Origin of the sequence: Microbacterium sp. PRC9, from assembly GCF_031844125.1 — a bacterium.
Lineage (GTDB): Bacteria > Actinomycetota > Actinomycetes > Actinomycetales > Microbacteriaceae > Microbacterium.
The window spans coordinates 619,280-675,681 of sequence record NZ_JAUZUR010000002.1; the positions used below are offsets into that span (position 1 = coordinate 619,280).

The 56,402-nt window shown below is 71.3% G+C and carries 53 protein-coding genes and 1 tRNA gene (1 of these 54 cut by a window edge); 38 read left to right on the top strand and 16 right to left on the bottom strand.

The features are described 5' to 3' along the window. The 6 genes from Q9R33_RS06410 to Q9R33_RS06435 form a co-directional block, all read left to right on the top strand. Window positions 1-522, top strand: the 3' portion of a protein-coding gene (locus tag Q9R33_RS06410; protein WP_056368089.1) for a ribose-phosphate diphosphokinase. Its footprint begins 513 nt before the window's first position; the window shows 522 of its 1,035 coding nt (coding positions 514-1,035); its start codon lies beyond the left edge, outside the window; the stop codon is at window positions 520-522. Window positions 523-579: 57 nt separating this feature from the next. Continuing rightward, entirely contained in the window at window positions 580-3,351 is a 2,772-nt protein-coding gene (locus Q9R33_RS06415) for an HAD-IC family P-type ATPase (protein ID WP_311293191.1), read from the top strand. A 76-nt stretch (window positions 3,352-3,427) separates the two neighbouring features. Further along, window positions 3,428-3,910, top strand: coding sequence for an FMN-binding protein (locus Q9R33_RS06420; protein ID WP_311293192.1), 483 nt, complete (start codon window positions 3,428-3,430; stop codon window positions 3,908-3,910). A 3-nt stretch (window positions 3,911-3,913) separates the two neighbouring features. Further along, window positions 3,914-4,849, top strand: a complete 936-nt coding sequence (locus tag Q9R33_RS06425; protein WP_311293193.1) for an FAD:protein FMN transferase — start codon at window positions 3,914-3,916, stop codon at window positions 4,847-4,849. Continuing rightward, window positions 4,846-5,400 carry an MOSC domain-containing protein gene (locus Q9R33_RS06430; RefSeq protein WP_310245965.1) on the top strand — a complete coding sequence of 185 codons (555 nt, stop codon included), beginning with the start codon at window positions 4,846-4,848 and terminating at the stop codon, window positions 5,398-5,400. The genes Q9R33_RS06425 and Q9R33_RS06430 overlap by 4 nt, the downstream gene beginning before the upstream one ends. Before the next feature lie 5 nt (window positions 5,401-5,405). Next, on the top strand, window positions 5,406-6,968 hold the full coding sequence (locus Q9R33_RS06435; RefSeq protein WP_310245966.1) for a flavodoxin reductase: 1,563 nt from the start codon (window positions 5,406-5,408) through the stop codon (window positions 6,966-6,968). A 141-nt stretch (window positions 6,969-7,109) separates the two neighbouring features. Here the strand turns inward: Q9R33_RS06435 and Q9R33_RS06440 are convergent, their stop codons facing one another. Both Q9R33_RS06440 and Q9R33_RS06445 read right to left on the bottom strand, forming a co-directional pair. Then, on the bottom strand, window positions 7,110-8,693 hold the full coding sequence (locus Q9R33_RS06440; protein WP_311293194.1) for an ATP-binding protein: 1,584 nt from the start codon (window positions 8,691-8,693) through the stop codon (window positions 7,110-7,112). Continuing rightward, a complete protein-coding gene (locus tag Q9R33_RS06445; protein ID WP_056368077.1) occupies window positions 8,690-9,418 on the bottom strand; it encodes a response regulator transcription factor in 729 nt (242 codons plus the stop codon). Before Q9R33_RS06445 ends, Q9R33_RS06440 begins: the two co-directional genes overlap by 4 nt. 242 nt (window positions 9,419-9,660) lie before the next feature. On the opposite strand from Q9R33_RS06445, the gene Q9R33_RS06450 reads away from it, so the two are divergent. Together Q9R33_RS06450 and Q9R33_RS06455 are read left to right on the top strand one after the other, a co-directional pair. Next, on the top strand, window positions 9,661-11,139 hold the full coding sequence (locus Q9R33_RS06450; protein ID WP_311293195.1) for an ABC transporter permease: 1,479 nt from the start codon (window positions 9,661-9,663) through the stop codon (window positions 11,137-11,139). 65 nt (window positions 11,140-11,204) lie between these two features. Then, complete coding sequence (locus Q9R33_RS06455) at window positions 11,205-11,930, top strand: ABC transporter ATP-binding protein (RefSeq protein ID WP_311293266.1); 726 nt, start codon at window positions 11,205-11,207, stop codon at window positions 11,928-11,930. 18 nt (window positions 11,931-11,948) lie between these two features. Here the strand turns inward: Q9R33_RS06455 and Q9R33_RS06460 are convergent, their stop codons facing one another. Continuing rightward, window positions 11,949-12,938, bottom strand: coding sequence for an SDR family oxidoreductase (locus tag Q9R33_RS06460; RefSeq protein ID WP_311293196.1), 990 nt, complete (start codon window positions 12,936-12,938; stop codon window positions 11,949-11,951). A 100-nt stretch (window positions 12,939-13,038) separates the two neighbouring features. Between Q9R33_RS06460 and Q9R33_RS06465 the strand changes: the two genes are divergently transcribed. After that, a complete protein-coding gene (locus Q9R33_RS06465) occupies window positions 13,039-14,382 on the top strand; it encodes an FAD-binding oxidoreductase (protein WP_311293197.1) in 1,344 nt (447 codons plus the stop codon). A gap of 91 nt (window positions 14,383-14,473) precedes the next feature. Here the strand turns inward: Q9R33_RS06465 and gndA are convergent, their stop codons facing one another. The 3 genes from gndA to Q9R33_RS06480 form a co-directional block, all read right to left on the bottom strand. Further along, window positions 14,474-15,922, bottom strand: coding sequence for an NADP-dependent phosphogluconate dehydrogenase (gene gndA, locus Q9R33_RS06470; RefSeq protein ID WP_056368069.1), 1,449 nt, complete (start codon window positions 15,920-15,922; stop codon window positions 14,474-14,476). Window positions 15,923-16,097: 175 nt separating this feature from the next. Continuing rightward, entirely contained in the window at window positions 16,098-16,634 is a 537-nt protein-coding gene (locus tag Q9R33_RS06475) for a gluconokinase (RefSeq protein ID WP_311293198.1), read from the bottom strand. Further along, a complete protein-coding gene (locus tag Q9R33_RS06480; protein WP_311293199.1) occupies window positions 16,631-18,031 on the bottom strand; it encodes a gluconate:H+ symporter in 1,401 nt (466 codons plus the stop codon). Before Q9R33_RS06480 ends, Q9R33_RS06475 begins: the two co-directional genes overlap by 4 nt. 150 nt (window positions 18,032-18,181) lie before the next feature. On the opposite strand from Q9R33_RS06480, the gene Q9R33_RS06485 reads away from it, so the two are divergent. Beyond that, entirely contained in the window at window positions 18,182-18,958 is a 777-nt protein-coding gene (locus tag Q9R33_RS06485; RefSeq protein ID WP_311293200.1) for an FCD domain-containing protein, read from the top strand. Here Q9R33_RS06485 and Q9R33_RS06490 read toward each other — a convergent pair. Then, complete coding sequence (locus Q9R33_RS06490) at window positions 18,943-19,065, bottom strand: hypothetical protein (protein WP_262927523.1); 123 nt, start codon at window positions 19,063-19,065, stop codon at window positions 18,943-18,945. The genes Q9R33_RS06485 and Q9R33_RS06490 overlap by 16 nt on opposite strands. Before the next feature lie 279 nt (window positions 19,066-19,344). Between Q9R33_RS06490 and Q9R33_RS06495 the strand changes: the two genes are divergently transcribed. Both Q9R33_RS06495 and pth read left to right on the top strand, forming a co-directional pair. After that, the gene (locus tag Q9R33_RS06495) at window positions 19,345-19,989 is read left to right on the top strand and encodes a 50S ribosomal protein L25/general stress protein Ctc (RefSeq protein ID WP_056368067.1); all 645 of its coding nucleotides are present in this window, start codon (window positions 19,345-19,347) and stop codon (window positions 19,987-19,989) included. 120 nt (window positions 19,990-20,109) lie between these two features. Next, complete coding sequence (gene pth / locus Q9R33_RS06500) at window positions 20,110-20,694, top strand: aminoacyl-tRNA hydrolase (RefSeq protein ID WP_056368065.1); 585 nt, start codon at window positions 20,110-20,112, stop codon at window positions 20,692-20,694. A gap of 171 nt (window positions 20,695-20,865) precedes the next feature. On the opposite strand, the gene Q9R33_RS06505 is transcribed toward pth, so the two are convergent. Continuing rightward, window positions 20,866-21,513 carry a hypothetical protein gene (locus Q9R33_RS06505; RefSeq protein WP_311293201.1) on the bottom strand — a complete coding sequence of 216 codons (648 nt, stop codon included), beginning with the start codon at window positions 21,511-21,513 and terminating at the stop codon, window positions 20,866-20,868. A 70-nt stretch (window positions 21,514-21,583) separates the two neighbouring features. Here Q9R33_RS06505 and mfd point away from each other — a divergent pair, with 70 nt between their 5' ends. Further along, window positions 21,584-25,216 carry a transcription-repair coupling factor gene (mfd, locus tag Q9R33_RS06510; protein WP_200919454.1) on the top strand — a complete coding sequence of 1,211 codons (3,633 nt, stop codon included), beginning with the start codon at window positions 21,584-21,586 and terminating at the stop codon, window positions 25,214-25,216. 103 nt (window positions 25,217-25,319) lie between these two features. Here mfd and gdhA read toward each other — a convergent pair whose 3' ends face one another. Then, complete coding sequence (gene gdhA / locus Q9R33_RS06515) at window positions 25,320-26,702, bottom strand: NADP-specific glutamate dehydrogenase (RefSeq protein ID WP_311293202.1); 1,383 nt, start codon at window positions 26,700-26,702, stop codon at window positions 25,320-25,322. Between the two features lie 128 nt (window positions 26,703-26,830). Here gdhA and Q9R33_RS06520 point away from each other — a divergent pair, with 128 nt between their 5' ends. Further along, complete coding sequence (locus Q9R33_RS06520) at window positions 26,831-27,430, top strand: gamma carbonic anhydrase family protein (protein WP_310246000.1); 600 nt, start codon at window positions 26,831-26,833, stop codon at window positions 27,428-27,430. A 66-nt stretch (window positions 27,431-27,496) separates the two neighbouring features. Here Q9R33_RS06520 and Q9R33_RS06525 read toward each other — a convergent pair whose 3' ends face one another. Both Q9R33_RS06525 and Q9R33_RS06530 read right to left on the bottom strand, forming a co-directional pair. Continuing rightward, a complete protein-coding gene (locus Q9R33_RS06525; protein WP_157549541.1) occupies window positions 27,497-27,667 on the bottom strand; it encodes a hypothetical protein in 171 nt (56 codons plus the stop codon). Window positions 27,668-27,727: 60 nt separating this feature from the next. Then, window positions 27,728-30,400 (bottom strand): phosphoenolpyruvate carboxylase, encoded by a 2,673-nt coding sequence (locus tag Q9R33_RS06530; protein ID WP_310246004.1) that lies wholly within the window; start codon window positions 30,398-30,400, stop codon window positions 27,728-27,730. Window positions 30,401-30,573: 173 nt separating this feature from the next. Here Q9R33_RS06530 and nhaA point away from each other — a divergent pair, with 173 nt between their 5' ends. The 5 genes from nhaA to Q9R33_RS06555 are packed head-to-tail and all read left to right on the top strand — an operon-like array spanning window position 30,574 to window position 34,644. Then, window positions 30,574-31,734, top strand: a complete 1,161-nt coding sequence (gene nhaA, locus Q9R33_RS06535; protein ID WP_311293203.1) for a Na+/H+ antiporter NhaA — start codon at window positions 30,574-30,576, stop codon at window positions 31,732-31,734. Further along, window positions 31,689-32,492, top strand: a complete 804-nt coding sequence (locus Q9R33_RS06540; protein ID WP_311293204.1) for a MazG family protein — start codon at window positions 31,689-31,691, stop codon at window positions 32,490-32,492. Before nhaA ends, Q9R33_RS06540 begins: the two co-directional genes overlap by 46 nt. 31 nt (window positions 32,493-32,523) lie before the next feature. Next, complete coding sequence (gene hisS / locus Q9R33_RS06545) at window positions 32,524-33,795, top strand: histidine--tRNA ligase (protein ID WP_311293267.1); 1,272 nt, start codon at window positions 32,524-32,526, stop codon at window positions 33,793-33,795. A gap of 49 nt (window positions 33,796-33,844) precedes the next feature. Then, window positions 33,845-34,099 carry a hypothetical protein gene (locus Q9R33_RS06550; RefSeq protein WP_310246016.1) on the top strand — a complete coding sequence of 85 codons (255 nt, stop codon included), beginning with the start codon at window positions 33,845-33,847 and terminating at the stop codon, window positions 34,097-34,099. Beyond that, a complete protein-coding gene (locus tag Q9R33_RS06555; protein WP_311293205.1) occupies window positions 34,096-34,644 on the top strand; it encodes a hypothetical protein in 549 nt (182 codons plus the stop codon). Before Q9R33_RS06550 ends, Q9R33_RS06555 begins: the two co-directional genes overlap by 4 nt. Here the strand turns inward: Q9R33_RS06555 and Q9R33_RS06560 are convergent. Next, window positions 34,628-35,887, bottom strand: coding sequence for an APC family permease (locus Q9R33_RS06560; RefSeq protein WP_311293206.1), 1,260 nt, complete (start codon window positions 35,885-35,887; stop codon window positions 34,628-34,630). The genes Q9R33_RS06555 and Q9R33_RS06560 overlap by 17 nt on opposite strands. Before the next feature lie 78 nt (window positions 35,888-35,965). Between Q9R33_RS06560 and Q9R33_RS06565 the strand changes: the two genes are divergently transcribed. Further along, on the top strand, window positions 35,966-36,406 hold the full coding sequence (locus Q9R33_RS06565; RefSeq protein WP_311293207.1) for a YdeI/OmpD-associated family protein: 441 nt from the start codon (window positions 35,966-35,968) through the stop codon (window positions 36,404-36,406). A 401-nt stretch (window positions 36,407-36,807) separates the two neighbouring features. Next, a complete protein-coding gene (locus Q9R33_RS06570) occupies window positions 36,808-37,635 on the top strand; it encodes an SGNH/GDSL hydrolase family protein (protein ID WP_311293208.1) in 828 nt (275 codons plus the stop codon). Here Q9R33_RS06570 and Q9R33_RS06575 read toward each other — a convergent pair. Then, window positions 37,622-38,128, bottom strand: coding sequence for a glyoxalase/bleomycin resistance/extradiol dioxygenase family protein (locus Q9R33_RS06575; RefSeq protein WP_056368047.1), 507 nt, complete (start codon window positions 38,126-38,128; stop codon window positions 37,622-37,624). The genes Q9R33_RS06570 and Q9R33_RS06575 overlap by 14 nt on opposite strands. Window positions 38,129-38,220: 92 nt before the next feature. Here Q9R33_RS06575 and Q9R33_RS06580 point away from each other — a divergent pair, with 92 nt between their 5' ends. Next, the gene (locus Q9R33_RS06580; protein ID WP_311293209.1) at window positions 38,221-38,982 is read left to right on the top strand and encodes a helix-turn-helix domain-containing protein; all 762 of its coding nucleotides are present in this window, start codon (window positions 38,221-38,223) and stop codon (window positions 38,980-38,982) included. On the opposite strand, the gene Q9R33_RS06585 is transcribed toward Q9R33_RS06580, so the two are convergent. After that, entirely contained in the window at window positions 38,964-39,476 is a 513-nt protein-coding gene (locus Q9R33_RS06585) for a DUF4442 domain-containing protein (protein ID WP_311293210.1), read from the bottom strand. The genes Q9R33_RS06580 and Q9R33_RS06585 overlap by 19 nt on opposite strands. Window positions 39,477-39,575: 99 nt before the next feature. On the opposite strand from Q9R33_RS06585, the gene Q9R33_RS06590 reads away from it, so the two are divergent. From Q9R33_RS06590 to Q9R33_RS06655, 14 genes are all read left to right on the top strand, one after another. Continuing rightward, window positions 39,576-39,947 (top strand): GntR family transcriptional regulator, encoded by a 372-nt coding sequence (locus Q9R33_RS06590; RefSeq protein WP_056368043.1) that lies wholly within the window; start codon window positions 39,576-39,578, stop codon window positions 39,945-39,947. Then, window positions 39,925-40,947 (top strand): DUF1648 domain-containing protein, encoded by a 1,023-nt coding sequence (locus Q9R33_RS06595; protein WP_311293212.1) that lies wholly within the window; start codon window positions 39,925-39,927, stop codon window positions 40,945-40,947. Before Q9R33_RS06590 ends, Q9R33_RS06595 begins: the two co-directional genes overlap by 23 nt. A 32-nt stretch (window positions 40,948-40,979) precedes the next feature. Beyond that, window positions 40,980-41,648: an O-methyltransferase gene (locus tag Q9R33_RS06600; protein ID WP_056368038.1), complete on the top strand. Its 669-nt coding sequence runs from the start codon at window positions 40,980-40,982 to the stop codon at window positions 41,646-41,648. 96 nt (window positions 41,649-41,744) lie between these two features. Beyond that, window positions 41,745-43,025 carry a phosphopyruvate hydratase gene (gene eno, locus Q9R33_RS06605; protein WP_056368035.1) on the top strand — a complete coding sequence of 427 codons (1,281 nt, stop codon included), beginning with the start codon at window positions 41,745-41,747 and terminating at the stop codon, window positions 43,023-43,025. Window positions 43,026-43,163: 138 nt separating this feature from the next. Next, entirely contained in the window at window positions 43,164-43,652 is a 489-nt protein-coding gene (locus Q9R33_RS06610) for a septum formation initiator family protein (RefSeq protein WP_200919468.1), read from the top strand. Window positions 43,653-43,755: 103 nt separating this feature from the next. After that, window positions 43,756-44,271: a DUF501 domain-containing protein gene (locus Q9R33_RS06615; RefSeq protein WP_056368033.1), complete on the top strand. Its 516-nt coding sequence runs from the start codon at window positions 43,756-43,758 to the stop codon at window positions 44,269-44,271. After that, entirely contained in the window at window positions 44,268-45,542 is a 1,275-nt protein-coding gene (locus Q9R33_RS06620; RefSeq protein ID WP_311293213.1) for a S8 family serine peptidase, read from the top strand. Before Q9R33_RS06615 ends, Q9R33_RS06620 begins: the two co-directional genes overlap by 4 nt. 34 nt (window positions 45,543-45,576) lie before the next feature. Continuing rightward, window positions 45,577-47,019 carry an FAD-dependent oxidoreductase gene (locus Q9R33_RS06625; protein ID WP_310292293.1) on the top strand — a complete coding sequence of 481 codons (1,443 nt, stop codon included), beginning with the start codon at window positions 45,577-45,579 and terminating at the stop codon, window positions 47,017-47,019. Window positions 47,020-47,095: 76 nt separating this feature from the next. Continuing rightward, a tRNA-Leu gene (locus Q9R33_RS06630) sits at window positions 47,096-47,168 on the top strand. A gap of 70 nt (window positions 47,169-47,238) precedes the next feature. Continuing rightward, window positions 47,239-47,403, top strand: a complete 165-nt coding sequence (locus Q9R33_RS06635) for a hypothetical protein (RefSeq protein ID WP_157549537.1) — start codon at window positions 47,239-47,241, stop codon at window positions 47,401-47,403. A gap of 111 nt (window positions 47,404-47,514) precedes the next feature. Continuing rightward, entirely contained in the window at window positions 47,515-48,744 is a 1,230-nt protein-coding gene (locus Q9R33_RS06640; protein WP_311293214.1) for an alanine racemase, read from the top strand. Then, a complete protein-coding gene (locus tag Q9R33_RS06645; RefSeq protein ID WP_310246064.1) occupies window positions 48,741-50,054 on the top strand; it encodes a D-arabinono-1,4-lactone oxidase in 1,314 nt (437 codons plus the stop codon). Before Q9R33_RS06640 ends, Q9R33_RS06645 begins: the two co-directional genes overlap by 4 nt. An 83-nt stretch (window positions 50,055-50,137) precedes the next feature. Beyond that, complete coding sequence (locus Q9R33_RS06650; RefSeq protein WP_056368027.1) at window positions 50,138-50,704, top strand: LemA family protein; 567 nt, start codon at window positions 50,138-50,140, stop codon at window positions 50,702-50,704. 119 nt (window positions 50,705-50,823) lie between these two features. Then, window positions 50,824-51,918, top strand: coding sequence for a DNA glycosylase AlkZ-like family protein (locus tag Q9R33_RS06655; RefSeq protein WP_310246066.1), 1,095 nt, complete (start codon window positions 50,824-50,826; stop codon window positions 51,916-51,918). An 18-nt stretch (window positions 51,919-51,936) separates the two neighbouring features. Here Q9R33_RS06655 and Q9R33_RS06660 read toward each other — a convergent pair whose 3' ends face one another. Then, window positions 51,937-53,250, bottom strand: a complete 1,314-nt coding sequence (locus tag Q9R33_RS06660) for a DNA glycosylase AlkZ-like family protein (RefSeq protein ID WP_311293215.1) — start codon at window positions 53,248-53,250, stop codon at window positions 51,937-51,939. Window positions 53,251-53,336: 86 nt separating this feature from the next. On the opposite strand from Q9R33_RS06660, the gene Q9R33_RS06665 reads away from it, so the two are divergent. Together Q9R33_RS06665 and ilvA are read left to right on the top strand one after the other, a co-directional pair. Continuing rightward, window positions 53,337-54,527, top strand: a complete 1,191-nt coding sequence (locus Q9R33_RS06665) for an AI-2E family transporter (protein WP_310246072.1) — start codon at window positions 53,337-53,339, stop codon at window positions 54,525-54,527. Between the two features lie 8 nt (window positions 54,528-54,535). Further along, window positions 54,536-55,816, top strand: coding sequence for a threonine ammonia-lyase (ilvA, locus tag Q9R33_RS06670; RefSeq protein ID WP_056368393.1), 1,281 nt, complete (start codon window positions 54,536-54,538; stop codon window positions 55,814-55,816). A gap of 49 nt (window positions 55,817-55,865) precedes the next feature. Here ilvA and greA read toward each other — a convergent pair whose 3' ends face one another. Next, a complete protein-coding gene (gene greA / locus Q9R33_RS06675) occupies window positions 55,866-56,357 on the bottom strand; it encodes a transcription elongation factor GreA (protein ID WP_045296735.1) in 492 nt (163 codons plus the stop codon). Window positions 56,358-56,402 lie beyond the last annotated feature (45 nt).

The window sequence follows — 56,402 nt, forward strand, 5'->3', positions numbered from 1 at the left end:
AAGCCCGTGCTGCTCGAGTACTTCGAGAACACGCTGAGCGCCGAGGACCGCGAGCGCCTCACCGTCGTCTCGCCCGACACCGGCCGGGTGCGCGTCGCCGACCAGTGGTCCGACAGTCTCGGCGCTCCGCTTGCGATCATCCACAAGCGCCGCGACCCGAATGTCGCGAACCAGGTCACCGTCAACGAGATCGTCGGTGCCGTCGACGGGCGCGTCTGCCTCCTCGTCGACGACATGATCGACACCGGCGGCACGATCGTGAAGGCCGCCGAGGCGCTCAAGGCCAACGGTGCGGTCAAGGTGATCGTCGCCGCCACCCACGCGATCTTCAGCGACCCGGCTGCTCAGCGCCTGCAGAGCCCCGCGGTCGATGAGGTCGTCGTGACCGACACGGTGCCGATCCCCGCCGAGAAGCGCTTCGCGACGCTTACGATTCTGCCTATCGCACCCCTGCTCGCACGTGCGATCCACGAAGTGTTCGAGGACGGCTCCGTCACCAGCATGTTCGACGGGGCCGCCTGACGCCGGCGCCGAGTCGGGACCCCGGCTCCGCGGCGGCGACGGAAGGACGATGCAGAGATGTCGCAGCCGCTCGAGTCCACACCGCTGACGGAGGCCCGGCTGACCGTCGCGCGTCCATGGGCCATCCCCGCAGACGACGTGCTGGAGCATCTCGAAGCGGACGCCGGGGGTCTCAGCGCCGCTGACGCGGCGGAACGCCTCGAAGTCGCGGGGCCCAACCGCCTGCCCGAGCCGGCGCGCAAACCGGCGTGGCTGCGGTTCCTCGCGCACTTCAACGACACGTTGATCTACATCCTGCTGGGTGCAGCGGTCATCAAGGCACTCATGGGCGACTGGCTCGACTTCTGGGTGATCATGGTGGTCGCGATCATCAACGCGGTCATCGGGTACGTGCAGGAAGGCCGCGCCGAGAAGGCGCTCGCGGGCATCCGGGGCATGCTGTCGGCCGACGCCGGCGCGCGGCGAGACGGCAGCTGGGTCACCGTCCCGGCGTCGGACCTCGTCCCCGGCGACGTGGTGCGGCTGATGCCGGGCGACAAGGTGCCGGCCGACCTCCGACTGCTGCAGGCGCACCAGCTGCGTATCGACGAGGCCGCCCTCACGGGGGAGTCGGTGCCGTCGTCGAAGACGACCGATCCGGTCGCGTCTGACGCGGGCGTGGGCGACCGCGGATCGATGGCCTTCTCGGGAACCATCGTGAGTGCCGGCCAGGGCCGGGGCGTCGTGACCGCGACCGGCCCGACGACCGAGCTCGGCCGCATCCAGAGCCTCGCCGACGAGGCCGACGCGCTCGCCACTCCTCTCACCCGTCAGCTCGACAGCTTCGGCCGCGTTCTCACCCTCGTGATCCTCGGCATGGCGGCGGTCATGATGATGATCGGTCGGTTCCTCCACGGGATGCCGTATGACGAGCTGGTCTCGGCGGCCATCGGCTTCGCCGTCGCGGCGATCCCCGAAGGCCTGCCGGCGCTCGTCACGATCACGCTCGCCATCGGCGTGCAGCAGATGGCCCGCCACAACGCCATCACGCGCAAGCTCCCCGCCGTCGAGGCGCTCGGCTCGGTCACCACGGTCTGCTCCGACAAGACGGGCACGCTCACCCGCAACGAGATGACGGTGCGCCACATCGTCACCCCGCTCGCGGACTACGACGTCACCGGCCTCGGCTACGCGCCCGAGGGCGAGATCGTGCCGGCGGACGCAGACCCGGATGCCGGGGGCCGGGGCGATCTCGCCGCGATCCTCGCGATCGCGACCCTGTGCAACGACGCGCACATCGTTCGAGCCGACGACGGCTCGTGGAGCCTCGTGGGCGAGCCCACCGAGGGTGCGCTCAAGGCCGTCGCGATCAAGGGCGGCGTCGGAAGCACCGGAGGGCGCCGGGTCGCCGTCATCCCGTTCGACTCCGCCAACAAGCTCATGGCGACGCTGAACGAGGGCGCGCGCTCGGGAGGTGAGGCAGGTGAGGTGTCGCGGGCGATCCTCGTGAAGGGCGCGCCCGACCGGCTCCTCGAGCGCTCGCTCACGCAGCGCGGCGCGAACGGCTCCGAGCCGCTCGACCTCGCGCGCTGGGACGACGCGGTCGCCAAGCTCAGCGGCCAGGGCCTGCGCGTCCTGGCCGCCGCACGCAAGCCGGTGCGTCCCACGACCGACGAGTTCGCGCTCGACGACCTGGTCGACCTCGAGTTCATCGGCCTGTGGGGCATCGTCGACCCTCCCCGTCCCGAGGCCGTCGAGGCGATCGCGGACTGCCACGCCGCCGGCATCCGGGTCAAGATGATCACCGGCGACCACGCCGGCACCGCCCTTGCGATCGCGCACGAGATGGGCCTGGCGGGCGCCGACGCGGAGGTGCTCACCGGCGCGGAGCTCGAAGCGCTCAGCCAGGAGCAGCTGCGCGAGGTGGTGCAGGGCGTCGACGTGTACGCGCGCACCAGTCCGGAGCACAAGATCCGCATCGTGCGCGCGCTGCAGTCGCACGGCGAGGTCGTGGCGATGACCGGCGACGGCGTCAACGACGCCCCCGCCCTGACGCGCGCCGACGTCGGCATCGCGATGGGCATCAAAGGCACGGAGGCCACGAAGGAAGCGGCGGAGTTCGTGCTCGCCGACGACAACTTCGCGACGATCCGCAGCGCCATCGCCGAGGGACGGCGCATCTACGACAATCTGCGCAAGTCGATCGTCTTCCTCCTGCCGACGAACGGGGCGCAGTCCCTGGTCATCCTGGTCGCTGTCGTGTTCGGCCTCGCGCTGCCGCTCACCAGCGTGCAGGTGCTCTGGGTGAACATGGTCACCGCCGTGACGCTCTCGCTCGCCCTGGCCTACGAGCCCGCCGAGCGCGGCATCATGCGCCGTCCGCCCCGCGCGAGCGGCGGTCCGATCATCAACCGCGGCGAGCTCGGATTCATCCTGATCGTGTCGCTCCTCATCGGCGGAGCGGCGATGGGCGTGTTCTACGGGGTGTCTGCGGCCGGAGCCGACCTCGAGGTGGCACGCACCGAGGCCGTCCTGATGCTCGCGTTCGGGCAGCTCGCGTTCCTGTTGAACTGCCGGTTCCTCACCCGTTCGAGCCTCACCCTCGACGTGCTGCGCGGCAACAGGGTGGTGTGGTGGTCGGCGCTGGCGCTGGTGGTGCTGCAGCTCGTCTACACGTACGTGCCGTTCATGAACGTGCTGTTCGAGTCGCGGCCGCTGCCCGCGGCATCCTGGATCCTCCCGATCGTCGTGTCGGTCGGCATCTTCCTCGCGGTGGAGGCGCTGAAGGCGGTGCTGCGTGCGCGACGGGGCGCATCGGGCTCTGCGGCATCTCTCAAAGGCGGCTCATAGGCGGGCTTGAAAGGATCCCCTTCGACGCGCACATCGCGTCGACGCCACGAGCCCGACCCGAGCCAGGAGGACCGTCATGATCCGCACCGCACTCGCTTCCCGCCCCGTCCGCGCCGGCGCGGCCCTGACCGCCGTCGCCGGCATCGCCCTCCTCTCGGGCTGCGCGGCCACGGCCTCCGAGGCCGAAGAGCCCACCACGCCCGACACCGGATCGTCCTCGTCGACCGACACCGGCTCGACCGGGTCCGACACCGGCACCGGCTCGTACGCCGACGGCACGTACACGGCGGACGGCTCGTACGCGACGCCCGAGTCCGTCGAGACGATCAGCGTCACGGTGACCCTCGAGAACGACGTCATCACCGCGGTCGAGGTGACCGGCGACCCGCAGAAGCGCGAGTCGGAGCAGTACCAGGGCCAGTTCATCGGCGGCATCGCCGACGTGGTGGTCGGGCAGGACATCGACGACATCCAGGTCAGCCGCGTCGCCGGATCGTCGCTCACCAGCAACGGCTTCAATGAGGCCATCGAGGCGATCAAGTCCGAAGCGGCGAGCTAGCCCATGAGCACCGTGCCGGCGTCGTGGCGCTTCGACGCCATCGGCACGAGATGGGAGATCGTCGCCGAGCGTCCGCTGCCCGCGGCGGTGCGCGACGAGGTGACCGCCCGGATCGATGCATTCGACCGCGCGTGGTCGCGGTTCCGCGAGGACTCCGACGTCAGCGCGCTCGCCGGGGGCGCGGTCTCCCTTCCGTCGCCCGAGGACGCCGTACCCATGCTCGACGCCCTCGCCGCCGTGTCCGACGCGACCGGGGGAGCCGTGAACCCGCTCGTCGGGGACTCGCTCGATGCGCTCGGCTATGACGCGCACTACTCGTTCCACGACGGCGGACCCGTGGCCGCGCCGCACGACTGGCGCGAGCGGCTCAGCTGGCGCGACGGCCGACTCGCCCTCACCGAGCCCGCGACCGTCGATGTCGGCGCACTCGGCAAGGGGCGCCTCGTCGACCTCGTGCTCGACGTCCTGATGCGCACCGAGTCCGGAGACCTCACCGTCGACGCCGGCGGCGACCTCGCTGTGCGGGGGCGTCCGCAGCGCATCGGGCTGGAGCATCCGTTCGATCCGCGTCGCGCGATCGGCGTGTGGGAGGTGACGGATGCCGCGCTCTGCGCGTCCGCGATCAACCGGCGCGCGTGGCCGTCGGCGACGGGCACGACCCTGCACCACGTGCTCGACGCGCGCACCGGGCAGCCCGTGCGGACCTACGCGGCGACCTGGGCGGTGGCGGCCGACGCGATGACGGCCGACGCGATCGCGACCGCGCTGTTCTTCGACGGCGGCCCGCGCCTCGCGCTCCAGTGGGGCGCGGAGTGGGTGCGCATGAGCACCGACGGCCGCGTCGAGTGGTCGCCCGGCTGCCGCGCCGACCTGTTCGTGCGAGCAGATGTCGGACCCGGGACCGCGCCGGTTTCGCGACCGAATAGCCTTGAGGGGTGACCGAGTCTTCCTCCGGACACGTCGTCGGGGTCTCCCGCGACGACGCGCATCGCTTCAGCAAACCCGCGCGCGAGAGCATCACCCTGGTCGCCGGGATCGGCGTCGAGGGCGACGCCCACGCCGGCGCGACCGTGCAGCACCTCTCGCGCATCACGCGCGACCCCATGACGCCCAACCTCCGTCAGGTGCACCTCATCCACGCCGAGCTGTTCGATCTCGTGGCGACGCGGGGCCACAAGGTGACGCCTGGTGCACTGGGGGAGAACATCACGACCGCGGGCATCGACCTGCTGGGTCTGTCGCGCGGCACGCGGCTCGAGCTCGGTGAGGACGCCGTGATCGAGATCACCGGACTCCGAAACCCCTGCGCGCAGATCAACGGACTCTCGGAAGGGCTCATGAAGGAACTGGTCTCCGTCGACGACAGCGGCGCCACTGTGCGTCTCGCGGGCGTCATGTCGGTCGTGCTTGCAGGCGGCGTCGTGCGCCCGGGCGACAGCATCCGTGTCATCCCGCCCGCGGGTCTCTTCGAGCCCCTGCAGCCGGTGTGACGCGGATGGGATCGCTGACCGCTCTCTGGAACCGCGTCTTCGCGGTGCTCGGCCGCATGTCGATGTACCGTCTCGTCTATTTCGCGCTCGCGGCGCTCGCCGTCGTCGCGCTGCTGCTGTCGTTCTTCGATCTCGTCGGACCCGACCCGCTGCAGCTGATCGCGACGCTCGTCGTGCTCTCGGCGGTGTGCGTGGGGGTGGATGCTGCCGCCCAGCGCGTGCTGAACCTCCCGTGGCGTCTCGAATCGTCGCTCATCACGGCGCACATCCTGCTGTTCGTGCTGCGGCCGACGTACGAGCTCGTGGGGCTTCTGGGCATCGCGATCGCCGCCGCCGTCGCGTCGCTGTCGAAGTACGTGCTCGCGTGGCGCGGCCGGCACATCTTCAATCCCGCGGCGGTCGGCGCGACCGTCCTGACCCTGCTGAGCCTGGCGTGGCCGGACCTCGGCGCGTCTTCGTGGTGGGTGGGCACGCCTGCGCTCGCCGCACCCGTGATCCTGCTGGGTCTCGCCGTGCTCGTGCGCACCGAGAAGGTGCGCGTCGTCGCGATCTTCCTCGTGATCGCGGTCGGGGTCGCGATCTTCCGCATCGCGGCGCAGTACCAGGCGGCCGGCTTGGACCTTGAGATCCTCGACGTGCTGTGGCCGGTGCTGTGGTCGTCGCCGTTCCTGTTCCTCGGCGCGTTCATGCTGTCCGAGCCGCTCACGCTGCCACCGCGCCGCTGGCAGCAGTTCACCGTCGCGGCGGTCGTGGGCGTGCTCGCCGGATGGCCGATCGCGATCGGCGACGTCACCCTCGGGCAGGAGCGCGCGCTCCTCGTCGGCAACCTGGTCGCCTTCGCGTTCGCCGTCCGCACCGCGGTGCGGCTCACGCTCGTCGCGCGCTCCGAACCGACGCCCACCGTCCAGGAGCTCACCTTCCGCGTGCACGACCGGCTCGCGTTCCTGCCGGGGCAGTATCTCGAGCTCGAGGTGCCGCACCGCCACCCCGATGCGCGCGGCACGCGCCGCGAGTTCAGCATCGCCTCGGCGCCCGCCGACCTGCCGTTCGTGAAGGTGGCCTTCAAGGAGGGCAAGACCACGAAGCCGCTGAGCTCGTACAAGAAGGCGCTCGCGCTGGTGGAGCCGGGCGACGAGCTCGCCATCACCGGCGTGTGGGGCGACTTCCTGCTTCCCAAGCGCGACGCGGCGCCGATCCTGATGGTCGCCGCCGGCATCGGTGTGACGCCGTTCGTGTCGCAGCTCGGCCAGGAGACGGCGAAAGGCGTCGACCGTGACGTGGTCCTGGTCTACGTCGCGTCGGATTCCTCGGAGCTGGCCTACCGCGACGAGATCGAGGCATCCGGAGCCCGCGTCGTGGTGTTCACGCGCGACCGGCCCGGCGACCTCCCGGCCCACTGGGTGTGGGCGCAGGGGGTCCGCCTCGACGCCGAAGGCCTCGTGCGGATGGTGCCCGACATCTCGTCGCGTCACGCGTACATCTCCGGGCCCGCGGGTCTGATCGCCGAGCTCGCCCCCGCGCTCGAGAAAGCCCGCTCGATCACCACCGACGCCTTCAGCGGCTACTGACGCCGCGCCGTGGCGTGCGCCGGGTGCAGGCGTGTCGTCTTCGGGCGCCAGAGCGCTCTTCCGCTCTTTGCCCTCATCGGGTCGTTGGGCGAGCGAGGAACGAGCGAGACGAAACGCCTGGGACCGAGGAACGACCTCGGCTCAGCTGTGCGCGACCGGGTCGGCGGGGCGGGCCGGCAGGCGGACCTCGAAGGTCGTGTCGCCGGGCGTGCTGGCGACACGGATGCTGCCGCCATGCGCGTCCACGATCGCCCGGGCGATCGAGAGGCCCAGGCCGGTGCCGCCGGTCTGACGGGCACGGGAGCGGTCGGCGCGCGAGAAGCGTTCGAACAGCTCGTCCGTGAGGGACGGATCGATGCCGGGGCCGTCGTCGTGCACGCGGAGGATCGCCTCCGTGCCGTTGCGAGAGACGCTCACGGTGACGGTCGTGCCCGCCGGCGTGTGCGTGCGCGCGTTGGCGAGCAGGTTCGCGGCGACCTGGTGCAGGCGCCCGGTGTCACCGGCGATCAGCACCGGCTCGTCGCCGACCTCGAGCACCCACTCGTGGTCGGGACCGGTCGGCGTGACGTCGCTCACCGCGTCGATCGCGAGCCGCGTCAGGTCGACCGTGCCGTAGACGAGTTCCTGGCCCTCGTCGAGCCGCGCGAGCAGCAGCAGGTCCTCGACGAGCGAGGTCATGCGCAGCGACTGCGCCTGGATGCGCTCCAGCGACGCCTCGGTCGTCTCGAGAGCCGTGCCCTGACCGCGGCTGAGCGCGGTGAGCGACAGCTCCGAGTAGCCGCGGATCGACGCCAGCGGCGTGCGCAGTTCGTGGCTGGCGTCGGCGACGAAGCTGCGCATGCGCTCCTCGTTGCGCTGGCGCGCGGTGAGCGACTCGTCGACGTGGTCGAGCAGGGTGTTGAGGGCGGCGCCGACACGGCCGACCTCGGTGCGCGGATCGGACTCGCGCACGGGAACGCGCTCGGCGATCGAGACCTCGCCCTGGTCGAGCTGCAGCACCGATACGCGTGCCGCGGTGTCGGCGACGGCGCGCAGGGGCGCGAGGCCTCGGCGGATCGTCCAGGCGGTCGCGACGGCGAGCAGCAGCAGGCCGCCCGCGGTGAGCAGGCCGATCGTGATGAGCATGCGCGTGAGGGTCTCGGTGATCCCGGCACGCGACAAGCCGACGATGATGGTCGTGCCGCCGAACGACACGCCTTCGATGCGGTACGTGCCGAGTTCGTCGATCGTCACGACGAGCTGGCCGCGCTGCCCCTGAGCGCTGTCGTTGATCTCGGTGATCTGGTCGTCGGTCAGAGCGACCACGTCGCCGTTCTGGTCGACGACGGCCGCGCTGGCGTCTCCCGGCAGCGACTGCACGGCGAGGAAGTAGCCGGGCTGGCGCGGCTGCTGCTCGAGGATCTGCTCCGCGGTCAGTCCTCCCGCGACGGGGCCCCGCAGATACTCGACGCTCTGGCGCTCGGCCTTCACCTCGGCGTCGAGCTGCTGCTCGAGCACCTGCCCCAGGATCGCGCTCGTCGCCACCGCGACGAGCACCAGGATGAACGACGTGATGCCGACCACCGTGACGATCAGCTTGCGCTGCAGGGTCCACGGTGCTCGGCGGGGGAGGGCGCCCTGGGTGTCTTGCACGGGAGGAGTGGATGCCTCGGCCTGCGCGTCCGCGCCGGTCGAGGCATCCGTCGCCCTCGTCGTCAGGGGGGAGGGAGTCTTCTGATCCGTCACTGCGGCGCCTTGATCATGTAGCCGACGCCGCGCACGGTGTGGATGAGGGGTTCGAGTCCCGCGTCGATCTTCTTGCGGAGGTACGAGATGTAGAGCTCGACGACGCTCGAGCGGCCGCCGAAGTCGTAGTTCCAGACGCGATCGAGGATCTGCGCCTTCGAGACCACGCGGCGCTGGTTGCGCATGAGGTAGCGGAGCAGCTCGAACTCTGTCGCGGTGAGCTCGATCTCGGTGCCGGCGCGCTCGACCTCGTGGCTGTCCTCGTTGAGGGTGAGGTCGCCGACGCGGAGGATCGGCTCGGCGCCCGCGGCGTGGGCGGTGCCGGCGCGGCGCATGAGCCCGCGAAGACGCGCGACGACCTCCTCGAGGCTGAAGGGCTTCGTGACGTAGTCGTCGCCGCCGGCGGTGAGCCCGGCGACGCGGTCGCTCACGGCGTCCTTCGCGGTGAGGAACAGCACCGGAACGTCGTCGCCCGCCTGACGCAGCCGCTGCAGTACGGACATGCCGTCGAGGTCGGGCATCATGATGTCGAGCACCATCGCGTCGGGCTCGAAGTCCCGCGCGGACTGCAGCGCCTCGAAGCCGGAGCCCGCGGTGCGGACCTCCCAGCCCTCCATGCGCAGCGCCATCGACAGCAGGTCGGTGAGCATCTGCTCGTCGTCGACCACGAGGACGCGGAGGTTCGAGCCGTCGGGACGCAGGAGGGCCGGTGCGGGGTTGGTCATGCGTCCATTGTGCGGGCCTTCCTATGCGATTCCTATGGAGCCCGCTATGCGCCGGCTGTGAAACCGCGCTCATCCGTGAGACCCCAGCCGCGGGACGAGACTCCGGGGTTCACCCGAGGTCTCGTCCCGCCACTGTCGTCTCACCGTTCATAACGGGTGCATAGGTCGCGCTGAGGGCGCGCATCACGCCGCTCCGTAGCGTCACGTCGACGGCCGGCATTCCGCCTGCCAAGAGGAGACCCATGTACTTCACCTATCTGCGGCGGGAGCTGGCCGGCCGCAAGAAGCAGACGATCATCGTGGCCGCCGGCCTCGCGATCGCGATCGCCCTCGTGATGATCGTGAACTCGCTCGCCGCAGGCGTGAGCGCCGCGCAGGCGAAGGCGCTCGAGTCCGTGTACGGGGTCGGCACCGACCTCACCGTGACCGGTGCACAGGCGGAGCCGGGCCAGGGCGGTGCCCGGTTCGACTTCGGCCAGGACGGCGGGTCGACCACCGACGACGGCACCACCGAGCTCAGCCAGTCGCGGCTCGTGACCGAGCTGATGCGCGCGACGCTCGACGCCACGACCCTCGACACCGTGACGGGCGTCGAGGGCGTGTCCGCGGCATCCGCAGCCCTCAGCCTCACGAACATGACGTTCTCCGGGGAGCTGCCGCAGCGTCCCGATGACTCGACGGACTCCGGCACGGGCACGCAGGGCCAGCCCCCGCAGCAGGGCGAGGGCGGGGGCGGCGGCTTCGGCGGCGGTTCGTTCGGCGTCGACTCGTTCACGGTGCTCGGCATCGACCCGTCGGCGGACGCCGTCGGCCCGCTGTCTGCCGTGGAGGTCTCCGACGGCCGCGGCCTCGAGGCGTCCGACGAGGGCGCGTACGTCGCCGTGCTCGACGCGACCTACGCCTCGACGGCCGACCTCGCCGTCGGCGGCGCCATCGACGTGGGGGGTCAGGAGTTCGAGATCGTCGGACTCGTCGCCTCGACCTCGGACGAGGCCGACACCGCCTCCGACGTGTACATCCCGCTGGGCGTCGCCCAGGAGCTCTCGGGCGCCGGCGACGTCGTCTCCACCGTCTATGTGCAGGCCGCGTCATCGGACGCCATCGCCTCGGTGCAGGCGGCCCTCCAGGAGGAGCTGCCCGACGCCACGGTGAGCTCGCAGGCGGACCTCGCCTCGACCGTGTCGGGATCGCTCTCGAGCGCCTCCGCCCTCATCACGAACCTCGGCACGTGGCTCTCGCTCATCGTGCTCGCCGTCGCGCTCGTGCTCGCCGTGCTCTTCACGATCTCGGGCGTCTCACGCCGTACGCGGGAGTTCGGCACGCTCAAGGCCATCGGCTGGTCCAACGGCCGCGTGGTCGGCCAGGTGGCGGGGGAATCGGTCGTGCAGGGCGCGATCGGCGGCGTCATCGGCCTCATCATCGGCTTCGCCGGCATCATCGCCATCAACCTCATCTCGCCGACGATCTCGACGGCACCGGCGGCACAGAGCTTCGGCCCCGAAAGCGGTCAGAGCGGTGGCCCGATGGGCGGTGGCGGCGGTGCGTTCGGCAACGTCATGCAGTCGGCGGGCACCGACATCGTGCTGTCGGCGCCGATCACCCTCTGGGTCGTCGTCGCGGCCGTGGGGATCGCGGTGCTCGGCGGCCTGGTCGCCGGTGCATTCGGCGGCTGGCGCGCAGCCCGGCTCAGCCCCGCCGAAGCCCTGCGATCGGTGGGCTGAGGCATCCCATGTCCGACGCCATCCCCACCACACCCGAACCCACCTCACCGACGGGAGAGCACGTCATGACCATGATCGACACCGAGCGGGCCGCCGCTGCGGATGCTGCGCCCCAGGCGCAATACCGCCTCGAAGGCGTCACCCGCACCTACACGCAGAAAGGCCGCGTCGTGAAGGCGCTCGCCGGCGTCGACCTCACCATCGACGCGGGCGACTTCGTCACGATCCAGGGCCCGACCGGCGGCGGCAAGTCGACGCTGCTGCAGCTGCTCGGTGCGCTCGACCGTCCGACCACCGGCTCGGTGCACCTGGGTGAGATCGACATCGCGACGGCGAACAACCGCGAGCTCGGCCGCATCCGCGCGCACGAGATCGGCTTCGTGTTCCAGGGGTTCAACCTCATCCCCACCCTCACGGCGCACGAGAACGTCGACATGGCGCTCGAGCCGCTGGGGCTGTCGAAGGACGAGCGCACCGCGCGGGTCGCCGAGGCGCTCACGCACGTCGGGCTCGCCGAGCGCGCCGACCACCGCCCCGGCGAGCTGTCGGGCGGTCAGCAGCAGCGTGTCGCGATCGCACGGGCGATCGTCAAGCGGCCGCGCGTGCTGCTCGCCGACGAGCCGACGGGCAACCTCGACGAGAGCATGCGCGACGAGATCCTCGCGGTGCTGCAGTCCCTCAACGACGAAGGGCTCACGCTCATCGTCGTGACGCACGACTCGGCGGTCGCGCGCCGCGCCCGGCGCCGCCTGCGCCTCGACAAGGGGACGGTGCGCGACATCACGCGCTGATCAGGGCCTGGCCGGCGTTCAGCCGGCAGAGCGCACGAAGGCCGCGATGCGATCGAAGAGCGCGTCGCGGCCTTCGTCGATCTGCTGCGCCTCGGGGTTCGCGTCGTAGTACGCGAGGATGCGTCGCGCACCCTCGTCGAACGTGATCGTGGTGCGGAACTCGGGCACGAGCTGCTGGACCTTCGACACGTCGAAGACCATGGAATGCGCCTTGTCGCCGATGAGGGTCGGCCCGAGCGCGGGCTCGAACGCGGCGATCGTGTCGGAGGCGACGTGCACGAGGTCGGGGGAGGCCACACCCGCCGCATCGGCCAGCCACCCGTAGATCTGGTTCCAGCTCGGCGCGTGCGTGCCGGTGATCGTGAACGCCTCGCCGATCGCGGCGGGATTGCCGAGCAGACCCGTGAATGCGACCGCGAAGTCGTCGCTGTGCGTGATGGTCCACAGGCTCGTGCCGTCGCCGTGCACGATGACCGGGCGCCCCTCGCGCATGCGGGCGATGTCGGTCCAGTGGCCGAGGGTCGGCAGCAGCCGCTCGTCGTAGGTGTGGGACGGGCGGATGATCGTGACGGGCAGACCGCGCTCGCGATGGGCGGCGACCAGCACGTCTTCGCACGCGATCTTGTCGCGCGAGTACTGCCAGTACGGGTTGCGCAGCGGCGTCGACTCGGTCACCGGCAGCCGGCGCGGCGGCTTCTCGTACGCGGAGGCGGAGCTGATGAACACGTACTGGCCGGTGCGCCCCTCGAACAGGTCGAGGTCAGTCGCGATGTGCTCGGGTGAGAACGCCAGGAACTCGGCGACCACGTCGAAACGGCGATCGCCGATCGCGGCGCGGACGGCTGGGGCATCGCGGATGTCGGCCTCGATGAGCTCGACCGCCGGCGGGAGCGGCCGGCGGGCGCCGCCGCGGTTCAGGACCGCCACGTCGTGCCCGAGGGCGACCGAACGGCGTACGCACGCCGCGCTGATGGTTCCGGTGCCGCCGATGTAGAGGATGCTCGTCACCTTCGCGAGCCTACGCCGGTCCGCCCACCCGCCGCGGCCGCGGACGACTCGGCCGGGCGAACCCTGGTCGATGTCGGCGCCGACCTCTAGCCTGGCCGTCATGAGCAACGACGACCTCAGCACCGGCGCCGTCGGCACCGTCATCCGTCCGGGCGATTCCGAATGGGAATCCGCCCGCCGCTTCCACTCCGGCATCGGCTCGCCCGCCGCCGTCATCCGCGCCGCCGCCGTCGACGACGTGCGCGGCGCCCTCCGCTACGCCTCGGCGGAGCGGCTCGACATCATGATCCGCGGCGGCGGTCACAGCGCCTGGGGCGGGGTGCCCGGTGGCCTCACCCTCGACATCTCCGCGCTCGACGACATCGAGGTCGACGGCACCCGCGTCCGCGTCGGCGGGGGAGCGCAGTGGGGCGCGGTCGCACACGCGCTCGCCGAGCGCGGGCTGGGCATCAGTTCGGGCGACACCGCATCGGTCGGCGTCGGCGGCCTCACCCTCGGCGGCGGCATCGGCTGGATGGTGCGCGCGTGGGGTCTGGCGTCCGACCAGCTCGTGGGCGCCCAGCTCGTGACCGCTCGCGGCGAGGTGGTGGAGGCGACGGATGCCTCGCACCCCGAGTTGCTGTGGGCCCTCCGCGGCGGTGGCGGCAACTTCGGTGTCGTCACGCGGTTCGACTTCGAGGCGCACCCCCTCGACGGCGTGGTGCACGCGGTCTACGGCATCGAGGGCGACGCCCGCCCGATCATCCGCGTGCTGCGCGACCTGATGACCGATGCCCCGCGCGACCTCACCGTCACGTACATGGATGTGCCCGCGATGGACCCGAGTGCGCCCGCGGGCGCCTCCATCACGGCGGTGTGGATCGGCACCGACGAAGAGGCGGCGCGTCGCGCGCTGGCGCCGCTCGCGGGCGCGCCCGGCGTGACCGAGCGCGAGTTCGGGGTGCAGGAGTATCCCGACGTGCTGCTCGAGGCCCCCGAGTTCGACCCCGAGCAGCCGATGCCCGGCTTCGTCGGCGGCAACACCCTGCTGCCGGTGCTCGACGACGAGACGATCGAGAAGCTCGTGTCGTTCCGCGAGCAGCACCCCGCATCCGTCGCGTTCCTGCGCTCGCTGGGCGGGGCGTACGGCGACGTCTCCCAGGACGACTCGGCGTTCCCCGCTCGCGACGCGACATGGTTCGCGATGGCCGGCGCGTTCGACGTGCCGGGCATGCTCGACGACGCGACCCGCGCGCAGGTCATCGAGGAGTGGGATGCGATCGAGTCGAAGGGGTCGGGCGTGTACGGCAACTTCACCGTTTCGACCGACGCCACGTTCGCCGACCGGATGTACCCGCCGGCGACGATGGCCCGCCTTGCCGCGGTCAAGCGCGAGTGGGATCCGGGCAACGTGTTCTGCCGCAACCACAACGTCAAGCCCGGCCCGAACGGCCAGGCCGCCTGACCCGTCCGCCAACCCGGTCGCTGGCACGGGCTGAAACGCCGAGGGCGGATCCCCCGTGTGGGGATCCGCCCTCGGACGTACGGTCGAGGCGTCAGTGGGTGTCTTCGGCTTCGATCTCGGTGCGGTCGCCGGACCACAGCGTGTGGAAGGTGCCTTCCTTGTCGATGCGCTTGTAGGTGTGGGCGCCGAAGAAGTCGCGCTGGCCCTGGATGAGGGCGGCGGGCAGGCGCTCGGCGCGCAGGCCGTCGTAGTACGACAGCGACGACGAGAACGCGGGGGCGGGGATGCCGGCTCCCGCTGCTGCCGACACGATCCGGCGCCACGCGCCCTGGGCACGGCCGAGGGCCTCGACGAAGTACGGGGCGGTGAGCAGCACGGGCAGCTCGGGCTGGGCGTCGTAGGCGTCGGCGATGCGGTTGAGGAACTGGGCGCGGATGATGCAGCCCGCGCGCCAGATCTTCGACACGGCGCCGAGGTCGATGGTCCAGTCGTACTCGGCGGCGCCGGCGCGGATCTCGTCGAAGCCCTGCGAGTACGCGACGATCTTCGACGCGTACAGCGCGAGGCGCACGTCCTCGATGAACGCGTCGGCGTCGTCGACCTTCAGGCCCTCCTCAGGACCCGGCAGGTCGCGCGAGACCTCGCGCTGCTCGGGGTGCGAGGAGAGCGAGCGGGCGAAGGTGGCCTCGGCGATGCCCGAGACCGGCACGCCGAGCGACAGCGCGGTCTGCACGGTCCAGGCGCCGGTGCCCTTGGCGCCAGCCTGGTCCAGGATGACGTCCACGAGCGGCCGGCCGGTGGCGGCGTCGACCTGGCGGAGCACCTCGGCGGTGATCTCGATGAGGTAGGACTCGAGTTCGCCCTGGTTCCACTCGGCGAAGACCTCGGCGATCTCGGCGGGGCTCTTGCCGGTGCCGCGGCGGATCAGGTCGTACGCCTCGGCGATGAGCTGCATGTCGGCGTACTCGATGCCGTTGTGCACCATCTTCACGAAGTGGCCGGCGCCGTCGTGGCCGACGTGCGTGACGCACGGCTCGCCCTCGGCGACCGCGGCGATGGACTTGAGGATCGGGCCGAGGGTGACCCACGACTCGTCCGAGCCGCCGGGCATGATCGACGGGCCGTTGAGCGCGCCCTCCTCGCCGCCGGAGATGCCGGCGCCGACGAAGTTGATGCCGGTCTCGCGGACGGCCTTCTCGCGGCGGATGGTGTCGGTGAAGAGGGCGTTGCCGCCGTCGACGATGATGTCGCCGGGCTCGAACACCTCGACCAGCGCGTCGATGACCGCGTCGGTGGGGCGGCCGGCCTTGACCATGATGATCGCGGCGCGCGGCTTCTGCAGCGACGCGGCGAACTCCTCGTACGAGAACGCGGGGACGAACTCGGCCTCGGGGTGCGCCGCGGTCAGCTCGTCCGTCTTGGACCGGCTGCGGTTGTAGACCGCGACCGTGTTGCCCTCGCGGCTGGCGAGGTTGCGGGCGAGGTTCGACCCCATCACCGCAAGACCCACCACACCGATGTTCGCTGCATTCTCGGACACTCGAGCTCCTGTCTTCGTTGCTATTCAGCCTAAAGTCTGACCTGTTCGTGTTACACGACATGGCCGGCTGCTCACGCCGCGAGGCGGCCGATTGTGAGCGTGGGGTTCGGGCGGGGCGGCTCGCGGCTGGCGTGACGAGCCTAGCCCGGGAGCGTTGCGGGTCTCGGCCGGAGCGTCATGAACCTTCGAGCCGCAGGGCCGACGCGACGAGCGCCGCCTGGTCCTCGGGCGGCAACGCGATGTCGATGTCGATCGCCTGCTCGTCGGGCCCGGGCGCCTCGAGTGTCGCGAACTGGGAGTCGAGCAGTGCCGGAGGCATGAAGTGCCCCTGCCGCCGCATCATGCGGTCGCGCACGACCGCCGCGTCTCCGGTGAAGTTCACGAACGTGACGTTGTCGCGGCGCAGGATGTCGCGATAGCTGCGCTTGAGCGCCGAGCAGGTCACGATCCCGGGCTCGCCCGCCGCGCGGCGCTCGTCGATCCACGCTGCGACGAGCTCGAGCCACGGGATCCGGTCTGCATCGGTCAGCGCGTGACCGCGCCGCATCTTCTCGACGTTGGCAGCAGGATGGAGGTCGTCGCCCTCCTGGAACGGCCACCCGAGCCTGCCGGAGAGCATGGCCCCGACGGTGGACTTGCCGGTGCCGGATGGGCCCATCAGGACGAGGATCGGCGGGGTCGACAGCATCCGATCTCTCCCTTCGGCGCTCATACGAACAGGCTGACGGCGAGGACGCCGACAAGTCCGACGACCGAGATGAGGCACTCGAGAACCGTCCAGCTCTTGAGCGTCTGCGTGATGCTGAGACCGAAGTACTCCTTGATGAGCCAGAAGCCCGCGTCGTTGACGTGCGAGAGGAAGACCGATCCCGAGCCGATGGCGAGCACGAGCAGTGCCGACATCGCCGGGTCGAGGCCCACCGTGAGCGGCTGGAGGATGCCGGCCGCGGTGATCGTGGCGACCGTGGCGGATCCGGTCGCGACGCGGATGACGGCGGCCACGAGCCAGGCGAGGAACAGGATAGAGAGACCGGACTCGGCGATGAGGTTCGCGATGACGTCGCCGATGCCGGTGTCGACGAGCACCTGCTTGAACCCGCCGCCGGCGCCGACGATCAGCAGGATGCCGGCGATCGGGCCGAGCGACGAGCCCACCGACTTCGCGATCTCATCTCTGCCGAATCCGGCTCCGCCGCCGAGCACGAAGAAGCCGACGATGACGGCGATGAGGAGCGCGACCGCGGGTGTGCCGAGGAAGTCGATGACGGCCTTGGCCGGAGCGGTCGAGCCTGGCGCGATGATGTCGGCGATCGCGCGGGCGAGCATGAGCACGACGGGCAGCAGGATGCTGGCGAGGGTGGCGGCGAATGATGGGCGCCGCGTCTGCTGCTCGCCCTCGTCCTCCGCGGTGACGAACAGATCGGGCACCGGAACGCGTACCCAGCGGGCGGCGAGGCCCGAGAACAGGGGGCCTGCCACGATCACCGCGGGTATGGCGACCAGCACGCCCAGGGCGAGGGTGATGCCGAGGTTGGCGCCGAGGATGTCGATGGCGGCGAGCGGGCCGGGATGCGGCGGCACGAGGCCGTGCATCGCGGACAGGCCCGCGAGCGCCGGGATCGCGATCTTCATGAGCGGCAGGCCCGAACGACGCGCGACCAGGATGATGACCGGGACGAGCAGGACGAGGCCGACCTCGAAGAACATCGGCAGGCCGATGATGGCGCCGATGAAGCCCATGATCCAGGGGAGGCTCCGGGGCGTGGCGCGGGCGACGAGGGTGTCGACGATGCGGTCGGCACCGCCGGAGTCTGCCAGCAGCTTGCCGTAGATGGCGCCGAGGGCGATGAGGATGCCGACGCCGCCCATCGTCGCGCCGAAGCCCGTCGTGAAGCTGACGATCGTCTTGCCGGGTTCGAACCCGGCGATGATCCCGGTGGCTATGGCGCCCATCATCAGGGCGAGGAAGGGGTGCACCTTCAGCCAGGTGATCAGCACCACGATGATCGCGATGCCGATGACGGCGGCGGTCAGCAGCTGCCACGGCGGGCCGACGGGGGTCACTTCGGCCGCGGCGGCCGGCAGGGAGAGAAGTCCGGAGAGAACCATGAGCGTCCTTGATCGAAACAGGGTCGGTCTTTGACCCGAGGATGCCGTTTAGTCTGACGTGATATCCATCCACTGTCAATATGTACGACATAAAAAGTGGATGATGCGCGAATGTCGGACGACACGACGTCGGTGCGGCACAATCGGACCATGGCCGACACGCCCCACGGCAGTCCCGTTCACGACGCCCTCGTCGAGCGGCTCGGCGCCGCGATCGTGCACGGCGAGCATCCCGCCGGATCGCGCCTGTTGACCACTGCGCTGGCGGAGTCCTCGGGCGCCTCGCGATCGGCGGCGCGTGAGGCGGTGAGGGTCCTCGAATCCCTCGGTCTCGTCCAGGTGCGCCGCAAGGCGGGCATCGAGGTGCTGCCGGTGGAGCAGTGGAACGTCTACGCCCCCGAGATCATCGCGTGGCGCCTCGACGGGCCCGGGCGCGCGCGCCAGCTGCACGAGCTGGGCGAGCTGCGCGGCGCGGTCGAGCCGCTCGCGGCGCGGCTCGCGGCCGCCAACGCGACCGATGCGCAGCGCCAGGAGCTCGTGGCGGCGGCGCTGGGCATGGCGCGTCACGACCAGCAGGCGGCGGAGGCCGAGTACCTCGACGCCGACGTCCGGTTCCATCGCACGCTGCTGAGCGCCTCCGGAAACCCGATGCTCGGGGTGCTCGGGGGAGTGGTGCAGGCGGTCCTCGAAGGCCGCACGCGTCACGCGCTGATGCCGCACGAGGCGAACCCCGATGCGGTGCGCTGGCATCGCGACGTCGCGTTCGCGGTCGCGAGCGGCGAGGCGGACGCGGCGTTCGAGGCGATGTCGCGGATCGTCAGTGAATCCGATGCCGCGATCGACGAGGTCGTCGGGGACGAATTCGCGGGGACGGCCGAGGAGCGTGAGCGCTCAGAACCCGGACGGCGAGGTCAGTCCTTGCGGTAGCCCTGGCGGCCGAGGCTCCAGAAGGCGAGCACCGTGCCGAGAGCGCCGACGGCGGCCATGGCGCCGATGAGCCAGAGAAGAGCGTGGCTAGCGAAGCCGTAGTCCATGGGGTCCTCCGTGTGAGCGGGAAGCAGGTGCGTTCCTCATCGTAGCGGGGGCGCTGGTAGACTCTTGTCCGAACTTCGGCGAGGGATGCCTCGCGCCTGTCGAGCGGCGGGCTGCGGCATCCGTGATCGACGCGGTGATGCCGGCCTCCCGGGCTTTCCTCACGCGCGTGCGTTCGAGTCGAAGACATCCCTGATACCCGGGCCCGCCACCGCGCAGGCCGATTCGGAACGGCCATGCGCCGCCGCAGAAATGGGCCCCGCGCCCGCAAGGAGAACACCATGTCGACTGAGCCCGACACCAAAGTCCACGCCGAGTTCCGCGAGAGCTTCGGCAAGGGCTTCGCCCGCCGCCTCCGCGCTGCCGGCAAGATCCCCGCCGTCATCTACGGCCACGGCACCGACCCTGTGCACGTCGCCCTTCCGGGCCACCAGGTCTCGCTGCTCATCCGCCGCGCCAACGCGGTGCTCGAGCTCGACCTCGACGGCACCTCGCAGCTGACGCTCGTCAAGGACGTCCAGAAGGACCCGGTGCACCAGATCGTCGAGCACATCGACCTCCTCGTGGTGAAGAAGGGCGAGAAGGTCGAGATCGAGGTGCCAATCGTGGTCGTGGGCGAGTCCGCCCCCGGCACCATCGCGAACCTCGACAACACGACCGTCACGGTGCAGGCCGAGGCGACGCACATCCCCGAGCACATCGAGGTCGACGTCGAGGGCCTCGAGGACGGCACGCACATCACCGCGGCCGACCTGAAGCTGCCGAAGGGCTCGGTCCTCGTCGCCGACGCCGAGCTGCTCATCGTCGCCATCTCGGTCCCGGCTGCGGCACTCGCCGCAGAGGAGGAGATCGCCGAGGCCGACGCCGAGCTCGCCGCCGAGCAGTCGGAGGCGTCGGAGGGGGCCGCGGAGGCCGCCGCCGAGTAATCGGACGCCGAGCGATCGGATCGCTTTCCGGCGAGGGGGTGCGGATGCCGCACCCCCTCGCTGCGTCTCACGAGGGGTCTGCGCCGACGACGTGGCGCGGGCTCGGGCAGGATGGATGACATGGCAGACACGTGGCTGATCGTCGGGCTCGGCAACCCCGGCCCCCGCTACGAGCTCACGCGCCACAACGTGGGGCAGCTCGTCGTCGACGAGCTCGCCGGCCGGCGCAGCGAGTCGTTCAAGGCGCACAAGACGAACGCCCGCGTCGTCGAGACGTGGCTGCGCCCCGGCGGACCCAAGCTCATCCTCGCCAAGCCCAACACCTTCATGAACGTCTCGGGCGGACCGGTGGCCGGGCTCGCGAAGTTCTACGGCATCGATGCCGACCACGTCGTGGTCGTGCACGACGAGCTCGACATCCCCTTCGACACGATCAAGCTGAAGATCGGCGGCGGCCACGGCGGCCACAACGGCGTGCGGGACGTGGCGAAGGCGCTCGACACCGCGGAGTTCCCGCGCGTGCGCGTCGGCATCGGCCGCCCTCCCGGCCGCCAGGACGCCGCCGACTGGGTGCTCGACCCGTTCGGCGCCACCGAGCGCAAGAACCTCCCGATCCTCGTCGGCGACGCCGCCGACGCGGTCGAGCAGCTCGTGGCCGAGGGATTGCTCGCCACCCAGCAGAAGCACCACGCCCCCCGCGTCTGACCCCGCGTCGCGCGCACCGCCGCCCGAGGAACCTCAGGTCTTTCCCTCCTCAGCTGAGGGCGAGTGCCGAGATGAGGGCCGTCCCAGGGGTTTCGCTCCGCATTTCGGCTCGCGTCCTCAAATGAGGAGCAGGACACGAGCGGATGCTGTCGCTCCGGGTATCGAGCCGCGTCAGCCGCCGATGCCGGTCCCGGCGGCGAGGCCCGCGGTGAGGAAGCCCTGCACGACGGCGCCGAAGGCGATCGGGCCGAGGGCGGCGATGACGACCGCCGCGATGCCGGCGCCGCGGCCGCGTCCCTTGACGACCGCGATGATCCCCTGCACGAGAGCCCACACGCCGATCGCGGTGCCGATCCAGAACGAGACCTCGCCCATCAGCACCCAGTCGCGCACGGGCGTGAGGACTGACCAGTCGAAGTCGCCGGTGAACGGCCGTGACGACATCTCGCGGCCGGCGCCGAGCCCGATGTTGAAGCTCGCGATCGCGGCCGTCAGGCTCGCGCCGATCGTGGCGACGAGTGCGAGCGCGAGCGCGACGATCCCGAGTGCGCCGCTGCGCTTCACGGGAGCGGGAGCACCGTACGCGATGGCGGATGGTGCCGCCGGCGCCACCGGATAGCCCGCCGGCGGCGCGTAGCCGGGTGGCGGCGCGTACGCGCCCGCCGGGGGAATCGCCCACCCCTGCGGGGTCGCCGCAGCGGCGCCCTGATGCCCGGGGGCGGGGGCTTCGCTCGTCGGGGTCCCGAACGGCGCCGCTCCGGGCGGCGCCCAGCCGCCGGGCTGAGCGGGCGGGTTCTGGGGCGCGTCGGGCTGGCTCACAGCCTCATCCTAGGAGCGGGGCCGCACCGGGGCGGATCCCGGTGTCCGTGGCGGGTCGTAGACTCGTGCGGTGACAGTTCCCGGGATCGTGCGCGCCCTCGAACAGGCTGAGCCTTTCCGGGACGCGCTGGCCGCGGCATCCGTCGATGCCGACTTCTCGCTCGTCGAAGGACTCGACGCCCCTCTCCTCGCGGCTCTGCTCGAGCGTCGCCGTGCTGCGGGCAAGCCGCCGGTCGTGCTGCTCGTCGCACCGACCGGGCGTCGCGCCGAGGCGCTCGGTCCCGCGCTGGGCGCGCTGCTGCCCGGTGCCGAGGTGCTGCATTTCCCCGCGTGGGAGACGCTGCCGCACGAGCGCCTCAGCCCGAGTGCCGAGACGGTCGGTGCGCGCCTCGACATCCTCACGCGCGTCGCGCGCTGGGATGCCGCGACGCCGCTGGTCATCACGGCGTCGGTGCGCGGTGCGATCCAGCCGCTCGCTGCCGGACTCACCGAGGTGGACCCCGTCGAACTCGTGGTGGGCGGCCGCGGACACGACCTCGGCGACGTGTCCACGCGTCTCGTCGAACTGGCATACCACCGCGTCGACATGGTGTCTCGCCGTGGCGAGTTCGCCGTGCGCGGCGGCATCCTCGACGTCTTCCCGCCGACCGCGCCGCACCCGTACCGCGTCGAGTTCTTCGGCGACGAGGTCGACGAGATGAGGGCGTTCTCGGTCGCGGACCAGCGGTCGCTTCCCGGCGAGGTGCGCGCGGTCACTCTTCTGCCCAGCCGCGAGCTGCTGCTGACGGATGCCGTGCGCGGCCGTGCCCGCCAGCTCAAGGACGAGTTCCCCGGCCTTGCGGGCATGCTCGAGAAGATGTCGGAGGGCATCCCGGTCGAGGGCATGGAGTCGCTGCTGCCCGCCGTCGTCGACCGCCTCGTCACCCTCGTCGACTACCTGCCCGAGGGCTCCGCGGTCGCGCTGGTGGATCCAGAGCGCGCCGTGACCCGCGCGATCACCCTCGGAGAGACGAACCGCGAGTTCCTCGAAGCGGCATGGAGTGCGGCGACCGCGGGCGCGAGCACGCCGATCGACCTGGGCGCCGGAGACTTCCTGACCCTTCCCGAGCTCCGCGAGGCGGCCCGCGATCGCAGCGGTGTCTGGTGGACGCTCAGCGCGTTCGACTCCGGACACGCGGATGCCGCCGCGGAGGGTCTCATCGACGACGACATCGACGTCGCCCTCGAGGCTGCAGCGGCCATCCGGGTTCCCGGTTCGGCCGTGCCCTCGTTCCAGGGCAACGTCGAGGGCGCCACCGATCACGTGGGCGCACTGCTCGCAGACGGCTGGCGCGTCGTGGTGGCAGCATCCGGAGCCGGACTCGTCGAGCGCGCCCGTGACGTGCTCGCCGAGCGCGGCATCGCGGCGCGCAAGGTCGACGAGGTGCTGCACGCTCCCGAGCCCGGCGTCGCGCACGTGGTCGTGAGCGTGCTGGAGCGCGGGTTCGAGGTCCCCGACGCGAAGCTCGCCGTCCTGACCGAGTCGGAGTTCTACGGCCGCACGATCGGCGGCGACAACCGCGTCGTCAAGAAGCTCGCGTCGCGGCGCAAGGCCGTCGTCGACCCCCTGCAGCTGAAGGCCGGCGACTACGTGGTGCACGCGACGCACGGCATCGGCAAGTTCGTCGAGCTCACGCAGCGCGAGGTGTCCAGTGGCGGGCGCAACGCGGTGAAGAGCGTGCGGGAGTACCTCGTGCTCGAGTACGCGCCCTCCAAGCGCGGCTATCCGGGCGACAAGCTCTTCGTGCCCACAGATCAGCTCGATCTGCTGTCGCGCTACGTCGGCGGCGAGGCGCCGGCCCTGTCGAAGATGGGCGGCAGCGACTGGGCGCAGGCCAAGAGCAAGGCGCGCCGCGCGGTGCGCGACATCGCGGTCGAGCTCGTCAAGCTCTACTCCGCGCGCATGGCCTCGAAGGGGCACGCGTTCGGACCCGACACGCCCTGGCAGCGCGAGCTCGAAGAGGCGTTCCCGTTCGCGGAGACGCCCGATCAGCTGCAGACGATCGACGAGATCAAGGCCGACATGGAAAAGCCGATCCCGATGGACCGGCTGCTGTCGGGCGATGTCGGCTTCGGCAAGACCGAGGTGGCGGTCCGTGCCGCGTTCAAGGCGATCCAGGACGGCAAGCAGGTCGCGATGCTGGTGCCGACGACGCTCCTGGTCAAGCAGCACCTCGAGACGTTCACTGAGCGCTTCGCGGGCTTCCCGGTGAAGGTCAAGGCGCTCTCGCGATTCCAGACCGACAAGCAGGCACGTGAGGTGCTCGCGGGGCTCACCGACGGCACCGTCGACATGGTCATCGGCACCCACCGCATCCTCACCGAGAAGGTGATCTTCAAGGACCTGGGCCTGATGATCATCGACGAGGAGCAGCGGTTCGGCGTCGAGCACAAGGACCAGCTGAAGAAGCTCAAGACCAACGTCGACATCCTGGCGATGAGCGCGACGCCGATCCCGCGCACCCTCGAGATGGCGGTCACCGGCATCCGCGAGATGTCGACGCTGCAGACGCCGCCGGAGGACCGGCACCCGATCCTGTCGTACGTCGGCCCCCGCAACGACAAGCAGATCGCGGCCGCCATCCGCCGCGAGCTGCTGCGCGAGGGCCAGGTGTTCTACGTGCACAACCGCGTGCAGTCGATCCAGCGCGTCGCAGCCGAGCTGGCCGAGCTGGTTCCCGAGGCGCGCATCGCGGTGGCCCACGGGCAGATGGGGGAGCACGCGCTCGAGGAGGTCGTCGACGCGTTCTGGGAGCGGCGATCCGACGTCCTGGTGTGCACGACGATCGTCGAGACCGGCCTCGACATCTCGAACGCGAACACGATCATCATCGACCGCGCCGACAAGTACGGTCTCAGCCAGCTCCACCAGCTGCGCGGTCGCGTGGGCCGCGCGCGCGAGCGCGCCTACGCGTACTTCCTCTACGACGACCTGAAGCCGCTCAGCGAGACGGCCGCCGACCGCCTCGAGACGATCGCCGTCAACAACGACCTCGGCTCGGGCATGCAGGTGGCGCTGAAGGACCTCGAGCTGCGCGGCGCGGGCAACCTCCTCGGCGCCGAGCAGGCCGGTCACATCGCCGGCGTCGGGTTCGACCTGTACCTCCGCATGATCGGCGAGGCGGTCGCCACCTTCCGCGGGGATGAGACCGAGGGGCCGACCGAGCTCCGGCTCGAACTGCCCGTGCAGGCGCGCATCCCCGATTCGTACATCGACAGCGAGCGGCTCCGCCTCGAGGCGTACCAGAAGCTCTCGGCCGCGGCATCCGTCACCGCCCACGCCGACGCGATCGACCTCGTCATCGAGGAGCTCACCGACCGCTACGGCGAGCCGCCGTCGGAGGTCGAGGGTCTGCTCGCCGTCGCGCGCCTGCGCCGCCGCGCCGGGCAGGCCGGCCTCGCGGACGTCGTCGCGATGGGCCCGAACCTGCGCATCGCCCCGGCGAACCTTCCCGACTCCATGCGCGTGCGCCTGCAGCGCCTGCACCCGAAGGCCAAGCTCGTCGCCGGGGGAGAGGCGATGATCGTGCCGCTGCCGTCGGCGGGCGGCGAGCCGCTGGGCGACGACGAGCTCATCGCGTGGGTGGCCCAGCTCATCGAGCAGCTGTGGCCCGAGAAGAAGGCGGAGACGGATGCCGCGGCCCGGCCGGCAGCGAACGCCTGACGCCGTCGTTCTCGACATCAGGAGATCTGGTGGAGGCAGGACGAATCGCGTGCGATCGTCCTGCGCTCGTCAGATCTCCTGATCTCAGCGAGTGGCAGAAGCGTCAGATGACGCCCTGCGCGAGCATCGCGTGCGCGACGCGCTCGAAGCCCGCGGAGTTGGCGCCGACGACGTAGTCGCCGGGGCGGCCGTAGCGCTCGGCGGCCTGGAACGCGGCGTCGTGCACGTCGGCCATGATCGCGCGGAGCTTCGCCTCGCTGTCGTCGAAGCTCCAGCGCTGACGTGCGGCGTTCTGGCTCATCTCGAGCGCCGAGGTCGCCACGCCGCCGGCGTTGGCCGCCTTGCCCGGGCCGAACAGCACGCCCGCCGACTGGAGCAGTTCGATCGCCTCGGGGGTCGAGGGCATGTTGGCGCCTTCCGCAACGGCACGCACGCCGTTGGCGATGAGGGCGCGGGCATCGCCCTGGTCGAGCTCGTTCTGCGTGGCCGAGGGGATCGCGACGTCGACGGGCACCTCCCACGGGCGCGCGCCCTCGACGTAGCGGGCGCCGGGTCGGCGCGCGGCGTACTCCGAGATGCGGGCGCGCTCGACCTCCTTGATCTGGCGCAAGAGGTCGACGTCGATGCCGGCGTCGTCGACGACGTAGCCGGAGGAGTCGGATGCCGTGACCGGCGTCGCGCCGAGCTGGCGGGCCTTGTCGATGGCGTAGATCGCGACGTTGCCCGATCCCGAGATGCCCACGCGCTTGCCGTGCAGCGTCTCGCCGTGGACGCCGAGCATCTCCTCGACGAAGAACACGGCGCCGTAGCCGGTCGCCTCGGTGCGCACCTCGGCGCCGCCCCACTGCACGCCCTTGCCGGTGAACATGCCCGACTCGTGGCGGTTGGTGACCTTGCGGTACTGGCCGAACAGGTAGCCGATCTCGCGGGCTCCCACGCCGATGTCACCGGCGGGCACGTCGGTGTGCTCGCCGAGGTGGCGGTAGAGCTCATTCATGAACGACTGGCAGAAGCGCATGATCTCGGCGTTCGAGCGGCCGTGCGGGTCGAAGTCGCTGCCGCCCTTCGCGCCGCCGATGCCCTGGCCGGTGAGCGCGTTCTTGAAGATCTGCTCGAAGCCCAGGAACTTGATGATCGAGAGGTTCACCGACGGGTGGAAGCGCAGGCCGCCCTTGTACGGGCCGAGCACCGACGAGAACTGCACGCGGAAGCCGCGGTTGACCTGCAGGCGGCCGGCATCGTCGACCCACGGCACGCGGAACAGGATCTGACGCTCGGGCTCGACGAGGCGCTCCAGGATGCCGCCGTCGACGAACTCCGGGTGCGCTTCGAGCACCGGCGAGATCGACTCGAGCACCTCGTGCACGGCCTGCAGGAACTCGGGCTCGTTCGGGTTGCGGGCCTCGACGGTGTCGAGGACGAGCCGGATGGATTCCGCCGAGGTGAGGGATTCGGTGGGGGACGCGGTCGAGGGCGCAGAGGGCATGGTGGAGCTTTCGAGGTGGAGCGGTGCGCGGGGGTGGCGCTCCTTCACCCTATCCACGGTCACGGCGTCGATCGCACGTGTGACGGCCGCTACGCTGGCCACATCCACGAAGGCGGGAGGCGCGGCCGATGCGGTTCGAGCACCTTGGGGCACAGCCCCGCATCCACCCCGACGCGGTCGTCGCGGCGACCGCGGTGATCAGCGGCGACGTCGAGATCGGCGCCGACTGCCAGATCCTGCACGGCGCCGTGATCACGGCCGAGGGCGGTGCCATCACCCTCGGCGCGAACGTCATCGTGATGGAGAACGCGCTCATCCGTGCCACCGCGACCAATCCGGTGCACATCGCCGACCACGTGCTGGTCGGCCCCATGGCGAGCGTCTCGGGCGCGGTCATCGAGGAGGAGGTCTTCCTCGCGACGGGCACGCGCGTGTTCAACGGCGCGCACATCGGCGCGCGCAGCGAGGTGCGCATCAACGCCGTCGTGCACCTGCGCACGACGCTCCCCGCCGAATCGACGGTGCCGATCGGATGGGTGGCCGTCGGCGACCCGGTGCAGATCCTGCCGCCCGACCGCCATGAGGAGATCTGGGCCGCACAGCGCGAGCTCGACTTCCCCGGCTACGTCTTCGGCCTCGACCGCGAGACCCCCGACCTCATGGTGCAGCTCACCGAGCGCTACGGCCGCAGCCTCGCCCGCCACGCCGGCGACCGCCGCGTGGAGTGACGCCCGCCCGCGCGGACGACGAGAGGAACGGATGCTGCGAGCCGCAGCATCCGTGAATCCCCGACGTCAGTCCCAGGCGAGGCCGCAGTCGCGGCAGCAGAACTCGAGGCGGTCGACCGAGCCGTCGTCGAGGTGGCCCCGACGCTCCCACTCGATCCGGAACCACCTCGGTTCGCTCGCCCGCACATCGAGCGACCCGCACCAGGGGCAGACTTCGGCGACGACGATCCGTGCCATGGGCGCCACGGTACGCCGGGCTCTCGGCGATCCCGGTTGCGACGCGCGGCGCCGTGCGGGTCAGCCCGTGTTCTGCAGTCCGGCCGCGACACCCGAGACCGACAGCAGCAGCAGGCGCTGCAGCTCGGGATCGACCGGCGCGCCCTCGGGAGCCTCCCGGAGCGCCCGCAGCGCCCGCAGCTGGAGCAGCGAGAGCGCGTCGACGTAGGGGCTGCGCATCTTGACGGCACGCTGCAGCACGGGCTTGTTGCCGAGCAGCTCGGTCCCGCCGGTGATGCGGATCACCCAGTCGCGCGTGAGGTGCATCTCGTCGCGCACGAGCGCCGCGAGGTCGTCGCGGTCGCCCAGCTCGAGGTAGTGCAGCGCGATGCGGTCGTCGGTCTTGGCGAGGCTCATGGCGACGTTGTCGATGAGCGTCCGGAACAGCGGCCACTCCTGGTAGGCCCGCTGCAGCAGCGGCTCGTCGCCGACCGCCTCCAGCGCCGTGCCCAGGCCGAACCAGCCCGCGAGGTTGATGCGCGCCTGCGTCCACGCGAACACCCACGGGATGGCGCGGAGGTCTTCGAGGGACTCGACCGACAGACCGCGGCGGGCCGGCCGGGAGCCGAGGGCGAGCAGGCCGATCTCCTCCATCGGCGTCACGCGGGCGAACCACGGCGCGAATCCAGGGGCCTTCACCAGGGAGAAGAAGCGCTCGCGCGAAGCCGCGTCCATCGTCGCGGCCACGTCGGCGTACGTCGCCGCCGCGGTGCGGTTGCGCTCCTCGTTCGAGGGCGACGACGCGAGCAGGATCGCCGCGGCGACCTGGTCGATGTGGCGCATGGCGATCGCGGGGTCGCCGTAGCGGGCGAAGATGACCTCGCCCTGCTCGGTGAGCTTGAACCGGCCGTCGACGGAGTGCGGCGGCTGCGCCATGATCGCAGAGTTCGCGGGGCCGCCGCCGCGCCCGAGGGCGCCGCCGCGACCGTGGAAGAGGGTGAGCTCGATGCCGTTCTCGTCAGCCCACGCGGCGATCTTCGCCTGCGCCTCGTACAGCGCGAGGTTGGCGGCGACGGGGCCGACGTCCTTCGAGGAGTCCGAGTAGCCGAGCATGACCTCGAGGCGACGCCCGGTCGCCTCCAGGCGTGCGGCGAATTCGGGGTGCTCGACGATCTCGGCGAGGATGCGGGGCGCGGCCTGCAGGTCGGCGAACGTCTCGAACAGCGGGATGACATCCAGCACGGGCGGCGTGCCGTCGGGGCCGACCGCGTAGGCGGCGAGCCTGTGGACGTTCGCCAGGTCCTGTGCGGACTGCGTGAACGACACGATGTACCGACCGGCGGCACGCGGGCCGTAGCGCTCCTGCAGGAACCCCACCGTGCGCACGACGTCGAGCACCTCTTCGGCGAGCTCGCTGCGCGGCGCACCCGACTCGAGTTCGGCGAGCACCTTGGCGTGCACGGCCGAGTGCTGACGCACTTCGAGCTCGGTGAGATGGAAGCCGTAGGTCTCGACCTGCCACAGCAGCTGCTGCAGGTGGCCGTAGGCCTGACGAGGCGCGCCCGCCTGCACGAGCGAGTCCTGCACGACGCGGAGGTCGGCCAGCAGGTGCTCGGGGTCGCGGTACGCGAGGTCGGCGTTGCGCGCGCGGGTCGCCTCGATCTTGCGAGCGATCAGCAGCAGGATGCGGCGGTGCGGCTCGTCGGGGGAGCGTTTGGCGATGTCCTTCGCGGCGTCCTCGTCGGCGGCCTTGAGGCGCCGCCACAGCGCGAGGAGGGCATCGCTCGGCGGCGTGGTCGACGCGTCGAGCGTCATCGTGCGGCCGATGCGGCTGGTCGTGCGCGCCAGGCCGATGAGCACGTGCTCGCTCGCGATCGCGGAGGCCTTGCGGGTGACGGATGCCGTCACGAACGGGTTCCCGTCACGGTCCCCGCCCACCCACGAACCGACGCGCACGAACGGGCGCACGACCGGTGCGCGTCCGCCGGCGGCGGGTCCCTGCAGGGCGTCGTCGACGCGGCGGTACACGTGGGGGACCGCCGTGTAGAGCGTGTCGTCGAACACGGCCATGACCGCGCGCACCTCGTCGGTGGGGGCGGGCTTCTCGGGCCGCAGCGGCGCGGTGCGCCACAGGGTGTCGATCTCCTCGAGCATGCGACGCTCGGCGCGGCGCTCGTCGGCGCCGCCGCGCAGCGACGCGTCGTGCTCCTCGAGAAGGGTCGCGAGGCGGCGGATGCTGGTGGACACCGCACGGCGGCGGGCCTCGGTCGGGTGGGCCGTGAACACCGGGTGGAACCGCATGCTCTGCAGGCGCTTCAGGGCGGTGTCGTCGCCGACCTCGGCGGCCAGGCGCACGAACGCGGCCGCGACCGAGTCGGTGGCCTGCTCGCGGTCGGGGCGCCCGTCGCGTTCGCGCAGCACGCGCACCCGCTGGTGCTCCTCGGCGAGGTTCACGAGGTGGAAGTACGCGGTGAACGCCCGTGCGACCTCGTCGGCGCGGGCGATCGTGAACGAGTCGGCGATGGCAGCGGCGCGGGCGAACGCCTCCGGCGTCTCGTCGGTGTACGCCTGGATCGTCGCGGTGCGCAGGCGCTCGACATCCTCGTACAGTCCCGGCGAACCGCTCTCGCGCAGCACCTGACCGAGGAGCGTCCCCAGCATGCGGACGTCGCCGCGCATCTGCTCGGGGATCGCCTGCTCCGCCTCGTACCGCCCGACGAGGTCGATCGCTTCGGTGTGGGTGAGTTCACGCATCTCTCCAGGCTAACGGCGCGCTGTTTCCCGGAAGTGACGGTGGACGCTGTGTGACGATCGGTCGGGGCCGTCGCTCGGAGGTGCCGCGGACACGCTCGCTACACTGACCGTGGAGCGCCGGGAAGTCTGGTCGGCACGTCCTCGTCGACCCGCGATCCCCTCCCGGAGGCCAGATGTCGCTTCTCCGCTCCGCCCGTTTCCCCGCGATCATCCTGCTCCTCGCGGCGGGTCTCGGCCTGTTCGTCGCCAACTCGGCGTGGGGGCCCGCCGTCGACGACGCGATGCACGCGTACCTCGGCATCCCGGGCGTGTTCGAGCTCAGCCTCTCCCACTGGATCAAGGACGGACTGCTCGCGGTCTTCTTCTTCGTCGTCGCGGTCGAACTGCAGTACGAGCTCACCGCCGGCCAGCTCAACTCGGCACGCAAGGCGCTCCAGCCCGCGATCGCCGCCGCCGGAGGCGTGCTGATCCCGATCGCGATCTACGCCGCGATGGCGTGGGGATCGGACGCGTCGGCCGGCTGGCCCATCCCGACCGCGACCGACATCGCGTTCGCGCTCGGAGTGCTCGCGGTGTTCGGCCGCGGGCTGCCGTCGGCCCTGCGGGTGTTCCTCCTCGCGCTCGCGATCCTCGACGACATCGTCGGCATCGTGTTCATCGCGGTCCTCTTCACGACCGGGGTGAACGTCGCGGCGCTCGCCGGAGCCGCGGTCGCGGTCGTCGGGTTCGGCATCCTGAGCAGACAGCTCGACACCCGTGCCCGCGTGCCGATCGCCATCGTCCTGGCGCTGCTGGCGATCGCCACCTGGGTGCTCGTCTACCTCTCGGGTGTGCACGCCACCATCGCCGGCGTGGCGCTCGGGCTGGCGATGGCCCAGCGCCCGGCGCTGCGCGTGCGGCATGAGCTCGAGCCGTGGGTCAACGTCATCGTGCTCCCGGTGTTCGCGTTCTCCGCCGCGCTCGTGCTGATCCCGTCGGTGCCGCTGTCCGCTCTGTCGCCCGCGTTCTGGGGTGTGCTCGTCGCGCTGCCGGTCGGCAAGGTCGTCGGCATCTCGCTGTTCGGGTGGGTCTCGCTGCGCATCGGGCTCCGAGGGAGTGCACCGCCCCTCGCCTTCGCGGACCTGTTGGCCGCCGGCGCGCTCGGCGGCATCGGGTTCACGGTGTCCCTCCTGCTCTCCGAGCTCGCGTTCTCCGACGAGGCGGCGCTCCGCGACCAGGCGACGCTCGGAGTGCTCGCAGGTTCCATGATTTCGCTCCTCCTGGCCGCAGGGCTCGTATCGTGGCGGGCATGGCACTATCGACGCCGGACGGCGGCAGCATCCGTGACGACGTGACCGCACCCCGCTCGCCGGGCGCCCCCGACCCTCTCCGCGAGGCGGCCGATGTCATGCGCGCCGTGCGCGACCGCTGCGTCTGGACCCAGCAGATCGACCACCGTGCCCTCGTGCCCTACCTCGTCGAGGAGAGCGCAGAGCTGATCGACGCCGTCGAGGACGGCTCGCGGGAGGAGCTGCGCGAAGAGCTCGGCGACCTGCTGTGGCAGGTGCTGTTCCACTCCGAGATCGCCTCGCGCGACGAGGACGACCCCTTCGACATCGACGACGTCGCCCGCGGGCTCACCGACAAGATGGTGCGCCGGCATCCACATGTCTTCGGCGACGCCGTCGCGACGACACCGGAGGAGGTGCTCGTCCACTGGAACGCCGCGAAGGCCGCGGAGAAGCACCAGCGTCGGTCGGTCCTCGACGGCGTGAGCGAACGGATGCCGAGTCTCGCGCTCGCCCAGAAGCTCCTGTCGAAGGCGTCTCAGGTCGGCCTCTCCCGCACCGTCCCCGCCCCCCTTTCGCTGAGACCCCAGTCGGGGGACGAGACCGCGGGGAACACCCAAGGTCTCGTCCCGCCACTGTCGTCTCACGGGGAAGTCCCGGGTCGGCTCGCGTCGGAGGCAGAACTCGGCGACGCGCTCCTGGGCCTCGTCGCGACCGCCCGAGCCAACGGCTGGGACGCCGAGCGCGCGCTGCGTGAGCGCCTGCGCGGTCTCGAGCGCGACATCCGCGCCGCCGAGGGCACCCCGGAGGACCTGGAAGGATAGGTGCGTGGCATCCGTCAATCCGCCGCGCGGCATGCGCGACTTCCTCCCCGCTGAAAAGGCCCGTCGCGAGAGCGTGCTCGCCGTCATCCGCGAGCGCTACCGCGCGCACGGCTTCGACGAGATCGAGACGCCCGTCATGGAGGAGTACTCGCGGCTGCACGCCGGCATCGGCGGCGACAACGAGAAGCTCGCCTACAACGTGCTCAAGCGCGGTCTCGACGCCGAAGCGATCGGCGCCGCGGCCGACGACCCGGCCGCCCTCACCGACCTCGGCCTGCGCTACGACCTGACCGTTCCGCTGGCCCGGTTCTACGCGACGAACCGCGGCCAGCTGCCGTCGGTCTTCCGCTCGATCCAGATCGCGCCGGTGTGGCGCGCCGAGCGCCCGCAGAAGGGCCGCTACCGCCAGTTCGTGCAGTGCGACATCGACATCATCGGCGACGCGTCCGCGCGCGCCGAGGCCGAGCTCGCGGTGGCCACGCTCGACACGCTCGATGCGCTCGGGCTCGAGGGCGGCAGCATCCGCATCAACGACCGCCGTGTGCTCGACTGGATGCTCGACAGCTTCGGGTTCGACACCGCGGAGCGCCCGGGCGTGCTCATCACGATCGACAAGCTCGACAAGCTCGGCCCCGACGGCATCGTCGACGAGCTGCGCGAGCGCGGCGCGACCGCCGGCGCTGTGGACGCGTTCGCGGCGTTCCTCCGCCGCCCGACGACCCTGGAGTACAACCCGTACGGCGAGCGGCAGATCCGCAAGGCTCTGCCCGAGGGCGCGCCCGATGAGATCGTCGCACACCTCGTCGGCATCGGCGCGGCGGTGGCGGCCGCCCGCGGCGCGCAGACCGAGCTCGAGGGCGACATCCCGCTCGTGTTCGACCCCTTCCTCGTCCGCGGCATGGGCTACTACACCGGCACGATCTTCGAGCTCGCGCACCCCTCGGTCGACTACTCCCTCGGCGGCGGTGGCCGCTACGACGGCATGATCGGCCGCTTCCTCGGCCAGGACGTGCCGGCCGTCGGGTTCTCGATCGGCTTCGAGCGGATCGTCGACCTGGTGGCGGAGCGGACGGATGCTGCGGCCCCGGCCGTCGTCCTCGTCCACGACCGCGACGTCTCCGAGGGGGAGCTCCTCGCGCTCAAGGCCGGGCTGGTGCGTCAGGGGTCGCGTGTGCGTCTCGAGCAGCGGACCAAGAACCTCAAGGCGCTCCTCGAGCGCGCGGCATCCGACGGGTACACCGCCTTCGCGACGGTGTCCGCCGGCACCTCCGCAGACGCCCTCGAGGTCAAGCCGCTCGGGTAGTGTCAACTGAATCTTGACACGGAGTCGGTGTCAAGATTAGGTTGACAACATGGGCAATTCGACATCCCGTGGTTCCACCACGCCGGGCCGTATCGTCACTGTGGCCATCGTCTCGATCGTCGTCGGTCTCGGTCTTGTGCTCCTCAGTATCGGCTTGGACTGGGAAGGCTTCGGCGGGGGCGCTGTCATCGGCGTCGGCATCGGCTTCGCCGCCGTAGGCATGTACTTCTGGGGGTATGCCAACGGTCTGCGCCGGCCGTCGTCACGCGGAACCTGGCTTCCCAGCCGGGACGGGCGCGGGTGAGCGATCTCGCCGACGCCATCGGCGGTGCGGTGCTCGCGGACGCCGGCATCGGCCCCGATCAGACGCTGACCGACGACGAGCACCTCGCCCTCGTCGCTGCGGGCGCTCGCGCGGAACACGAGGTGCGCGCGATCCTCCACAGCGCCGTCACCGCGGCGCGGGCCGGCGGCGCGAGCTGGGCGCGCATCGGGGGCGAGCTCGGGATGACGCGCCAGGCGGCGCAGCAGCGCTTCGGCGGTGGTGCCGGGTCGTCCCGCGCGACCGTCGGCGACCTGGCCGCCGAGCGCTGGCTCGGACCCGTGACGGCGTTCGACGAGATGGCCGAGCTGGAACTGGCGGGGCGCGCGGGCTGGCGCACGGTCGAGGCCGGCACGCTCGCCCATCGGATGGTGCGCACCGACACGCAGTGGGAGCACCGCCGCATCCTGTGGCGGGCCTCCCTCGCGGCCGAGCACGCCGACGGCTGGGAGGTGGGGTGCCGGGCCTTCCCGTGGATCTACCTGGTGCGGGACCGCGGGGTTGCGGCCATCACGCCGGGGGAGTGATCCGGCGACGCAGACGCAGGACCCGGTACGCCACCCCGACCGCGACGACGACCGCGCCGGCCACGACGGACTGCCACGGCAGCGTGATCGCGAGGACGAGGCATCCGATCGCCCCGATGATCTGCAGCACGACCGGGTACCGCCGCGCGTTGCCGCGCTGGCGGGAGGCGGCGACATTGGCGACGAAGTAGTACAGCAGCACCCCGAACGATGAGAAGCCGATCGCACCGCGGAGGTCGACGAACGCCACGAGCACCACGACGATGGCGGCCGCCACAAGTTCGGCGCGGTGCGGCACGTGCCAGCGCGGGTGCACGGCGTCGAGGAATCCGGGCAGATCCCGCTCGCGCGACATCGCGAACGCGGTGCGGCTCACTCCGGCGATGAGTGCGAGCAGCGCGCCGAGCGAGGCGGCCGCGGCGCCGATGCGCACCACGACGTCGATCCACGCCCAGCCCGACTGCGCGGCGGCGTCGGCGACCGGCGCCGTCGACGCGGCGACGGCGACAGGACCCAGTGCGCTCAGCACCGCGACCGCGACCACGGCGTACACCGCGAGCGCGATGAGGAAGGCGATCACGATCGCCCGCGGGATCACGCGGCGCGGATCCCGCACCTCCTCGCCCATCGTGGCGATGCGCGCGTAGCCGGCGAACGCGAAGAACAGCAGACCGGCGGACTGCAGGATGCCGTAGCCGCCGCCCGCCCATACGGTCCCGGCCGTGAACCAGTCCGGGGTGGAGCCCGCCGAGAAGGCGGCGGTGACGGCCGCGGCCAGCGCGCCGAGCGAGATCACGACGATCACGCGCGCGGCGCCGGCGGTGCGCGTGACGCCGAACCAATTGACTGCGGTGAGCGCCACGACGGCAGCGATGGCGACCGGGCGCTCCCACCCCGCGGGCGCGGCGTAGGCGGCGAAGGTCAGCGCCATCGCTGCGCAGCTCGCGATCTTGCCGATGACGAAGCCCCAGCCCGCGACGAACCCCCACCAGGGACCCAACTCCGCGCGCCCGTAGGCGTACGTTCCGCCCGACGTCGGATGGGCGGCGGCCAGTTGCGCGGACGAGGTCGCGTTGCCGAACGCGACGACGGCGGCGATCGCGAGGCCGATGAGCAGACCGGTGCCTGCGGCATCCGCTGCCGGCGCCCATACGGCGAAGACGCCCGCCCCGACCATCGAGCCGAGGCCGATGAACACGGCGTCGCCGAGCCCGAGACGGCGCTGGAGCGCGGGGGAGGTCACGGGCGAACTCTAGCTCGCGGCGGAGAACCGGCGGTTCGGGGTTCCGCGGCTGCACCTGCGCCCGCGAGGATGGGGCCCATGACGCTGCAGATCCACACCGTGCTCGCGCCGATGGGCCCGGCCACCGCCATCGAACTGACCGACGAGCAGGTCGCCGAGCTCGGCGGCGGCAAGCGCGCCGCCGTCGTCGTCGGGATCGGCGGGCGCACCGCGCGGGTGCGTCTCGGCGTGATGGGCGGGCGCAACCTCATCGGCTTCTCGAAGGCCGTGCGTGCCGAGCTGGGCGTCGACATCGGCGACGAGGTCGACGCCACCATCGACCTCGACACCGCCGAGCGCGAGGTCGAGGTTCCCGCCGATCTGGCCGCCGCCCTCGAGGCGGCGGGCGCGCGGGCCGCGTTCGACGCGCTGACCTTCAGCCGGCGCAAGGAGCTCGCGCGCGGCGTGACCGAGGCGAAGCGCGCCGACACCCGCGAGCGCCGCGTCGCCGCGGCCGTGGAGGATCTGACCACACCGTAGACGGTCGCCCGGCTGCGGTCCGGGTTTCGCAGCCCGCCGGTGACGACACGCTGCGAAGTCCGGACTTCGCAGGACGGTCGACGCCGGCCCTGAGTGCATTCGCTCGTTCTGGAGGCTGCAGTCCCGGAATCGAGGGCAGACGGGGCCGCGTGTGCTGCGAAGTCCGGACTTCGCAGGACGGTAGCCAGCCCTGAGTGCATTCGCTCGTTCTGGAGGCTGCAGTCCCGGAATCGCGGGCAGACGGGGCCTCGTGTGCTGCGAAGTCCGGACTTCGCGCTGTACTTGGGCGCGGGAGGCGGGGCGGCCTGGTGACCGATCGCGTCGGATCGTGCGTGGGGCGCCGCACCGGCGCGTCCGTCGGGCGTCAGCGTCCGTTCACCCTGCTGTTGTCGCATGGAGGCATGGCTGGTTCGCGTGACGTGGTGCCACGGTCCGTCGTCGTCGGCGCCGCGGGGGTCGTGCTGGGTGCGGGGCTCGTCCTGCTCGGCGGACGTGCCGTGCTGAAGCGGCAGGCGGCGGTCGCGCGGCGCCGCATCGGCAAGCCGCTCGGCGAGGAGGCGCTCGACGCCGACCGCGTGTGGGCCCGGCGGTTCGACGGCCCGCCGCTCGAGTTCGTCGTGCTCGGCGACTCGATCGCGGCCGGGCTCGGCGCGGAACGGCGCAAGGACACGCTCGGCGCCCGCCTGGCGAAGGGTCTCGCCCGGGCCGAGCGCCGGCCGGTGCGGCTGCGCACCGCGGCGATCGTGGGCTCGGTGTCGTCGGTGCTCGCCGCGCAAGTCGACGCCCTTCCGGCCGACTACCGTCCCGACGCCGCCGTCATCGTCGTGGGAGGCAACGACATCACGCATCGTGTGCCGGTGCCGACCTCGGTCGCCCATCTCGAGGAAGCGATCGTGCGCCTCCGCGCGCGCGGCGCCGTCGTCGTCGTCGGCACCTGCCCCGACCTCGGCGCGCTGCGCCCGGTGCCGCAGCCGCTGCGCGCGCTCGGCTCGCGGCTGTCACGTCAGCTGGCCGACGCCCAGGCCGTCGTCGCAGCCCGGACCGGTGCGCGTGCCGTGTCGCTCGGCCGGGCCGTCGGGCCGTTCTTCGTGACCCAGCCCGACGAGATGTTCAGCCTCGACCGGTTCCACCCGAGCGCGCTCGGCTATCGCCGCACCGCCGAGGCGCTGCTGCCCGCGCTCCTCGCCGAGCTCGCCTCCGCGCGGGAGGACGCGGTCAGCCCGCGCTGACCGAGGCGGCCCACTCCGCGACGCGCGCGGCGCTCTCCTCCTCCGAGAGGTCTTCGACCCGCGTCATGATCGACCACCGCACGCCGAACGGGTCGCGGATGCTCGCGTAGCGGTCGCCCGACACGAAGGTGGACGGCTCCTCGCGCACGGTCGCGCCGGCGGCGACCGCGCGAGCGGTCACCGCGTCGGCGTCGGGCACGTAGATGCCGATCGAGTAGCAGTCGTCGTCGCCCTCCGGCGCGGGGACGAGCCCGTACGCGGGGGAAGGCTCGCCGATCTGGAGGATGCCCAGGCCGAAGTCCAGCCCGGCGTGCACGACGAGCCCGTCGAACTCGGTGACGTCGGTCACGCGGGCGCCGAACACGTCGCGGTAGAAGTGGAGCGCCTGCTTCGCCCCGCGGATCGCGAGGAAGGGGGTGAGGCTGGTCGCGCTGTGGGGGCGGCCGTCGGTCGTGTGCGCGCCGGTCGCGCCGGTCGTGTTCTGAGTGCTCATGAAGCCATGCTCGCGGCGGACGGATGCTGCGGTCTTGGAGATTCGCGACACCGTCGGTCCCGGGTGTCCGACCCGCGCACTACCGTGACGGAGTGACCGATCCGACGCGCGGGGTGCTCTACCCGGAGCGACTGCCGAGCTTCACCCGGCTCGCGCCGGAGGGCGAGGCATCCACTCTCGTCGAATGGTTCTGGATCCCGCAGTGGGACCTTCCCGAGGCGGTCGTTTCGCGTCAGCCCGTCCTGGGCTATCCGGCCGCGAACCTGGTCGTCGAGCCAGACGGAGTCGCACTGTGGGGTGCGACGACGCGAGCCTCGGAGCGCGAGCTCCGCGGGAGCGGCTGGGCAGTGGGCGCTCTGCTGAAGCCCGCGGCGTTCGCCCGTCTGCACGACGCGCCGAGCGACCTGGTCGATGCGCACATCCCCCTCGACGAGCCGAACCTTCAGCACGCGGTGTCAGCGGCCATGCCCGACCTCGATGCGGCGGCGGCAGCGGTCTCGGGGTGGCTCGTCGAGCGCGTCGGACCGCCGACGTCCGACGCGCGCCTCGCGAACGCGATGGCCGACCTGCTGATGAGCGACCCGACGATCCTCCGTCTCGACGACGCGGCCGAACGCCTGCGCGTGTCGGTTCGCACCCTGCAGCGGCTGGCGCACCGCACGGTCGGTCTGTCACCGGCCGCGATGATCCGGCGCCGGAGACTGCAGGAAGCGGCGCAGCGCGTGCGGGAGGATCCTGACGCTTCGTTGGCCGACATCGCCGCCGACCTCGGCTACGCCGATCAGGCGCACCTCGCGAACGACTTCCGCGCAGTGCTGGGGTTGACGGCCACCGATTACCGTGCCGACCTCTGAGCCGAGTCGAGCCGCTGCGCGCCGTCCGTCGACGCCGTGGTCACCCGCTTCTTCTCGCGCACGTAGACCTCGCGACGCACCCGGGCGACGACGTCTCCCGAGGCGTCGGTGATGTCGGTCTCGAACCACTCGAGCACCTTCGCGCCGCCGCGTGCGCGCTCGCGGAGCTCTTCGGCCTTCTCGCGCGGCACCGCGAAGTGCGCCGTGAGCAGTCCCCGACCCGGCTTCAGGAACTCGATCTCGCCGCGGGTATCCCACACGACGTAGTCGCGACCGAGCTGGTGCATCACCAGCATGAAGTAGTACGGGTCGGTCATCGCCGACATCGAGCCGCCGAAAGCCGTCTTCACGTAGTTGCGGGTGAAGACGTTGACATGCAGTTCGACGGTGGCGCTGGTCCAGTCGTCGGCGAATCTCCGCACGCGGATGCCGCTGAAGAGGTTGGGGATCCACAGGCTCATGCCGACGGCGAGTCGTCGAGGGGTCACGCGCATGCGGCACAGCATGGCGGACATCGCCCCGCGAGCCGCATTCGCTTGGTCGATCTCCACAATGAGTGCCTCAAGTTGTTCTAGTTGTAATAGAATAAGCGCGTGTTGGTGAGGATCGACCCCGAAAGCGATGCCCCGCTGTTCGCGCAGATCGCCGCGTCGGTGCGAGCGGATGCCGCGACCGGACGTGTGCAGCCGGGTGACCGGCTGCCCGCCGCCCGTGAGATCGCGGCCGCACTCGGCGTCAACGTGCACACGGTGCTGCGCGCGTACCAGGACCTCCGCGACGAAGGGCTCGTCGAGCTCCGGCGCGGACGCGGCGCGGTCGTCACCGCGCAGGCGGCGACTCTCGAAGCCCTCCATCACGACATCCACGACCTCGTCGCGCGGGCGCGCGCGGCGGGGCTTCCGTCTGACGCACTCGCCGCCCTCGTGAAGGAGATCGCCGCCCATGACGAACGCCACACCCGCTGATCGCGCTGACCTGGTCGTCCGGCGCTTCGTGCTCGTCGCGGTGTGGCTGCCCGTCGCACTCGTCGCCATCGGCGTCGCCGTCCAGCTCGTGCTGCTCCCTCAGGTTCCGTCGACCGTCGCGGTGCACTGGAACGCGGCGGGGGAGGCCGACCGATTCGCCCCCGCGTGGACGCAGCCGCTGATGACCGTGGCGCTCGGGCTCGGCATCCCGCTCCTGATCGCGCTGAGCACGCTGCCCGGACTGCATCGTGGGGAGCGCGGAGCGACGTACCGGCTCCTGGGGGCGACGGCGGCCGCGACGTCGGCGCTGACGACGGTCGCGTTCACCGTGACGTTCGCGGTGCAGGCGGGTCCGGACAGCGGGGGCGATGCGCCCACCGTCTGGGTCGCACTCGTGGCGGCGGTTGCTGCGGCCGCACTGGTCGGCATCGCCGCATGGTTCGTGCAGCCTCGTCAGCATGCGGCGCATGCCACGACGGTCCCCGCGACGCCGCTCGCGCTCGCCGCGAACGAACGCGCCGTGTGGGTGCGGGCCACCGCGATGAACACCGGTGGCGCGATCGTCGTGGTCGTCTCCGTGCTCGTCCTGGCTGTCGTGGCAGCCAGTGTCTGGCTCACGGGCGCAGAAACGACGATCGCCTGGGTCCTCACCGGCGTCACGGCGCTGCTCGTGGCGTTCGCCGCGACGACGCTCGCCTTCCACGTCCGCGTGGACGACACCGGCCTGCACGTCGACTCGGTGCTCGGCATCCCGCGGTTCCACGTGCCGCTCTCCGACGTCGTCTCGGCGGCGCGCGTCGACGTGAACCCGATGGGGGAGTTCGGCGGCTGGGGGCTGCGCCTCAGCACCGGGCGCCGCTTCGGCGTCGTGCTGCGCGCAGGGGAGGCCATCGAGGTGCTCCGTGGCAGCGGCAAGAGGTTCGTCGTGACCGTCGACGACGCCGGCACCGGGGCGGCGCTCCTCGAGGCACTCGTCGCGAGGGCGGCCGCCAGGTCTTGACGCCCGGCGAGCGGCCGGATTGGCTGAGGGGCATGGCCGATCCCACCCCCGACACGTGGCGCCGCGTAGACGCCTACCTCACCGAACTGCTGGTCGGGCACGACCCCGGTCTCGAGCAGGCGGTCGCCGACCAGAACGACGCGGGCCTCCCGGCGATCGAGGTCGCGCCGGTCAACGGCAAGTTCATCCACCTGCTCGCGCGGATGTCGGGTGCCCGTCGTGTGCTCGAGATCGGCACCCTCGGCGCGTACTCGACGATCTGGCTCGCGCGTGGCATCCCCACCGACGGCCGGGTCGTGACGATCGAGGCCGAGCCCCTCAACGCGGAGCTCGCCCGCGCGAACGTCGACCGCGCCGGGGTGGGCGACAAGGTCGAGATCCGGCTGGGCCGCGGCATCGACGTGCTGCCGACGCTCGAGGGAGGCGAGCCTTTCGACCTCGTCTTCATCGACGCCGACAAGGAGTCCAACACGATCTACCTCGACTGGGCTGCCCGGCTCGGGCGACCTGGCACCGTCGTGATGGTCGACAACACCGTCCGCGGTGGTGAGGTCGCCAACCCCGCGACCGAGAATCCCCAGATCATCGGGGTGCAGCGCGGGCTGGAGATGCTCGCACGCGACCCGCGTTTCGACGCGACCGCCATCCAGACGCTCGACGCCAAGGGCTACGACGGGATCGCGATCGCGCTCGTCGTATGACGGATTCTTCCGGCCGCGGCATCCGTCATCACTAGACTCGTGGGCGGACCGACGACGCTCCGACGAACCACCCTCCACCAAGCAAGGAGACCCCCTGTGGCACAGATCGAGGCTGTAGGCGCCCGTGAGATCCTCGACTCGCGCGGAAACCCGACCGTCGAGGTGGAGGTGCTGCTCGACGACGGGATCGTCCAGCGCGCGGCCGTCCCCTCCGGCGCGTCGACCGGCGCGTTCGAGGCGTACGAGCTGCGCGACGGCGACAAGAGCCGCTACGGCGGCAAGGGCGTGCTGAAGGCGGTTGCGGCCGTCATCGACGAGCTCGGCCCCGCGATCGAGGGTGTCGAGGCGAGCGAGCAGCGTCTCGTCGACGAGATCCTCATCGCCACCGACGGCACCGAGAACAAGTCGCGCACCGGTGCGAACGCCATCCTCGGCATCTCGCTCGCGGTGGCGAAGGCCGCCGCCGACTCGGCCGACCTGCCGCTGTTCCGCTACCTGGGCGGCCCGAACGCGCACGTCCTGCCCGTGCCCCTGTTCAACGTCATCAACGGCGGCGAGCACGCCGACAACGGCATCGACTTCCAGGAGTACTTCCTCGCCCCGATCGGCGCAGACACGTACGCCGAGTCCCTGCGCTGGGGCACCGAGGTCTACCACGTCCTCAAGGGCGAGCTGAAGGCGGCGGGCTTCTCGACCGGTCTGGGCGACGAGGGCGGCTTCGCCCCCGACCTCCCGAGCAACCGAGAGGGCCTGGACTTCCTGATCAAGGCGATCGAGAAGGCCGGCTTCACCCCCGGCAAGGACATCGGCGTCGGCCTCGACGTCGCGGCGACCGAGTTCTTCAAGGACGGCGTGTACACCGTCGAGGGCAAGGCCTGGTCGGCCGAGCAGCTGACCGACTACTACGCCGACCTCGTCGCGAACTACCCGGTGGTCACCATCGAGGACGCCCTCGCCGAGGACGACTGGGACGCGTGGAAGGCCCTCACCGACAAGATCGGCACCAAGGTGCAGCTCGTCGGCGACGACCTGTTCGTCACCAACCCTGAGCGCCTGCAGCGCGGCATCGACCTCGGCGTCGCCAACGCGCTGCTGGTCAAGGTGAACCAGATCGGCACGCTGTCGGAGACGCTCGACGCGATCGCCCTCGCCACCCAGAACGGCTACCGCTCGATGCTGTCGCACCGCTCGGGCGAGACCGAGGACACCACGATCGCCGACCTCGCGGTGGCCGTCAACGCGGGTCAGATCAAGACCGGCGCGCCCGCCCGCAGCGAGCGCGTCGCGAAATACAATCAGCTTCTGCGCATCGAAGAGGAGCTCGGCGAGGCCGCGGTGTTCGCGGGCCGCGGAGCCTTCCCCCGTTTCAAGGGCTGATGCGCGGTAGACATCGCTAGCGACCAGCGCCGCGTAGCGGCTTGCTGACGGGAAGGGGGAGCCGTGGCCAAGACGTCGGCTCCCCCTTCTCGTACCCCGGCGACAGGCGGCGGTGCCGGTGCGCCCCGTCGCCGCCCCGTGAGCGCACGGCGCCCGGTCGACGTGCGGGCGTGGCTCGGAGGCATCCGTCTCTCGGGCTTCATGGTCATCATGATGGGTCTGGTCGTCCTCGCGGCCTTCGTGCTCGTGCCCACGATCGGCACCTACGTCGACCAGCGCCAGCAGGTCGCCGCGCTCGAGGCGGCGGTGCAGGTCAGCCGCGACGACGTCGCCGAGCTCGAATCGCAGCGAGATCGCTGGCAGGACCCCGCCTACATCACCACGCAGGCGCGCGAGCGGCTGTACTACGTGAAGCCCGGCGAGGTCGTGTACCTCGTCGACGACGATCTGCCGCCCGAGCTCGCGCCGCAGGAGCAGGATCCGGTCAGCGACGAGCTCCGGGCCGCCGATGCGGACTGGATGGCGAAGCTGGTGCGTTCGGTCACCGAGGCCGGGCTCGCGCAGACCGTGGCGCCCGTGACCGTGGGCGTGCCCGACCCCGAACCCTCGACCACCCCGACGCCGTGAGCGACGCCGGCCGCCGGGATGACGGCGGCGCGTTCGCCCGCCGCGTGGCCCAGGACCGTCCCAGGTGGCGCCGGTAGCCTGGGCCCGACCAAGGAGCACCTCTGTGACGACCCCGCCGTACCCCTCTGTCAGCGACGCCGACCTCGCCGTGCTCCAGGAACAGCTCGGTCGTCCCGCGCGCGGCGTCGTCGGAATCGCCGCGCGTTGCGTGTGCGGCAACCCCACGGTGGTGGCGACGTCGCCGCGCCTTCCCGACGGCACGCCCTTCCCGACGTTCTACTACCTCACCCACCCCGCCGCGACGGCCGCCATGTCGGGCCTCGAAGCCGACCACGTCATGCGGGAACTCCAGGACGAGCTCGCCGACGAGGAGGTCGCCGCCGCGTACCGGCGTGCGCACGAGGCCTACCTGCGGGACCGCGCCGGGTTCGGCGAGGTCGACGAGATCGCCGGGATCTCCGCCGGCGGCATGCCGACGCGTGTGAAGTGCCTGCACGCGCTCGCCGGCCATGCCCTCGCCGCCGGCCCGGGCGTCAACCCGATCGGCGACCGCGCACTGGCCATGTCCTCGTGGTCGCCCGAGCGCTGCGTGTGCGCGCACCCGGGATCGGGCGGATGATCCGGCGCCTGCTCGCGGCCGTCGCCGCGGTCGCCGTCGCGACGACCCTCGTCGTGGCCGGCCCTGCGGCCGCGCAGGCGGCTCCTGCCGACGACCCGGTGCGCAGCGCCGAGTACTGGCTCACCGACTACGGCGTCGAGAAGGCGTGGGAGACCACGCGCGGCTCCGGCGTGAAGATCGCGGTGATCGACACCGGAATCGGCCGCGGACCCGTCGAGTTCGACGGTGCGGTCGCCGGGGGAACGGATGTCTCGGGCGCCGGCTCACCCGATGGGCGCACGCCCGTCGGCGCCGTCGACAAGGACCACGGCAGCTGGGTCGCCTCCCTCGCCGCGGGCAGGGGCACCGGCCCGGGCGCCGGCATGATCGGCGTCGCGCCTGAGGCGCAGCTGCTGTCGGTGTCGGTCGCGTTCGGCTCCTCCGCTCCGCGGCCCTTCTCCGACCAGATCGCCGACGCGATCCGCTGGTCCGTCGACAACGGCGCCGACGTCATCAACATGTCGCTGACGACGAACGTGCCGGACTGGCCGGAGAGCTGGGACGACGCCTTCCTGTATGCCTTCGAGCACGACGTCGTCATCGTCGTCGCCGCGGGAAACCGGGGGAGCGGCACGACGCGCGTCGGAGCGCCCGCGACGATCCCGGGTGTGCTGACGGTGGGCGGCGTCGACCGATCGGGCAAGGCCAGCGTCGAGGCGTCGACGCAGGGCATCACGATCGGGGTCACCGCGCCGAGCGAAGAGCTCATCGGCGTCTCCGCCGACTCGACGCTCGTCTCGTGGGACGGCACCAGCGGCGCGGCCCCCATCGTCGCCGGGATCGCGGCGCTCGTGCGGGCGGCGCATCCCGAACTCGACGCGAACAACGTGATCAACCGCATCATCAAGACCGCTCGCCCTGCGGCGGGAGCGAAGGATGTGCCGGACGTCCTCTACGGCTATGGACTGGTGGATGCCGCAGCCGCCGTCACCGCGAGCATCCCGAGCGTCACCGCCAACCCCATGGGCAGTCTCGGGGACTGGGTGCGCCTGTACCGCCGGGCGCCGGTCGCGACGCTGCCGGAGGAGCCGACCGCACCCGTGGAGGTTCCGCCGCTGCCGGACGCCGATCCCGCGACGCGCGTCGCATCGCCGCTTCTTCCGGATCGGGACACCGTCATCTACGGCACCCTCCCGCTCCTGCTGGTCACTGCGACGGCTATACTGGTGGCGCTCGGCGTCACCGCTGCTGTCCGACGCATCCGATTGGCGTCCCGCGCGCCGAGCCGCTGACACAGGAGGAGTACTCCAAACCGTGACCAACACCGTGCCCAAGATCCTCATCGTCGGTGGCGGATACGCAGGCTTCTACACGGCCTGGAAGCTCGAGAAGCATCTGCGCAAGGGTGAAGCGGACGTGACCATCGTCGACCCGCTGCCCTACATGACGTACCAGCCGTTCCTCCCCGAGGTCGCCGCCGGCTCGATCGAGGCCCGCCACTCGGTCGTCGCGCTGCGCCGTCACCTCAAGAAGACGAACGTCGTGGCCGCCAAGGTGACCGGGATCAACCACGCGAACAAGGTCGCCACGATCACTCCGATCGCGGGCGAGCCCTACGAGCTCGAGTACGACCAGATCGTCGTCACCGCGGGCGCCGTCTCGCGCACCTTCCCGATCCCCGGCATCGCCGACAACGCGATCGGCCTGAAGACGATCGAAGAGGCCGTCGCGATCCGCGACAAGCTGATGTCGAACTTCGACAAGGCGTCGACCCTGCCTGCCGGGCCTGAGCGCGACCGTCTGCTGACGGTCGTCGTGGTCGGCGGCGGCTTCGCCGGCATCGAGGTGTTCGCCGAGCTCCGCTCGCTCGCCTCCTCCCTGGTCAAGAGCTACCCCCAGCTCACCTTCGACGACACGCACTTCCACCTCATCGAGGCCATGGGGCGCATCATGCCCGAGGTGTCGCTGAAGACGAGCGAATGGGTGCTCAAGAACCTCGCGAAGCGCGGCGCCTCAGTGCACCTCGACACGCAGGTGACCGGCGCCGTCGGCGGCAACATCGAGCTGTCCACCGGTGAGACCATCCCGAGCGACCTCATCATCTGGACCGCCGGCGTCATGGCGAACCCGACCGTGGTGCGCGGCGGCGACCTGCCTGTCGAGGAGCGCGGTCGCATCCGCACCCGTGCCGACCTCCGTGTCGGCACCGAGGACGAGGTCGTCGAGGGCGCCTGGGCCGCCGGCGACGTCTCGGCCGTGCCCGACCTCACCGGTGGCGGCGTGGGCGGCTACTGCGTGCCCAACGCCCAGCACGCCGTGCGTCAGGCGAAGCTCCTCGCGAAGAACCTCGTCGCCGTGCTGCGCGGCGAGGTGCCCCGTCAGTACATCCACAAGAACCTGGGTGCCGTCGCGGGCCTGGGCCTCTGGGTCGGTGTGTTCCAGTCCGGCAACATCGCGCTCAAGGGCTGGATCGCGTGGCTCGCCCACCGCGGTTACCACGGCCTGGCGATGCCCTCGTGGGAGCGCAAGTGGCGTGTGCTGTGGGGCTGGTGGAACAACTTCTGGCTCGGCCGCGACATGGTGAACCTGTCGACCGTCCAGAACCCGCGCTACGTCTTCGAAGAGTTCGCCGCGCGCCCGCGGCCGCCGCAGCCGGTCGAGGCGCCCGCCGAGAAGGCTGCTCCGGCAGCCGCGCCGGCCAAGAAGGCGCCGGCGCGCAAGGCTCCGGCGAAGGCCGCGGCCGACGCCGAGAAGGTCGCCGCGAACTGACGTCGAACGCCGGATGCCGCAGGCTCGTCTGAGAAGATGAGCCTGCGGCATTCGCGTTCCCGGCGGCACGTGACCCGCCCCCGTAGCCCAACGGCAGAGGCAGGCGACTTAAACTCGCCCAAGTGTGGGTTCGAATCCCACCGGGGGTACTCCCGCCAGACCCTCGCGTTCGCCGAGAAGGCTCGCTAACCTGGGCAAAACCGGCGAAAGGGTACCGGCATGAACGAGCACAGCACGGACCGGCAGGGCGACGCCGCGCAGAGCACGCCGAAGAGCGGCTGGTGGTGGAAGATCACGGCGCTGTTCCTGGGTGCCCCGCCGATCGCGGTGTACGGTGCCGAGGACGAGGTCGAGCAGGAGCGCGCCGCGAGGGCGAAGGACTGACCTCCGGATCGCCGTGGCGCGAGCGGCGCAGACGGGCTTCCACAGCCGGTCATCGGAACCGCTCCCAGCGCTCTAGGCTGGGGCGATGCGCACGCACCCGAAGCGAGCCGTATGAGTCTCGATCTTCTGTCCACGCCCACGGCGACGAAGCCGTGGGACGACCCCGCGTCCTACTGGGACGCCATGAGCCATGCCGTGGCGGACGTGAGCGGCCCCGTGGCCGCCATCAACTCCGGGGCGCTGCGGTACAACGCGCTCGACCTCGTGGTGCGGGCCGGCGGTGTGCCGATCCGCGTCGCCAGCAAGTCGGTCCGTGTGCGCGAGGTGCTGGAGGCCGTCCTGGCCCTGCCCGGCTACCAGGGCATCCTCGCGTTCACCCTGCCCGAGGCGCTGTGGCTGGCCGAGACGATGGACGACATCGTGCTCGGCTACCCGACGGCCGACCGTGCCGCGATCGCCGCACTGGCCGCCGACGAGACCGCGGCGTCGCGCATCACACTGATGGTCGACGACCTCGCGCAGCTCGACCTCGTCGACGCCGTCGCCGCGCCCGGCGCGCGGCCCGAGATCCGCGTGGCGATCGACGCCGACGCCTCCTGGCGCGCGCCGGCCCTCGGGCACATCGGCGTGCTCCGCTCGCCCGTGCACGAGGCGGCGGAGGTGGCCGCGCTCGCTCGCTCGATCGCGGCCCGGCCCGGATTCCGCCTCGTGGGTCTCATGATGTACGAGGCGCAGATCGCCGGTCAGGGCGATGCCACCGGATCCGGCGACGCCGTGATCCGCTGGATGCAGCGCCGCTCGGCCGCCGAGCTCCTCGATCGTCGCGGGGCCATCGTCGCGTCGCTGCGCGACATCGCCCCGCTCGAGTTCGTCAACGGAGGCGGGACCGGATCCCTCGAGCTCACGGCATCCGATCAGGCCGTCACCGAGGTCACCGCCGGCAGCGGCCTGCTCGCCGGCCACCTGTTCGACGGCTATCGCGCATTCGATCCCGCGCCGGCCGCGGCGTTCGCGCTCGAGGTGGTGCGCAAGCCCGCCCCCGACGTCGCGACCGTGCTCGGGGGCGGATGGATCGCCTCCGGACCGGCACTCGAGTCGCGTCAGCCCCGGGCGGTGTGGCCCGGCGGCCTGCGCATGGCGCCCCGCGAGGGCGCCGGCGAAGTGCAGACTCCGCTGCGGGGCGACGCGGCGCGCGATCTGCGGGTGGGCGACCGTGTCTGGTTCCGTCATTCCAAGAGCGGCGAGCTCGCGGAGCGCGTGGATCGCTACCACCTCGTCGACGGCGACACCAGGGTGGGGGAGGTGGCGACCTACCGCGGCGAGGGTAAGGCGTTCCTGTGACCCGTCCCGGAGGGGTGTGGCGCAACTGGGGCCGCACGGAGTCGGTGCGGCCGCAGCGCGTGGAGTTCCCCCGCACCGTTGCGGCGGTGCAGCGCGCCGTCGTCGCGGCCGCGGCGCAGCACATGCCGATCAAGGCCGTCGGCGCCGGCCACAGCTTCACCGGCATCGCGGTGGCCCCCGGCGCGCTCCTCGAGCTCCGCGATCTCAGCGGGCTCGTCTCGGTCGACGTCGACCGTGCCCGGGTGACGCTTCTGGCGGGCACGCGCCTGCACGAGGTCCCGTCGCTCCTCGCGCCGTTCGGCCTCGCGATGGAGAATCTCGGCGACATCGACCGCCAGTCGATCGCGGGGGCGATCTCGACCGGCACCCACGGCACCGGGGAGCGCTTCACCGGCATCGCGGGCCAGGTCGTCGGCGCCACCCTCGTGACCGCCTCCGGCGAACTGTTCACCGTGGGCGAGGACGAGAACCCCGAGCTCGTGCCGGCAGTGGCCCTCGGCCTCGGTGCCCTCGGCATCCTCGTCGAGGTCACGATCCAATGCGTGCCCGCTTTCGTGCTGCACGCGGTCGAGCAGTCCGAAGGCCTCCACGAGGTCCTCGGCGCCCTCGACGAGCGCGCGGCGGCGGCCGACCACTTCGAGTTCTACTGGTTCCCGCACACCGACCGCGCGATGACCAAGACCAACACGCGGCTCCCCGAGAGCGCGCCACGGCATCCTCTTCCCGCTGTGGGCAAGTGGATCGACGACACCCTCGTCGGCACGGGTGTCCATCAGGTCGCGTGCGCGGCCGGCGCGGCGATGCCGGCGCTCGTGCCGCCGATCAACCGGCTCTCGGCCAAGATCTGGGGGAATCGGGAGTTCACGGATGCCTCGGCCCGCGTCTTCGCGACGAACCGGTCGGTGCGGTTTCGCGAGATGGAGTACGCGGTGCCGGTCGAGAACCTGCGCCCCGCGTTCGAGGCGATGCGCGCACTCATCGATGACCGCGGCTGGCGGATCGGGTTCCCCATCGAGGTGCGGGTCGCGGCGGCCGACGACCGCTGGCTGTCGACGGCTCACGGCCGCGACTCCGGGTATATCGCGGTACACCGCTACTGGCGCGAGGACCCGACCGACTACTTCGAGGCAGTCGAGGAGATCATGCTCGGTTTCGACGGTCGGCCGCACTGGGGCAAGATGCACACCCTCGGCGCCGACGCCCTGCGGTCGCGCTACCCCCGATTCGACGACTTCGTCGCCCTGCGCGACCGTCTCGACCCAGAGCGGCTGTTCCGCAACCCGTACCTCGATCGCGTACTCGGTGGGTAACGGCTGAGAGTCGGGGAATACCCCACATGCGAGGGGGTTTTGCGTCGGTAGGATGAGGGCACTACCGAACGGAGCATCGGCAAATGGAATGGCTGATTCCAGTCCTCATCGTGGTGGCGCTCGTCGTCATCGTCGGCATCTATCTCTGGGCGACGTACAACTCGCTCGTCCAGCTGAACGTGCGGGTGGACGAGGCGTGGAGCGACATCACGGTGCAGCTCAAGCGCCGCGCGGATCTGCTGCCGAACCTCATCGAGGCGGTGAAGGGCTACGCCGCTCATGAGAAGGCGGTGTTCGAGAACGTGACGCGCGCCCGCGCCGAGACGCTGTCGGCGTCAGGGCCGGCTGAGGCGGGCGTCGCGGAGGGACACCTCCAGCAGGCGCTGAAGTCGCTGTTCGCCGTGGCCGAGGCGTATCCGCAGCTGCAGGCGAGTCAGAACTTCCTGCAGCTGCAGCAGTCGATCGTCGACACGGAAGACAAGATCCAGGCGTCACGCCGGTTCTACAACGGCGGGGTCCGCGAGCTCAACACGAAGATCAAGGTGTTCCCGAACAACCTGTTCGCACGCAATCTGGGCTTCCACGAGCGCGAGTTCTTCGAAGTGATCGACGGTGCCGCGATCTCGGAGCCCCCGCGCGTCCAGTTCTGACGCGGCTCGGGTCCCAGCGAGCGCCGGCGAGCGTTGATGCGAGCCGGGTGCAGGTTGAGCGAGCGAAGCGAGCCGGAACCCCGTGACGCACGTCGGAGGCCGGCGGTAGCGTCGGGGCCATGGTCCATCGGCTGAGCCGCGCGCAGGCGCGGCGCGTCGCGTTGCGGGGGCAGCTGCTGACCGCTGAGAGGCCGGCCGGCATCGTCGAGACCATCGACGCGCTCACGGTGGTGAACATCGAGCCGACCGCGGCGATCGCGCCCAGTGCCGACCTCATCCTGTGGAGCCGGCTCGGGTGGCCGTATCAGCCGGCCGATTTGACGCGCCTGTTCGAAGAGGACCGCGCGGTGTTCGAATGGGGCGGGTTCTACCGCGCCATGACCGACCTCGCACTGCTCATCCCTGAGATGCGGCGTCGACCCGAATCCGCGCAGGCACGAGAGTGGCTCGCGGCGAACGACGTGTTCCGGCGGGAGGTTCTCGCGCGGCTCCGTGCCGAGGGCCCGCTGCGGGCGGCCGACATCCCCGATGCCGCGCAGGTGTCGTGGCGTTCGTCGGGCTGGACGAACAACCGCAACTCGATGCAGCTCCTCGAGATGCTCGTGCTGTGCGGCGATGTGGCCGTGTCGTCGCGGGATGCCGGTGGCCGCCTGTTCGATGTCGCCGACCGCGTATACCCGCGAGATGTGCCGCACCTGACCGACGAGGACGCCGGCCGCGAGCGTGCGGAGCGCCGACTCGCGTCGCTCGGGATCGCGCGGAGGAAGGGCATCGCCCAGCCGTTCGAACCGATCGACGTCGGCGAGATCGGCGAACAAGCCGTCGTCGACGGGGTCGACGGCGTCTGGCGCGTCGACGCCGACGCCCTGGAGGCCGCCGACGGCTTCGCGGGGCGCACCGCGCTGCTGTCGCCGTTCGACCGCCTCGTGTTCGATCGGCGCCGGCTCGAGGAGCTCTTCGGGTACGAGTACCTGCTGGAGATGTACAAGCCGGCGGCGAAGAGGCGGTGGGGCTACTTCGCTCTGCCGATCCTTCACGGCGACCGTTTCGTCGGAAAGCTCGACGCCAAAGCCGACCGCAAGGCGGGCCTGCTCCGCGTGCATGCCGTGCATGAGGACGAGCCCTTCACCGATGAGGTCAGGGAGTCGGTGGACGCCGAGATCCAGGATCTCGCCCGCTGGCTCGGGCTCGAGGTGGTCGGTCCGGGCGCGTGAGACCGGCGCGTCGCCGGATCAGCCGGCGAGCTCCTCGACATCGAGGTCGTGCGTGTCGACCCCGGGCTCGTCAGCGGCGAGCGGCACCGGCTCGGCCGGACCCGCCTCGTGGCGCGTCGCCTCGGGCAGGACCCGGGCAAGGTCGTCGGTGGCATCGCCCCAGCGGGAGACGGAGAGGGACTCGAGTCCTTGCCAGGACGCGGCGAGCCGGAGTTCCTGGGCGAGGCGAGGCGCAGCATCGGCGGGGGTGCCGTGCTCCCACCACGCGGACTGCACGAGCAATGTCGAGGCGGCGCGGTCGGCCTTCAGATCGACGCGGCCGACGATGTCGTCGCCGACGAGGACAGGCAGCGAGTAGTAGCCGAACCGGCGACGCGGCGCGGGCGTGTAGATCTCGATGCGGTACTCGAAGTCGAAGAGCCGCTCAGCACGGTCGCGGAACCATACGACGGGGTCGAACGGGGTCAGGATCGCGGCGGCATCGATCTTGCGCGGCACCACGGCGTCGGCGTGCAGCCACGCTTTGGCCGGGCGACCGGCGGTCGTCCACCCTTCGACGGTGATCGGGTACAGCTCGCCGGCGTCGACGAGGTCATCGAGGGCGGCCGTGACGGCCTTGCGGTCGGCGATGCGCCAGTAGTCGGCGATGTCGGCGGCGGTGGCGACGCCGTAGGCGCGCGTCGCGCGACGCGTGAGCTCACGCACGGCCTCGTCACGGGGGACCGGTGCCTCGAGCACATGGCGGGGGATCACCTGCTCGGCGAGGCCGTACCGTCGCTCGAAGCCGCGGCGGCCGGCGATCGCCACCTCGCCGAACATCCACAGGTGCTCGAGAGCCTGCTTGACGACGTCCCAGTCCCACCAGGGACCGCGCGCACTCTGTTTGGCGTCGTGCTCGATCTGAGCCGGGCGCAGCGGGCCGCGATCGGCGAGCTCGGCACGCACCCAGTCGACGATGTCGCGGTTCGCGTCGAACCAGCCGCCGGGCTTGCTGCCGTACTTCGCACGCATGGCCTGCATGCGGAAATCGAACAGACCCCAGTCTTCGGCGGGGATGAAGGCCGCGACGTGGGCCCAGTACTCGACGTAGGGGGAGCGCCGTGCGAACAGCAGACGGTCGAGCGCGGCGGTGTCGTAGGCGCCGACCCGCGAGAACAGCGGCATGTAGTGGGAGCGCGCGAAGACGTTGACCGAGTCGATCTGCAGCGTCGCCATGCGTGCCAGCGCGCCGTTGAGCTGCCGGGTGCCGGCTGCCGTCGGTCGGGGTCGCCCGAATCCCTGGGCGGCGAGGGCCACGCGGCGCGCCTCTGCGGCGCTGAGTGAGGACTTCACGCGCGCCAGCGTAGCCCGGGCCTCAGACACCGCGCCCGCCCGCCGTTCATGACCGGCGCGGAATGCGACGCGCCTAGACTGGGCTGATGAGCGGCTCCGACGATAAGCCCCGCGGATCCATCTTCGACGCCGTCCGCGACCGCAGCAGGGTCGTCTCGACCGAGACCTCCGCCGCGGTGCCGCGTGGCCTCCGCCTCGCGACCGCCTACTCGTGGCGCCTCATCGTCGTCGCCGCGGCGATCGGGGTCGGCGTCTGGCTCGTCATCCAGCTGAAGCTGCTGGTGATCCCGCTCCTCATCGCCATCCTCATCACCGCCCTGCTGTGGCCCGCCTTCACCTGGATGCTGCGGCGCCGCGTGCCGCGCTGGCTGGCGATCGTCATCGCCGTGGTGGGCACCGTCGCGATCGTGACGGGTCTGCTGTGGCTCGTGGTCTGGCAGATCATGCGGCAGTGGGACTCGGTGCAGGCGAGCACCGTCGCCGCGGTCGAGCAGTTCCGGCAGTACCTCATCGACGGCCCTCTCCACCTGAGCGAGGACCAGATCGACGACCTCCTCGCGCAGGGCTGGACGTTCCTGCAGCAGCAGGCCGAGCTGCTGTGGTCGGGCGCGCTCGCCATCGGCTCAACGATCGGCCACGTCGTGACCGGCGCCGTGCTGGCGTTCTTCATCCTGCTGTGCCTGCTCGCCGACGGCGCCGGCATCTGGCGCTGGACCCTGCGGCTGTTCCCCAAGAAGGCGCGACCCGCCGCCGACGGCGCCGGCCGTGCCGGGTGGATCACCGTCGTCAACTACGCCCGCACGCAGCTGCTGGTCGCGACGATCGACGCCATCGGAATCGGCCTCGGCGCCGCGCTCCTCGGGGTGCCGCTCGCCATCCCGGTCGCCGTGCTCGTCTTCCTCGGCGCGTTCGTCCCGATCGTCGGTGCCGTGGTCACCGGAACGGTCGCCGTCTTCCTCGCGCTCGTGTACAACGGTCCGTGGATCGCGCTGTGGATGCTCGTGGTCGTGCTCGGTGTGCAGCAGCTCGAAGGCCACGTGCTCCAGCCGCTCCTCATGGGCTCCGCCGTCAAGGTCCACCCGCTCGCGGTGGTGCTCGTGGTCGCGGGCGGTGCCATGATCGCCGGCATCCCGGGAGCCCTCTTCGCCGTGCCGCTCGCCGCGTTCGTGAACGTCGTGGCGGTCTACCTTGCCGAACGCGCGTGGGAGACCGGCGCCAGACCCACCGGAGATCTCATCTGGAGCACCGTCCCCCGGCAGAGGAGAGTCCGTTCGTGACCACCGCCATGTCATCCGCCGATCAGGCCGCCGCGACCGCGCCTGCCCCGGCAGCACTCGCCTCGGCCGTCCCGACGCTCGCGGACTTCGAGGATGCCGCCGCCACCCTCGAGGGCGTCATCTCGCACACCCCGCTCGACGCCTCGCTGCACCTGTCGGACGTCCTGGGCGTGCCGGTGCACCTCAAGCTCGAGAACCTGCAGCGCACCGGGTCGTTCAAGATCCGCGGCGCGACCTATCGCCTCTCGCGGCTGACCGCCGAGGAGCGCGCCCGCGGCGTCGTGGCCGCCTCGGCCGGCAACCACGCCCAGGGCGTGGCGCTCGCGGCGAAGGCGCTCGGCATCCACGCGACCATCTTCATGCCGCTCGGCGTGCCGGTGCCGAAGCTCCTCGCCACGCGAGGGTACGGCGCCGACGTCATTCTCGAGGGCGCCACCGTCGAGACGCCGCTGCGCCTCGCGGCCGAGTTCGCCGAGCGCACGGGTGCCGTCTTCATCCACCCCTTCGACCACCACGACGTCATCGCCGGGCAGGGCACGCTGGGCCTCGAGCTCATGGATGAGCTGCCCGACCTCGACACCGTCGTGCTGGGGATCGGCGGGGGAGGACTCGTCGCCGGCGTCGCCGCGGCCGTCAAGGCGCGTGCCGCGGCGGAGGGCCGCACGGTGCGGGTGATCGGCGTGCAGGCGGAGAACTCCGCCGCCTATCCGGCATCGCTCGAGGCGGGGCATCCGCTCGAGGTCCCGACCTCGCCGACGATCGCGGACGGCATCGCGGTCGCCCGTCCGGGGGACCTGCCGTTCGAGATCATCCGTGATCTCGTCGACGAGGTCGTGACGGTGACGGAGGACGACATCGCCCGCGCCCTGCTCGTGCTGCTCGAACGCGCCAAGCAGGTCGTCGAGCCCGCGGGCGCGGTCGGCGTCGCGGCGATCCTGGCGGGCAAGGTCGTCGCGACCGGCCCGACCGTCACGGTGCTCTCGGGCGGCAACATCGACCCGCTGCTGCTGCAGCGCGTCGTCGCGCACGGGCTCGCGGCATCCGGTCGGTACATGACGCTGCGCATCCCGCTGCCGGACCGTCCTGGTCAGCTCGCGCGCGTGTCGGAGCTGCTGGCGATCGCCGGGGCGAACGTCATCGAGGTGCTGCACACCCGGCACGGGCAGGGTATCCAGATCAGCGAGGTGATCCTGCAGCTGAGTGTGGAGACGCGCGGTGAGGAGCACCGCGCGCACGTCATCTCGGTGCTCGAGGACGCGGGCTACGCGCCCACGGTCGTTCCGGACTAGGCAAGGCCGCGCCCGGCGGCCTCAGAGGACTCCCTGAGGCCGCTGCGGGTCACTGCCCGTTGTAGGTCTCGACCTTGACGATCTCGACGGCGATCTCACGGCCGTTGGGGGCGGTGTACGACGTCTTCTCGCCCTCCTTGCGGCCGAGGATCGCGACGCCCAGGGGCGAGGCCTCGCTGTACACGTCGAGCTCGGAGCCGACCGCGATCTCGCGGTTGCCGAGCAGGAAGACCTCTTCGCCGCCCGCCACGATGGCGGTGATGACGGTGCCGGGCTCGACGACGCCGTTGCTCTCCGGCGCCTCGCTGACCGTCGCGGTCTTGAGCAGGTGCTGAAGCGTGCGGATGCGGGCTTCCTGCTTGCCCTGCTCGTCCTTGGCGGCGTGGTAGCCGCCGTTCTCCTTGAGGTCGCCTTCTTCGCGCGCGGCCTCGATGCGCTTGGCGATCTCCTCGCGGCCGGTGGTCGAGAGGTGCTCGAGCTCGGCGGCCAGGCGATCGTAGGCGTCCTGGGTGAGGAAGGTCACGGGGGCGTCGGTGGACACGGCTGACTCCTTCGTTGGGCCCGCTGCCGACCGCAGTGGTGCGGG

Excerpts from the sequence above, each read along its gene's own strand:
- Q9R33_RS06415 (WP_311293191.1), top strand. The coding sequence starts at position 580 with ATGTCGCAGCCGCTCGAGTCCACACCGCTGACGGAGGCCCGGCTGACC.
- Q9R33_RS06420 (WP_311293192.1), top strand. The coding sequence starts at position 3,428 with ATGATCCGCACCGCACTCGCTTCCCGCCCCGTCCGCGCCGGCGCGGCC.
- Q9R33_RS06425 (WP_311293193.1), top strand. The coding sequence starts at position 3,914 with ATGAGCACCGTGCCGGCGTCGTGGCGCTTCGACGCCATCGGCACGAGA.
- Q9R33_RS06435 (WP_310245966.1), top strand. The coding sequence starts at position 5,406 with ATGGGATCGCTGACCGCTCTCTGGAACCGCGTCTTCGCGGTGCTCGGC.
- Q9R33_RS06445 (WP_056368077.1), bottom strand. The coding sequence starts at position 9,418 with ATGACCAACCCCGCACCGGCCCTCCTGCGTCCCGACGGCTCGAACCTC.
- Q9R33_RS06450 (WP_311293195.1), top strand. The coding sequence starts at position 9,661 with ATGTACTTCACCTATCTGCGGCGGGAGCTGGCCGGCCGCAAGAAGCAG.
- Q9R33_RS06455 (WP_311293266.1), top strand. The coding sequence starts at position 11,205 with ATGACCATGATCGACACCGAGCGGGCCGCCGCTGCGGATGCTGCGCCC.
- Q9R33_RS06465 (WP_311293197.1), top strand. The coding sequence starts at position 13,039 with ATGAGCAACGACGACCTCAGCACCGGCGCCGTCGGCACCGTCATCCGT.
- Q9R33_RS06475 (WP_311293198.1), bottom strand. The coding sequence starts at position 16,634 with ATGAGCGCCGAAGGGAGAGATCGGATGCTGTCGACCCCGCCGATCCTC.
- Q9R33_RS06480 (WP_311293199.1), bottom strand. The coding sequence starts at position 18,031 with ATGGTTCTCTCCGGACTTCTCTCCCTGCCGGCCGCCGCGGCCGAAGTG.
- Q9R33_RS06485 (WP_311293200.1), top strand. The coding sequence starts at position 18,182 with ATGGCCGACACGCCCCACGGCAGTCCCGTTCACGACGCCCTCGTCGAG.
- Q9R33_RS06490 (WP_262927523.1), bottom strand. The coding sequence starts at position 19,065 with ATGGACTACGGCTTCGCTAGCCACGCTCTTCTCTGGCTCATCGGCGCC.
- Q9R33_RS06495 (WP_056368067.1), top strand. The coding sequence starts at position 19,345 with ATGTCGACTGAGCCCGACACCAAAGTCCACGCCGAGTTCCGCGAGAGC.
- pth (WP_056368065.1), top strand. The coding sequence starts at position 20,110 with ATGGCAGACACGTGGCTGATCGTCGGGCTCGGCAACCCCGGCCCCCGC.
- gdhA (WP_311293202.1), bottom strand. The coding sequence starts at position 26,702 with ATGCCCTCTGCGCCCTCGACCGCGTCCCCCACCGAATCCCTCACCTCG.
- Q9R33_RS06520 (WP_310246000.1), top strand. The coding sequence starts at position 26,831 with ATGCGGTTCGAGCACCTTGGGGCACAGCCCCGCATCCACCCCGACGCG.
- Q9R33_RS06525 (WP_157549541.1), bottom strand. The coding sequence starts at position 27,667 with ATGGCACGGATCGTCGTCGCCGAAGTCTGCCCCTGGTGCGGGTCGCTC.
- Q9R33_RS06530 (WP_310246004.1), bottom strand. The coding sequence starts at position 30,400 with ATGCGTGAACTCACCCACACCGAAGCGATCGACCTCGTCGGGCGGTAC.
- nhaA (WP_311293203.1), top strand. The coding sequence starts at position 30,574 with ATGTCGCTTCTCCGCTCCGCCCGTTTCCCCGCGATCATCCTGCTCCTC.
- Q9R33_RS06540 (WP_311293204.1), top strand. The coding sequence starts at position 31,689 with ATGGCACTATCGACGCCGGACGGCGGCAGCATCCGTGACGACGTGACC.
- hisS (WP_311293267.1), top strand. The coding sequence starts at position 32,524 with ATGCGCGACTTCCTCCCCGCTGAAAAGGCCCGTCGCGAGAGCGTGCTC.
- Q9R33_RS06550 (WP_310246016.1), top strand. The coding sequence starts at position 33,845 with ATGGGCAATTCGACATCCCGTGGTTCCACCACGCCGGGCCGTATCGTC.
- Q9R33_RS06565 (WP_311293207.1), top strand. The coding sequence starts at position 35,966 with ATGACGCTGCAGATCCACACCGTGCTCGCGCCGATGGGCCCGGCCACC.
- Q9R33_RS06570 (WP_311293208.1), top strand. The coding sequence starts at position 36,808 with ATGGCTGGTTCGCGTGACGTGGTGCCACGGTCCGTCGTCGTCGGCGCC.
- Q9R33_RS06575 (WP_056368047.1), bottom strand. The coding sequence starts at position 38,128 with ATGAGCACTCAGAACACGACCGGCGCGACCGGCGCGCACACGACCGAC.
- Q9R33_RS06585 (WP_311293210.1), bottom strand. The coding sequence starts at position 39,476 with ATGCGCGTGACCCCTCGACGACTCGCCGTCGGCATGAGCCTGTGGATC.
- Q9R33_RS06595 (WP_311293212.1), top strand. The coding sequence starts at position 39,925 with ATGACGAACGCCACACCCGCTGATCGCGCTGACCTGGTCGTCCGGCGC.
- Q9R33_RS06600 (WP_056368038.1), top strand. The coding sequence starts at position 40,980 with ATGGCCGATCCCACCCCCGACACGTGGCGCCGCGTAGACGCCTACCTC.
- Q9R33_RS06620 (WP_311293213.1), top strand. The coding sequence starts at position 44,268 with ATGATCCGGCGCCTGCTCGCGGCCGTCGCCGCGGTCGCCGTCGCGACG.
- Q9R33_RS06635 (WP_157549537.1), top strand. The coding sequence starts at position 47,239 with ATGAACGAGCACAGCACGGACCGGCAGGGCGACGCCGCGCAGAGCACG.
- Q9R33_RS06640 (WP_311293214.1), top strand. The coding sequence starts at position 47,515 with ATGAGTCTCGATCTTCTGTCCACGCCCACGGCGACGAAGCCGTGGGAC.
- Q9R33_RS06650 (WP_056368027.1), top strand. The coding sequence starts at position 50,138 with ATGGAATGGCTGATTCCAGTCCTCATCGTGGTGGCGCTCGTCGTCATC.
- Q9R33_RS06655 (WP_310246066.1), top strand. The coding sequence starts at position 50,824 with ATGGTCCATCGGCTGAGCCGCGCGCAGGCGCGGCGCGTCGCGTTGCGG.
- Q9R33_RS06665 (WP_310246072.1), top strand. The coding sequence starts at position 53,337 with ATGAGCGGCTCCGACGATAAGCCCCGCGGATCCATCTTCGACGCCGTC.
- ilvA (WP_056368393.1), top strand. The coding sequence starts at position 54,536 with ATGTCATCCGCCGATCAGGCCGCCGCGACCGCGCCTGCCCCGGCAGCA.